Source organism: Stenotrophomonas sp. GW821-FHT01H02A (genome assembly GCF_059422145.1).
Map to the genome: position 1 here is coordinate 614661 of NZ_JBWKWI010000001.1, position 55301 is coordinate 669961.

58 protein-coding genes and 1 pseudogene (2 of these 59 cut by a window edge) are annotated in these 55301 nt (G+C 64.5%); 30 read left to right on the forward strand and 29 right to left on the reverse strand.

Annotated elements, in window-relative coordinates:
* The 4 genes in view from murU to AC07WC_RS02985 are tightly spaced (at most 60 nt apart) and all read right to left on the reverse strand, a layout consistent with a single transcriptional unit that may run on beyond the window.
* On the reverse strand, nt 1-518 hold the 5' portion of the coding sequence (gene murU, locus AC07WC_RS02970; protein ID WP_495208673.1) for an N-acetylmuramate alpha-1-phosphate uridylyltransferase MurU. 184 nt of this gene lie to the left of the window's left edge; the window shows 518 of its 702 coding nt (coding positions 1-518); it begins with the start codon at nt 516-518; its stop codon lies beyond the left edge, outside the window.
* The gene (locus tag AC07WC_RS02975; RefSeq protein WP_495208674.1) at nt 515-1540 is read right to left on the reverse strand and encodes an aminoglycoside phosphotransferase family protein; all 1026 of its coding nucleotides are present in this window, start codon (nt 1538-1540) and stop codon (nt 515-517) included. The genes murU and AC07WC_RS02975 overlap by 4 nt, the downstream gene beginning before the upstream one ends.
* Nucleotides 1541-1598: 58 nt before the next feature.
* Nucleotides 1599-1868, reverse strand: coding sequence for a GlsB/YeaQ/YmgE family stress response membrane protein (locus AC07WC_RS02980; RefSeq protein ID WP_088432806.1), 270 nt, complete (start codon nt 1866-1868; stop codon nt 1599-1601).
* A gap of 60 nt (nt 1869-1928) precedes the next feature.
* Nucleotides 1929-3422, reverse strand: coding sequence for a M20 family metallopeptidase (locus AC07WC_RS02985; protein ID WP_019185649.1), 1494 nt, complete (start codon nt 3420-3422; stop codon nt 1929-1931).
* 229 nt (nt 3423-3651) lie between these two features.
* Between AC07WC_RS02985 and AC07WC_RS02990 the strand changes: the two genes are divergently transcribed.
* The 4 genes from AC07WC_RS02990 to AC07WC_RS03005 all read left to right on the forward strand — a co-directional run bounded on the left by AC07WC_RS02990 (nt 3652) and on the right by AC07WC_RS03005 (nt 6805).
* On the forward strand, nt 3652-3951 hold the full coding sequence (locus AC07WC_RS02990) for a ComEA family DNA-binding protein (protein ID WP_495208675.1): 300 nt from the start codon (nt 3652-3654) through the stop codon (nt 3949-3951).
* A gap of 408 nt (nt 3952-4359) precedes the next feature.
* Nucleotides 4360-5421 carry a L,D-transpeptidase gene (locus tag AC07WC_RS02995; RefSeq protein ID WP_495208676.1) on the forward strand — a complete coding sequence of 354 codons (1062 nt, stop codon included), beginning with the start codon at nt 4360-4362 and terminating at the stop codon, nt 5419-5421.
* 27 nt (nt 5422-5448) lie between these two features.
* Complete coding sequence (locus AC07WC_RS03000) at nt 5449-6156, forward strand: murein L,D-transpeptidase catalytic domain family protein (protein ID WP_495208677.1); 708 nt, start codon at nt 5449-5451, stop codon at nt 6154-6156.
* A 37-nt stretch (nt 6157-6193) separates the two neighbouring features.
* Complete coding sequence (locus AC07WC_RS03005) at nt 6194-6805, forward strand: HutD/Ves family protein (protein ID WP_495208678.1); 612 nt, start codon at nt 6194-6196, stop codon at nt 6803-6805.
* Nucleotides 6806-6822: 17 nt separating this feature from the next.
* On the opposite strand, the gene AC07WC_RS03010 is transcribed toward AC07WC_RS03005, so the two are convergent.
* The 14 genes from AC07WC_RS03010 to AC07WC_RS03075 form a co-directional block, all read right to left on the reverse strand.
* Nucleotides 6823-8436, reverse strand: a complete 1614-nt coding sequence (locus AC07WC_RS03010; protein ID WP_495208679.1) for a sulfite reductase subunit alpha — start codon at nt 8434-8436, stop codon at nt 6823-6825.
* Nucleotides 8433-9413 (reverse strand): FAD:protein FMN transferase, encoded by a 981-nt coding sequence (locus tag AC07WC_RS03015; protein WP_495208680.1) that lies wholly within the window; start codon nt 9411-9413, stop codon nt 8433-8435. The genes AC07WC_RS03010 and AC07WC_RS03015 overlap by 4 nt, the downstream gene beginning before the upstream one ends.
* Before the next feature lie 119 nt (nt 9414-9532).
* Nucleotides 9533-10339: a DUF4198 domain-containing protein gene (locus tag AC07WC_RS03020; protein ID WP_495208681.1), complete on the reverse strand. Its 807-nt coding sequence runs from the start codon at nt 10337-10339 to the stop codon at nt 9533-9535.
* A 26-nt stretch (nt 10340-10365) separates the two neighbouring features.
* A complete protein-coding gene (locus tag AC07WC_RS03025; protein ID WP_495208682.1) occupies nt 10366-10884 on the reverse strand; it encodes a DUF2271 domain-containing protein in 519 nt (172 codons plus the stop codon).
* Between the two features lie 23 nt (nt 10885-10907).
* Complete coding sequence (locus AC07WC_RS03030; RefSeq protein WP_495208683.1) at nt 10908-11546, reverse strand: PepSY-associated TM helix domain-containing protein; 639 nt, start codon at nt 11544-11546, stop codon at nt 10908-10910.
* Between the two features lie 147 nt (nt 11547-11693).
* Nucleotides 11694-14117 (reverse strand): TonB-dependent receptor domain-containing protein, encoded by a 2424-nt coding sequence (locus AC07WC_RS03035; protein WP_495208684.1) that lies wholly within the window; start codon nt 14115-14117, stop codon nt 11694-11696.
* 140 nt (nt 14118-14257) lie between these two features.
* Nucleotides 14258-14689: a hypothetical protein gene (locus AC07WC_RS03040; protein ID WP_495208685.1), complete on the reverse strand. Its 432-nt coding sequence runs from the start codon at nt 14687-14689 to the stop codon at nt 14258-14260.
* 130 nt (nt 14690-14819) lie between these two features.
* A complete protein-coding gene (locus tag AC07WC_RS03045; RefSeq protein ID WP_495208686.1) occupies nt 14820-15533 on the reverse strand; it encodes a tetratricopeptide repeat protein in 714 nt (237 codons plus the stop codon).
* A complete protein-coding gene (locus AC07WC_RS03050; RefSeq protein WP_495208687.1) occupies nt 15526-16215 on the reverse strand; it encodes a Fe2+-dependent dioxygenase in 690 nt (229 codons plus the stop codon). Before AC07WC_RS03050 ends, AC07WC_RS03045 begins: the two co-directional genes overlap by 8 nt.
* Before the next feature lie 49 nt (nt 16216-16264).
* Nucleotides 16265-18550 (reverse strand): TonB-dependent receptor, encoded by a 2286-nt coding sequence (locus AC07WC_RS03055; RefSeq protein WP_495208688.1) that lies wholly within the window; start codon nt 18548-18550, stop codon nt 16265-16267.
* 143 nt (nt 18551-18693) lie between these two features.
* Nucleotides 18694-19080, reverse strand: a complete 387-nt coding sequence (locus AC07WC_RS03060) for a hypothetical protein (RefSeq protein ID WP_495208689.1) — start codon at nt 19078-19080, stop codon at nt 18694-18696.
* Nucleotides 19081-19169: 89 nt separating this feature from the next.
* On the reverse strand, nt 19170-19502 hold the full coding sequence (locus AC07WC_RS03065; RefSeq protein ID WP_495208690.1) for a non-heme iron oxygenase ferredoxin subunit: 333 nt from the start codon (nt 19500-19502) through the stop codon (nt 19170-19172).
* Entirely contained in the window at nt 19499-20035 is a 537-nt protein-coding gene (locus AC07WC_RS03070; RefSeq protein ID WP_495208691.1) for a GNAT family N-acetyltransferase, read from the reverse strand. Before AC07WC_RS03070 ends, AC07WC_RS03065 begins: the two co-directional genes overlap by 4 nt.
* A gap of 94 nt (nt 20036-20129) precedes the next feature.
* On the reverse strand, nt 20130-20825 hold the full coding sequence (locus AC07WC_RS03075) for a response regulator (protein WP_495208692.1): 696 nt from the start codon (nt 20823-20825) through the stop codon (nt 20130-20132).
* Between the two features lie 237 nt (nt 20826-21062).
* Between AC07WC_RS03075 and AC07WC_RS03080 the strand changes: the two genes are divergently transcribed.
* The 22 genes and pseudogenes from AC07WC_RS03080 to AC07WC_RS03185 all read left to right on the forward strand — a co-directional run bounded on the left by AC07WC_RS03080 (nt 21063) and on the right by AC07WC_RS03185 (nt 44254).
* Nucleotides 21063-21782, forward strand: coding sequence for a response regulator transcription factor (locus tag AC07WC_RS03080; RefSeq protein ID WP_495208693.1), 720 nt, complete (start codon nt 21063-21065; stop codon nt 21780-21782).
* A gap of 254 nt (nt 21783-22036) precedes the next feature.
* Nucleotides 22037-23020 (forward strand): P-type conjugative transfer ATPase TrbB, encoded by a 984-nt coding sequence (gene trbB / locus AC07WC_RS03085; protein ID WP_495208694.1) that lies wholly within the window; start codon nt 22037-22039, stop codon nt 23018-23020.
* An 8-nt stretch (nt 23021-23028) separates the two neighbouring features.
* Entirely contained in the window at nt 23029-23418 is a 390-nt protein-coding gene (locus AC07WC_RS03090; protein ID WP_495208695.1) for a TrbC/VirB2 family protein, read from the forward strand.
* 1 nt (nt 23419) lies between these two features.
* Nucleotides 23420-23731, forward strand: coding sequence for a conjugal transfer protein TrbD (locus tag AC07WC_RS03095; protein WP_495208696.1), 312 nt, complete (start codon nt 23420-23422; stop codon nt 23729-23731).
* Nucleotides 23728-26265 carry a VirB4 family type IV secretion/conjugal transfer ATPase gene (locus tag AC07WC_RS03100; RefSeq protein ID WP_495208697.1) on the forward strand — a complete coding sequence of 846 codons (2538 nt, stop codon included), beginning with the start codon at nt 23728-23730 and terminating at the stop codon, nt 26263-26265. Before AC07WC_RS03095 ends, AC07WC_RS03100 begins: the two co-directional genes overlap by 4 nt.
* Entirely contained in the window at nt 26262-26981 is a 720-nt protein-coding gene (locus AC07WC_RS03105; RefSeq protein WP_495208698.1) for a VirB8/TrbF family protein, read from the forward strand. The genes AC07WC_RS03100 and AC07WC_RS03105 overlap by 4 nt, the downstream gene beginning before the upstream one ends.
* A gap of 10 nt (nt 26982-26991) precedes the next feature.
* Nucleotides 26992-27879, forward strand: coding sequence for a P-type conjugative transfer protein TrbG (trbG, locus tag AC07WC_RS03110; protein WP_495208699.1), 888 nt, complete (start codon nt 26992-26994; stop codon nt 27877-27879).
* A gap of 2 nt (nt 27880-27881) precedes the next feature.
* A complete protein-coding gene (locus AC07WC_RS03115; RefSeq protein WP_495208772.1) occupies nt 27882-28328 on the forward strand; it encodes a conjugal transfer lipoprotein TrbH in 447 nt (148 codons plus the stop codon).
* Nucleotides 28329-28331: 3 nt separating this feature from the next.
* Nucleotides 28332-29633, forward strand: coding sequence for a TrbI/VirB10 family protein (locus tag AC07WC_RS03120; RefSeq protein WP_495208700.1), 1302 nt, complete (start codon nt 28332-28334; stop codon nt 29631-29633).
* Nucleotides 29634-29708: 75 nt separating this feature from the next.
* Entirely contained in the window at nt 29709-30548 is an 840-nt protein-coding gene (locus AC07WC_RS03125; RefSeq protein ID WP_495208701.1) for a TrbJ/VirB5 family protein, read from the forward strand.
* A 103-nt stretch (nt 30549-30651) separates the two neighbouring features.
* Nucleotides 30652-33768 carry a P-type conjugative transfer protein TrbL gene (gene trbL, locus AC07WC_RS03130; protein WP_495208702.1) on the forward strand — a complete coding sequence of 1039 codons (3117 nt, stop codon included), beginning with the start codon at nt 30652-30654 and terminating at the stop codon, nt 33766-33768.
* Nucleotides 33758-34186 (forward strand): annotated as a pseudogene (locus AC07WC_RS03135) (transglycosylase SLT domain-containing protein); the annotation flags it as partial. The gene trbL and the pseudogene AC07WC_RS03135, both read left to right, overlap by 11 nt.
* Nucleotides 34187-34233: 47 nt before the next feature.
* The gene (locus tag AC07WC_RS03140) at nt 34234-35226 is read left to right on the forward strand and encodes a fimbrial protein (RefSeq protein WP_495208703.1); all 993 of its coding nucleotides are present in this window, start codon (nt 34234-34236) and stop codon (nt 35224-35226) included.
* 39 nt (nt 35227-35265) lie between these two features.
* Nucleotides 35266-35838 (forward strand): conjugative transfer signal peptidase TraF, encoded by a 573-nt coding sequence (traF, locus tag AC07WC_RS03145; RefSeq protein ID WP_495208704.1) that lies wholly within the window; start codon nt 35266-35268, stop codon nt 35836-35838.
* A gap of 148 nt (nt 35839-35986) precedes the next feature.
* The gene (locus AC07WC_RS03150; protein ID WP_495208705.1) at nt 35987-36550 is read left to right on the forward strand and encodes a fimbrial protein; all 564 of its coding nucleotides are present in this window, start codon (nt 35987-35989) and stop codon (nt 36548-36550) included.
* 104 nt (nt 36551-36654) lie between these two features.
* Entirely contained in the window at nt 36655-37404 is a 750-nt protein-coding gene (locus tag AC07WC_RS03155) for a fimbrial biogenesis chaperone (protein ID WP_495208706.1), read from the forward strand.
* A 141-nt stretch (nt 37405-37545) separates the two neighbouring features.
* Complete coding sequence (locus tag AC07WC_RS03160; protein ID WP_495208707.1) at nt 37546-40239, forward strand: fimbria/pilus outer membrane usher protein; 2694 nt, start codon at nt 37546-37548, stop codon at nt 40237-40239.
* Between the two features lie 95 nt (nt 40240-40334).
* On the forward strand, nt 40335-42998 hold the full coding sequence (locus AC07WC_RS03165; RefSeq protein WP_495208708.1) for an autotransporter family protein: 2664 nt from the start codon (nt 40335-40337) through the stop codon (nt 42996-42998).
* Between the two features lie 118 nt (nt 42999-43116).
* Nucleotides 43117-43431 (forward strand): DUF1153 domain-containing protein, encoded by a 315-nt coding sequence (locus AC07WC_RS03170; protein WP_495208709.1) that lies wholly within the window; start codon nt 43117-43119, stop codon nt 43429-43431.
* On the forward strand, nt 43431-43595 hold the full coding sequence (locus tag AC07WC_RS03175) for a hypothetical protein (RefSeq protein ID WP_495208710.1): 165 nt from the start codon (nt 43431-43433) through the stop codon (nt 43593-43595). The genes AC07WC_RS03170 and AC07WC_RS03175 overlap by 1 nt, the downstream gene beginning before the upstream one ends.
* A gap of 45 nt (nt 43596-43640) precedes the next feature.
* Nucleotides 43641-43916 (forward strand): hypothetical protein, encoded by a 276-nt coding sequence (locus tag AC07WC_RS03180; protein WP_495208711.1) that lies wholly within the window; start codon nt 43641-43643, stop codon nt 43914-43916.
* 26 nt (nt 43917-43942) lie between these two features.
* Nucleotides 43943-44254 (forward strand): transposase, encoded by a 312-nt coding sequence (locus AC07WC_RS03185; RefSeq protein ID WP_495208712.1) that lies wholly within the window; start codon nt 43943-43945, stop codon nt 44252-44254.
* 47 nt (nt 44255-44301) lie between these two features.
* Here the strand turns inward: AC07WC_RS03185 and AC07WC_RS03190 are convergent, their stop codons facing one another.
* The 7 genes from AC07WC_RS03190 to AC07WC_RS03220 all read right to left on the reverse strand — a co-directional run bounded on the left by AC07WC_RS03190 (nt 44302) and on the right by AC07WC_RS03220 (nt 50741).
* Nucleotides 44302-45006: a response regulator gene (locus tag AC07WC_RS03190; RefSeq protein WP_495208713.1), complete on the reverse strand. Its 705-nt coding sequence runs from the start codon at nt 45004-45006 to the stop codon at nt 44302-44304.
* Between the two features lie 64 nt (nt 45007-45070).
* Nucleotides 45071-46327, reverse strand: coding sequence for a cysteine desulfurase (locus AC07WC_RS03195; protein WP_495208714.1), 1257 nt, complete (start codon nt 46325-46327; stop codon nt 45071-45073).
* Nucleotides 46324-47586 (reverse strand): Fe-S cluster assembly protein SufD, encoded by a 1263-nt coding sequence (gene sufD / locus AC07WC_RS03200; RefSeq protein ID WP_495208715.1) that lies wholly within the window; start codon nt 47584-47586, stop codon nt 46324-46326. Before sufD ends, AC07WC_RS03195 begins: the two co-directional genes overlap by 4 nt.
* Nucleotides 47586-48350 carry a Fe-S cluster assembly ATPase SufC gene (gene sufC / locus AC07WC_RS03205; protein WP_495208716.1) on the reverse strand — a complete coding sequence of 255 codons (765 nt, stop codon included), beginning with the start codon at nt 48348-48350 and terminating at the stop codon, nt 47586-47588. The genes sufD and sufC overlap by 1 nt, the downstream gene beginning before the upstream one ends.
* Nucleotides 48351-48395: 45 nt before the next feature.
* Complete coding sequence (locus AC07WC_RS03210) at nt 48396-48803, reverse strand: lysozyme inhibitor LprI family protein (protein ID WP_495208717.1); 408 nt, start codon at nt 48801-48803, stop codon at nt 48396-48398.
* A complete protein-coding gene (sufB, locus tag AC07WC_RS03215) occupies nt 48800-50275 on the reverse strand; it encodes a Fe-S cluster assembly protein SufB (RefSeq protein WP_495208718.1) in 1476 nt (491 codons plus the stop codon). The genes AC07WC_RS03210 and sufB overlap by 4 nt, the downstream gene beginning before the upstream one ends.
* Before the next feature lie 13 nt (nt 50276-50288).
* The gene (locus tag AC07WC_RS03220) at nt 50289-50741 is read right to left on the reverse strand and encodes an SUF system Fe-S cluster assembly regulator (protein WP_495208719.1); all 453 of its coding nucleotides are present in this window, start codon (nt 50739-50741) and stop codon (nt 50289-50291) included.
* A 174-nt stretch (nt 50742-50915) separates the two neighbouring features.
* Here AC07WC_RS03220 and AC07WC_RS03225 point away from each other — a divergent pair, with 174 nt between their 5' ends.
* A complete protein-coding gene (locus AC07WC_RS03225; RefSeq protein WP_495208720.1) occupies nt 50916-51383 on the forward strand; it encodes an SET domain-containing protein in 468 nt (155 codons plus the stop codon).
* A 119-nt stretch (nt 51384-51502) separates the two neighbouring features.
* Nucleotides 51503-52045 carry a type 1 glutamine amidotransferase domain-containing protein gene (locus AC07WC_RS03230; protein WP_495208721.1) on the forward strand — a complete coding sequence of 181 codons (543 nt, stop codon included), beginning with the start codon at nt 51503-51505 and terminating at the stop codon, nt 52043-52045.
* Nucleotides 52046-52091: 46 nt separating this feature from the next.
* Here the strand turns inward: AC07WC_RS03230 and AC07WC_RS03235 are convergent, their stop codons facing one another.
* The 4 genes from AC07WC_RS03235 to AC07WC_RS03250 all read right to left on the reverse strand — a co-directional run bounded on the left by AC07WC_RS03235 (nt 52092) and on the right by AC07WC_RS03250 (nt 54356).
* Nucleotides 52092-52688: a YceB family lipoprotein gene (locus tag AC07WC_RS03235; RefSeq protein WP_495208722.1), complete on the reverse strand. Its 597-nt coding sequence runs from the start codon at nt 52686-52688 to the stop codon at nt 52092-52094.
* Between the two features lie 103 nt (nt 52689-52791).
* Nucleotides 52792-53331: a hypothetical protein gene (locus AC07WC_RS03240; protein ID WP_495208723.1), complete on the reverse strand. Its 540-nt coding sequence runs from the start codon at nt 53329-53331 to the stop codon at nt 52792-52794.
* A 53-nt stretch (nt 53332-53384) separates the two neighbouring features.
* The gene (locus AC07WC_RS03245; protein WP_495208724.1) at nt 53385-53696 is read right to left on the reverse strand and encodes a DUF3861 family protein; all 312 of its coding nucleotides are present in this window, start codon (nt 53694-53696) and stop codon (nt 53385-53387) included.
* Nucleotides 53697-53957: 261 nt separating this feature from the next.
* Complete coding sequence (locus AC07WC_RS03250; protein ID WP_019185677.1) at nt 53958-54356, reverse strand: HU family DNA-binding protein; 399 nt, start codon at nt 54354-54356, stop codon at nt 53958-53960.
* A 364-nt stretch (nt 54357-54720) separates the two neighbouring features.
* On the opposite strand from AC07WC_RS03250, the gene AC07WC_RS03255 reads away from it, so the two are divergent.
* Entirely contained in the window at nt 54721-55155 is a 435-nt protein-coding gene (locus AC07WC_RS03255) for an OsmC family protein (protein ID WP_495208725.1), read from the forward strand.
* 84 nt (nt 55156-55239) lie between these two features.
* Nucleotides 55240-55301 carry the 5' portion of an amidohydrolase gene (locus AC07WC_RS03260; protein ID WP_495208726.1) on the forward strand. Its footprint extends 1612 nt past the window's final position, so 62 of the gene's 1674 nt are visible here — the first part of the coding sequence; it begins with the start codon at nt 55240-55242; its stop codon lies beyond the right edge, outside the window.

The following is a 55301-nucleotide window of genomic DNA, read 5'->3' on the forward strand; positions in this document are numbered from 1 at the left end:
TCAATGATCGCCGGGCGGTATACGCCGATACCGGCATAGGTGAGCCGCGCGCTGTCGCCGTCGTCGCTGACCCGGCCATCGTGGTGCAGGATGAAATCACCGCGTGGGTGCTGCGCCGGATTGTCGACCAGCACCAGATGTGCATCGCTGGCGGGCGTGCGCGGCAGCGTGGCGACATCCAGGTCCGTCCACACATCGCCATTGACCACCAGGAACGGCGCCTCGCCGAGGATCGGCAATGCATTGAGAATGCCACCGCCGGTTTCCAGCGGTACGCCGCCCTCATCGATGAAGTGCAGGCGCAGCCCCCAGCGGGCACCATCGCCGAGCGCGGGCGCGAACTGGTCGCCCAGCCATGAGGTGTTGATCACCACCTCGTCGATGCCGGCCGCGGCAAGCCGTTCCAGGTGCCACACGATCAGTGGTTTGCCACCGGCGACCAGCAGTGGCTTGGGCGTATGCAGGGTCAGCGGGCGCATGCGCTCGCCTTTGCCGGCCGAGAAGATCATCGCCTTCATGGGCGTGCCAGCACCGGCTCGGCGATGCGGGCCAGGGCCGGCTTGATGCGCAGTTCGACCAGATCATGCAGTGGCGCGAGCTGCGGATGGCGCGGCAGCACTTCATCCAGGTAGCGGATGAAGCGAGGTGCATCCTCGAAATAATGGCCCTTGCCATCGCGGTCGCGCAGGCGCACGAACAGGCCGAGGATCTTCAGGTGGCGCTGCACGCCCATCCAGTCCGCGTCGCGCAGGAACTGCGGCCACGGCCGCACCGGCAGACCGGCAGCCAGGGCGAGCGCGTGATAACGCGCCAGCCAGGCATCCACGCGCTCGATCGGCCAGCTCAGGAACGCATCCTTGAACAGGCTGACCGGGTCGTAGGCGATCGGCCCGCGCACCAGGTCCTGGAAATCCAGCACCGCCGGGCCGCCGTCGATCGGCATCAGGTTGCGTGGCATGAAGTCACGGTGGGTCAGCACCTGCGGCTGCTGCAGCGCGTTGTCCATCAGCAGGCGGTGCATGCGCTGCAGATTCTCGATCTCGCCGCAGTCCAGTTCCAGGCCGAGGTGGCGTTGCAGGAACCATTCGTCGAACAGCCCGGCATCACGCTGCAGCAGTGCCTCGCCGAAGCTGCCCATGCCCTCGGGCACCGGGATCGACTGCAACCGGATCAGCTGTGCGAAGGCGGCATCGAACCAGGCATCGGCGTTGTCGTTGTCGATGTGGCGCGCCAGCGTCGGGCCGCCGAGATCTTCCAGCAGCAGGAAGCCGTTGTCCTCATCGCGCGCCAGTACCTGCGGCACGCGCACGCCGTTGGGCTCGAGCAGGTCGTGCATGCGCAGCCACGGCCGCACATCCTCCAACCCGGGCGGGGAGTCCATCACGATGTGGCTGCCGCGCGCGCTGGTGGCGCGCCAGTAGCTGCGGAAACCGGCATCGACCGAAGCACGGTCGAGCGTGGTGGCCGGGTCGCCGAGGGCGGCGCAGGTCCACTGCCGGCGGTGTTCGGCGCGCAGCGGATCGGAAGCAGGATCGTTCATGGACGGGTACGTCGAAGCGGCGCCGGAGGGCGCGCGGGAAAGAAGAAGAGGGCGATGCTCAGCGCTTGCTGCTGAACAGCCGCAGCACGGCCAGGACTGCGACCGCACCGAGGATCGCGCCAATGAAACCGGCAGGCTCGCCGCGGGCATACCAGCCCATGTATTGGCCGAACCAGCCGGCCAGCAGCGCACCGGCGATGCCGAGCACGATGGTCAGCAGGCAGCCCATGCGGTTGTTGCCGGGCATGAAGAAACGCCCGAGCAGACCGACGACGAAGCCGACCAGGATGATGTAGAGCCAGCTGGTGCTGCCAAACAGTCCGTTCATGCCAGAGACGTCAGTAGTAGGTGGACGCAGCCTAGCAAGGCCAGGCTGCGTCCGCCAACGTCAGCAGCAGCCGTGGCCGCCGTGACGGGTGCCGCTGTCGGCCGCGACCGGCGAACCGCTGGTCTCGCCGCGCAGGCTGGCCGCGTAGTGCTCGCTGATCACCTTGGACACGCACGAGGTCACGCGCTTGCCCATCGGGATGTGCAGGAACTCGTTCGGGCCATGGGCGTTGGAATGCGGGCCGAGCACACCGGTGATCATGAACTGCGCGCCCGGGAACTTCTCGCCGAGCATGCCCATGAACGGGATCGAGCCGCCTTCGCCCATGTACATCGCCGGCTTGCCGAAGAAGGTCTGGCTGGCGTCGTCGATCGCCTGGGTCAGCCACGGCGCCATGGCCGGGGCATTCCAGCCGCTGGAGGCCTTTTCCAGGTCCAGCTTCACTTCCGCACCGTTCGGCGGATCGCGCAGCAGGGCTTCCTTGAGCAGCTCGCCACAGGCCTTGCCGTCAGCGGTCGGGGGCAGGCGCAGCGACAGCTTCACCGCGGTGTGCGGGCGCAGCACATTGCCGGCCGAGGCCAGCGGCGGCAGGCCGTCCACGCCGGTGACCGACAGCGCCGGGCGCCAGGTGCGGTTGAGCACCAGTTCGGCCAGGTCATCGTTCATCGGGCGCAGGCCGTCGACCATCGGGAATTTCTCGAAGATCGCGGTGTCCACCACTTCGGCGGCACGCTTGGCCTGTTCCTGGCGCTCGGCCGGGATCTCGACGTTCATGCCGTCGATCAGGATGCGGCCGGTGTTTTCGTCCTCGATGCGCGAGATCAACTGGCGCAGCAGGCGGAAGCTGGACGGGATCACGCCGGAGGCATCGCCGGAATGCACGCCTTCGTTGAGCACCTTGACCGAGAAGTTGCCGCCGGTCAGGCCGCGCAGCGAGGTGGTGCACCACAGCTGATCGTAGTTGGCGCAGCCCGAATCCAGGCACACCACCAGCGACGGCTTGCCGATGCGCTCGGCCAGATGATCAACGTAGGCGGGCAGGTCGTAGCTGCCGGATTCTTCGCAGGCTTCGATCAGGATCACGCAGCGCGCGTGCGGCAGGCCCTGTTCCTGCAGCGCCAGCACTGCGGCCAGCGAGCCGAACATCGCGTAGCCGTCATCGGCGCCGCCGCGGCCGTACAGCTTGTCGCCGCGCAGGACCGGGATCCACGGGCCCAGATCGTCGTCCCAGCCGGTCATTTCCGGCTGCTTGTCCAGGTGTCCGTAGAGCAGGATCGTGTCGTCGCCGGTCTCGGCTCCGGAGGCCGGGATTTCCAGCAGCAGCAGCGGGGTGCGGCCTTCCAGGCGCACGACCTCGACGGTCAGGCCCGGCAGGTTCTGGGCCTTGGCCCAGGTTTCCATCAGGGTGACGGCCTGTTCCATGTAGCCGTTGGCGACCCAATCGGCATCGAACATCGGCGATTTGTTGGGGATACGGATGTAATCGACCAATTGCGGGACGATCTCGTTGTCCCACTTTTCACTGACGAATTGGCCGAGCTTGGCGCTGTCCATCTGAACTCCGAAGTGCTTTTGACAAGTCCGACCATTCTACGCCTGCGGTGGGGTAGGTATTTCCCTACACCACGTCGGGTGTTAGGCCTGCTGTGTGAAGGCGTCGTGGACGATAGGCTGTGTGTATGTGGCGAGGGACGCTGGAGCCTTCGACAGGATTGCCGGCAGGGGCCGGTTCCGAGCCACAAGGAGTTGCACAGTGGGACCTTGGTTTTCGTGCAGGGCGCTGGTGCTGGGACTGTTGTTGAGCGGAACGGCCCTCGCGGCCGATCGGATCGACATCAATACGGCCGATGCGTCGACGCTGCAGCAGGGATTGGCGAACGTGGGGCCGATGAAGGCCGAGGCGATCGTCGCGTACCGGCGACAACACGGCCCTTTTGAACGCGTCGAGGATCTGGCGCGGGTGAAAGGGATAGGGACAGCTACCGTCGAACGGAATCGACAACGGATGACCACCGGGGCCAGGCAGGCGCCGGTCCAGGCACCGCCCAGGAGGGCAGCGCCGGTCGCCGTACCAAGGCGCTGAAGAACAGGATACGTCGGGACAGGCAGGATGCCGGTCACTGGTTGCCACGGCAGGATGTCGCGGCGGCACCGACCGCTGCAGGGACGCAGCACGCAGGGAAGCGGCGCGGAAGGAGCGGCGCGGACCCACCAGGACGGTGGCATCCAGACCCCGGGAAGGGCTGAGATGGCGGAAGCATATACGGCCGAGTGCAGGGAGCATGGCCGGCACCCAGACTGGGCAGGACGCACAGGGGGAAGGCGGGATGCCGACAAGGATGTATCGATTGCCCGGTCTGCACACGGAGGTGTGGCCGGGCAATTACTTTTTGGGACGGACGAAACCCAGCGCGTGGCCGCACGTGGTTTTCGCGAACGCATGCAGGCACTTCGTGTAGCGTGACGGCATCTCTTCGAATGGATGCACGACATGGCAGTACGCAGCACGCTGTTGAGTCTGGCGCTCGGGACGCTGCTGGCGACCGGGATGCTTCCCGCCACCGCCGCCAACAGTGCGCCGACGGCCAACAAGACGACCGAGGCCCCGCGTGGCCCGACCGATCTCAAGCCAGGTGAATTCCTCTGGCATCCGGAAATCTCGCCGTCCGGCCCGATCGTGCTGGTGGTCAGCCTCGATGAGCAGCGTGCCTACGTGTACCGCAACGGCATCGCGATCGGCATGAGCACGATCAGCTCGGGCAAGACCGGGCATGAAACCCCGACCGGTGTGTTCACGATCCTGCAGAAGGACAAGGACCACAGATCCAATCTCTACAACAGCGCCCCGATGCCCTACATGCAGCGCCTGACCTGGGACGGCATCGCGCTGCACGGCGGCAGCCTGCCCGGGCATCCGGCCTCGCACGGCTGCGTGCGGTTGCCGCAGGCGTTCGCGCAGAAGCTGTTCGGCGAGACCCATCGGGGCGATACCGTGGTGGTGGCCGATGCCAAGAGCGCACCGATGACGCTGGCCTATCCGGCCGTGCTGGCCCCGGTCAGCAGCACCGGCAAGCCGCTGGTCGAGACGACCGACGCGCCCGCGCATTACTGGAATGATGCGGCCGCACCGGCCGGCCAGGTCGGCATCCTGGTCAGCCTGCACGACCAGCGCCTGTACGTGCTGCGCGACGGCGTGCTGATCGGCGAGTCGCGGCTGGAAGCCAAGGCGTTGCCGGCCTTCGAGGGGACCACCCTGTTCGTGATGGGCCAGGGCTACCAGGACAACCCCAGCCCGCTGGACCCGCATCGTCCGCTGCACCGTTGGACCGCCTATCCGCTGCTTGGCCAGACCGCCGCCAATGCGACCCCGGACCTGTTGGCCACGCCGAGCCTGCCGATGGCGCTGCCGCCGGAATTCGCCGAACAGCTGTACAGCGTGCTGGTGCCCGGCACCACGCTGCTGGTGACCAGCCTGCCGGCGGTACGCCCGGTGGCCGATGAACAGAACCTGCAGCCTGTCTTGGAATCCGATGCCGGTGGGTCCACTTTGTAAGGGTTGCCTCCGCCTGGTGAGCTGCCCATGCCCGTAGTGAAATTGCTGCCTGCCGCGTTCTGCGGCCTGATCGCGTCCGCCACCGCGGGCGCGGCCAGCCCTGCGCCGGCGGCGACCGGCAGCCCGGTGCAGATGGCCGAGATGCTGGCCAAGGCGGCCCCGGCGGCGGACAAGCATGTCCTGCAGCTGGCGGCACATGCGATGCGCTGTGCGCTGCGCCGGCCGGAGCTCGGCGTCGACCCGGGCAAGTTGAGCGTGATCGATTACTCGCGGCCGTCGACCGAACCCCGCATGTGGATTTTCGATCTCACACGGCAGCGGCTGCTGTTCGAGGAGTGGGTGGCGCACGGGCGCAACAGCGGCGATAACCGCACCCAGCATTTTTCCAACAAGGACGGCAGCTTCATGTCCAGCCTCGGCGCGTTCACCGCCAAGGAAACCTACATGGGCGGCAACGGTTATTCATTGCGGCTGGAAGGGCTGGAGCCGGGCTTCAACGACCATGCCCGCGATCGCGCGATCGTCATCCACGGCGCGCCGTACGTGAATCCCGCGATCGCGCGCCTGCAGGGGCGTCTGGGCCGCAGCCTGGGCTGCCCCGCGGTGCGCTTGTCAGTGGCCCGACCGCTGATCGACAGCCTGCGGGGCGGCACGATGGTGTTCGCGTACTACCCGGACAAAGACTGGCTGGCACGTTCGCGGCTGCTGGAACCTGATTGCGGCGGCGTGTCCTGACAGGACTGCGCTACCTCGGCTCAGGCACACTAGGCGCATGTCGACCGATACCGTCCTGAGCGCGGCGAGCCGCGTCATTCCCTCCTTCGAGTACCGCCGCGAACGCTGGCGCAATGGCCTGGGCTGGACCCGCGAGATCCTGCGCGTGCCCGACAACGATGCGTGGCAGGTGCGCCTGTCGATCGCCGAGATCGAGCAGGACGCCGCCTTCTCGGCGTTTCCCGGCATCGACCGCGAACTGGTGCTGCTGCGTGGTGAAGGCCTGCGCCTGCGTTTCGCCGATGGCGCGCTGCATACGCTGATGCCGCCGCATGATCGCCTGCGGTTCGCCGGCGAGGCGCAGGTGACCGGCGAACTGATCGACGGCGTGACCCACGATTTCAATCTGATGTGGCGGCGTGATGCCGTGCGGGCCGAACTGCTGCACCGGCCATTGGTCGGCAGCATGTTCTTCTTTACCGAACCCGACGTGGCGTGGGCGATCCATCTGCTGGCCGGCCAGGCCGAGTTTGAAGGTGAGCCATCGCTGGCGCCGCTGGCCGCCGGTGATACCGCGTGGCTGGCGGCCGGTGAGCGCCGCCGCTTCGCGTTGCACGGCGGCGGCGAGTTGCTGGCGATCAGGGTGAGTGCGGGTGGCAGCAAGGCCTGATCGGCCGTAGGTGGCCCTCAGTACACGTCGCGCCGATAGCGTCCGGCCACGATCAGCGCTTCTTTTCCATCGCGGCCCAGGGCCTGCTCGATCACCGCATCCACCGCCGGCGCCATGCCCTGCAGGCTGCCACAGACCAGGATCGTGGCACCGTCGCGCACCCACTGCTGCAGCGTCTGCATCTGTGCCCGCAACCGGTCCTGCACGTAGTGGTGCTCGCCTCCCTCACGGCTGAACACCGTATCCAGGCGTGCGATCCAGCCGTCGCGCTGCCAGGCGCGCAGGTCGTCGCCGAAGAAAAAGTCGTGCGCGGCGGTGCGTTCGCCGAACAGCAGCCAATTGCGCCGCGCGCCGGCGCTGATGCGCTCGCGCAGGTGCGCGCGCAGGCCGGCGATGCCGGTACCGTTGCCGATCAGGATCAGCGGGGTTGCCGCTGGCGCACCATGGAAGTTCGGGTTGCTGCGGAAGCGCAGGTCGATGCGGCCGTCCAGCGCGGCGTGATCGCACAGCCAACCGCTGCCCAGGCCCGGCGTGCCATCGGGACGCAACTGGCGGCGCAGCAGCAGCTGTACCTGGCCTTCGCTGGGCAGGCTGGCGATCGAGTACTCGCGATGCGGCAGTGGGCGCAGTGCGGCGACCAGGGCGTCCGCATCGGCCGGCGCGGGTGTTTCTTCACTGCCGGGCAGGTGCGCGCGCGCGAGATGCGCACGCAGCGGCTGTCCGCCGATGAGCGTGTCGCCGTCCCACGGCGTAGCACGCAGCCAGGCCTCGACCTCCGCCGGTGCATGCTGCGGCCCGATCTCGACCACGTCGCCGGCCTGCCAGACCGGCAGCACGCCATCGGCGGGGACCAGAGTGATGCGGTAGGTGGGTGCGCCCGGGCTGCCGGGGTTTTCCAGATGCCGTGCCTGCAGTTGCCACGGCAGGTATTCGGCCGGGGCCCAGTCCGGCAGATCGGTGGCGTCGCCGCCGAGCTGGCCGAGCAGTTGCTGCCAGTGGCGCAGCGCGCCGGGATCGGCATTGTCCACTTCGACCGTATCGAACAGCGGGTGCGCACCGTGCTGGCGCAGCCATGCATCGAGCTGGTGGCCGAACGCGCAGAAATGACCGTAGCTGCGATCGCCGAGCGCCAGCACGCCGTAGTGCAGCCGTGGCAACGTGAGCGCCAGCGGCATCACCTTGTGCAGGAAAGGCAGGGCATGATCCGGCGCGTCGCCTTCGCCGGTGGTACTGACCACGAACAACGCCTGCCCGCTTTGCTGCAGAAGCTCGGCCGTCACCGCATGCAGCGCACGCAGGCGGACCGGCAGTCCGGCCGCGCGCAAGGCCTCCGCGCTGCGTTCGCACAGCTGCTGCGCGAAGCCGGTCTGGCTCGCCCAGACCAGCAGAATCGGGGCGCGCGCGGTGTCCGCCACACGCTCCTGCCGCGGTCGTCCACGCCACCAGATCAGCGAGCAGAACGCTGCATAGAGCACGAGGCTGCCGGCCGCCCAACGCCAGTGCGACGCCAGCGGCGCGCTTTGCCACCAGGCGTCGCCCAGATGCAGGCGCAGCAGCGCCCAGGCGATGACGCCCAGCAGCGCCATGACCACGACATTGCCCAGCCAGGATCGCGAGGGACGCGTACTCATGCCGCGCCTGCGCGGTCATCGGCAAGCAACTGCTCGAATGCGGGACTCATGTATTCCTCGATACCGTGCGCACCACGGCCGACGAAGCGTGCGGCCAGCGCATGGGTGCGCGCAAATGCCATGCCGTCGTTCCTGCCCATCACCGTCAATGCGGTGGCCCAGGCATCGGCCTGCATGGCGCTGTCGGCGACCACGGTCACCGCGGCCGCAGCGCGCGTGACCGGCGCCCCGATGCGTGGATCCAGCGTGTGGCTGAACTGCTCGCCGCCCTGCTCGAAGTGGTGCCAGCGATCACCGGAGGTGGCGACCGCGCGGTCCGTCAGTGCCAGCACGCGCGGCGGGTAGGCCGCCTGCGCGTCCTCATCCGGGGCGGATTCGACCAGCACACGCCACGGTTGGCCGTCTGGCTTGCGGCCGAAGCCATGCAGTTCGCCGCCGACCTCCACCAACGCGGCGTGCACCCCGTTCTGACGCAGCCACGCACTGACCTGATCGACGCCAAAGCCCTTGGCGATCGCCGACAGATCCAGTGCCAGTCCACCGGGTTGCCGCAGACGACCGGGCTGCCACTGCAATCGTCCCCAGCCACAGCGGGCACGGGTCGCGGCGAGGGTGGCCGCATCCGGGATGCGCCGGGCCTGCGCCTGTGCGCCGAATCCCCACAGCGCCACCAGCGGGCCGACGGTCGGATCGAAGGCGCCGCCGCTGCGCTGCGCGATCTCCAGCGCGCACTGCATCACCGTGTCGAGCAACGGCGGCAACGCCTGCCATTCCCCGGGGGAGGCACGGTTGAAGCGCGTGATGTCGCTGTCGTCTTCCCAGGTACTCATCTGCGCCACGATGGCATCGAGCTGCGCCTGGACGCCGGCATGCAACGGGTGCAGGTCGCGGGTGGGCGCCACGGCCAGCTTTACCTGCCAGGCGGTGCCCATGGTGTGGCCACCGAGGCTGGCGATGTCGAAATCCGGGTTGTTCATGGGGGTGGGCAGATCGGGCCTGGCAAGCCCGAGGGCCGGAATGCGTCGGGTGAGAAGCCCCCGTCAGGTCGGCGGGGGCGGGTGGGGAGGACGGCGCGCGCACGGCACGCCGAAGGCAGTTACTCCGGCAGTACTTCCAGCGTGGCCACGTAGCTCAGGCGACGCCTCTTGGCTTCCTTGATCGAGGTCTTGCCGTCTTCGGTGCCGGTTTCGAGCCAGTACATGCCCGCTTCCGGCCAAGTGACGGCAAACTCGCCCTTGGCATCGGTGCTGACCTTGATCTCCTCCTGCGCGTTGCGGTACCGGGTGCCGCCGCGGGTGATCTCGAATTCAAGGCCGGCGGTCGGCTTGCCGTCGACCAGCACGCGGAAGCGCGCGGCCTCACCGGCGACCAGATCGTTCGGGTGGGCCAGCGCGATCATCTCGATGCCCTGGTTGGTCGGCTTGAGCGCGGTGTCGTTCGGGGTGCCGTTGGTGACGAAGGTCTCCACGCGACCGACCGACTGCGAGACCTGCAGGTTCTTGGCGTTTTTCGGAACCTCGGTGGCGAAGGTGGCCGGGGTGCCGCGCCAGCGCTTGGGCTTGCCGTCTTCTTCCCAGCTGGCCGACAGGCCGTTGTTGATGGTGGCCAGGCGGTAGGTGCCCTGCTGGGTCAGCTCGACATCGAACACGCTGCGGAACTTGCCGGTCGCCGCGTTCTGCGGCTGCACGGTGCTGCCGTCGGGCGCGGTGATGACCAGGGTGTCCAGGCGCAGCGGTACATGGTTGAAGTAGAACAGGTCGTTGGAAACCGCCGCATCGACGGTGATCCACGGGTTGGTGCCCGCGATCACGGTCTGCGAGGGCTGCAGCCAGGCTTTGTGGGCCAGAGCGGAGAACGGAAGTGCGGCGGCCATGGCGGCGGCGAGGACGAGCGTGCGCTTCATCGAAAAACTCCAGGTGGATGGGTGGGTCAGGGTTTGGCGTTCAGGGTGACCAGACCGAGTTCGGTCGCGCCCTGGGCCTTGCCCGACTGCGCGGACGTGACCGGCCAGGTGAAGGGGATCTTGAGCAGTTCGCGCCCACCGACTTCGCGCACCGCTTCCACCACGAGGGTGTAGTTGCCCGGGGCCAGCGCCTTGAGCGCGGGCTGCCTGTCATTGAACGAGAGCGCGTGTTTGCCGACCGGGCGGGTCGGGCCGGTCACGCCGTCCACCGGCACCTCCAGCGTCCGGCCGCTCTTGCGCCACCACTGGCGCAGGTCGGGCAGCCACTTGGTGCCATGGCCTTCGGCGTTGCCGGTCTGCTGGTACCAGACCGAAAGGTTGGCGGCGACCTTCTGGTCGGCGCCTTCCAGCCACACGGCCACATACGGGCGGTGATATTCGGCCACGTTGAGCTTGGGCACCTCGACATTGATGTCCAGGGTGGTGGCATAGGCCGGCGAAGTGGCCAGCAGGCCGCTCAGGGCGATGGTCAGGGTGACGCGCATGGTGCGGCTCCGGAAGGGGACGGTCAGTGGATGAGGATCAGGGCGATCAGCAGCGGAATCAGCAGCCCCAGGCCGACCAGCGGCCAGGTCATGCGGCGCTGGCGGGCATGCAGGTGCAGCAGGAACAGGCCGGTAATGCAGAACACCAGGCAGGCCACGGCGAAGATGTCCAGGAACCAGCCCCAGGCCGGCCCCGCATTGCGCCCTTTATGCAGATCGTTGAAATAGGACACCCAGCCGCGCGCGGTGGATTCATATTCCACGGCGCCGGACTCACGGTCGATGCTCAGCCAGGCATCCGCCCCCGGGCTGGGCATGGACAGATAGATTTCGCCGTCGGACCATTCGGCGGGACGGCGCCCGATCGAGATGCCGAGCTGCGCGTCCAGCCAGCGGCTGGCCACGCGCGGGATCGGTGCCTTGCCGTCGGCACGGTCACCGAGCTTGCCGAGCAGCTCGGCAGGCAGCGCCAACTGGCGGCTCACCACCTCCGGCGTGGCTTCGATCCGGGAGGCGTGGTTCAGGGTGATGCCGGTCGCGGCGAACAGCAGCATGCCGATCAGGCACACCGCCGAGCTGATCCAGTGCCACTGGTGCAGCGTGCGCAGCCAGAAGCCGCGGCGTTGTTGTTGCACGCTGGAAGAGGATGCGCTGGTGGCCACGATCGCAGGAGGGAGTACTGAGGGGCGAATTACATCATTGTTGAGAATGATTCGCAATTTGTAGAGGACGGCGGCGTTCCGTTGCCGGTCTGCCGCCCTGGCTCGGGATCGGGCGCGACGCCACCCCGGGCGCCGCGCCGGTGCGCCTCAGAACTTGGCGTTCAACGAGATCCAGTAGCTGCGACGCTGGTCCTTGGTGGAATAGTCGTCCACGCAGCTGTACTCGCTGTCGCTGACCAGCACGCAGGACTGCGAGACGAAGTCCTTGTCGAACAGATTGTTGACCCGGGCATTGACGGTCAGCCAGCGGGTGATGTCCCAGCTGCCGCCGAGGTGGAAGATCGTGTAGTCCTCGTAGTAGCGGGTCTGCGAGCTGTTCACGCCCCCGACGTTGCTGACCAGGGTGTCGCGATAGCGGTCGTAGCGGCCTTCGCCGATCAGCGACAAGCTGACCGCCTCGCTGATCTGCCAGTTCAGGCTGGCATTGGCCATGTGCCTGGCCGGGTTGCCGGTGATCGGCTGGCCCTTGCCGGTGCCGCTGGTCTGCTCGCTTCTGGTCCAGGTGTAGTTGCCGCGCAACTGCAGGTTGTCCAGCAGATCGACCTGGGCGGCCGCTTCGACGCCGCGGGTTTCGGCCTTGTCGATGTTCACGCTCTGGCTGAAGGTGCTGTAGCCCAGCTCGGCCCAGCCCGGGCCGATGTCCACGCAGTAGCTGCCATCGTTCGGGGCCACTTCGCAGTTGGCGAACGTGCCGCCGCTGGCGATCTTGTCATCGAACCGGTTGAGGAAGCCGGTGACGTTGAAGCCCCAGCGCTCGCCTTCGTAGTACGCGGCGATTTCGTAGTTGGTGCTGGTTTCCGGCTTGAGGTTGGGCGAGCCGACCAGCGGGATCACGCCCTGGCCACCGAAGCCGACGATGCCCGGGAACAGCTGGTCCGGACGCGGGGTCTTGTAACCGGTGCTGACGCCGCCCTTGAGGGTCCAGGCATCGTTGGCGTTCCACACCAGGTAGGCGCGCGGGCTGACGTGGCTGCCGAAGATGTTGTGGTCGTCATAGCGCACGCCGACCGTGGCGGTCAGGGTGTCGGTCAGCGACCAATTGTCTTCGGCGAACAGCGCCCACATGCGGTGCTGCTGCTTGACGTTGTTCTTGTAGCCAGCCCCATCCATGCCGAACACGCCGTCGATCATGTCGGTGTCGTTGTACTGGCCGCCGACGGTGAGCTTGTGTGCGCCGAAGGTCAGGTCGAGCATCGTGTCGAGCACGTTGCCCTTCAGTTCCATGGTCCGCAGCGGGCGCGGCAGGAAGGCCTGCAGGCGGGCCATCTCGGCCGGGTCGAGCGCAGCCAGTCCGTTGCGTGCACTGGCTGCGCAGTTGGCGGCGGCGCCGGTACGGCGGCAGACGTCGTTCCACAGCGTCTGCAGATCGGCGCGTTCGTCCAGGGTCAGTGGCAGCGAGCGGCCGAGGTTGTTGCTGGTGATGTGGGTCAGCGTGGTCTGCCAGGTGCCGAATTCATAGCGGCCCTGATGGGTCAGCGCCAGCTGGTCGCGCTCGTAACGCTGGTAGGCGGTGTAGCCCACGCGCGGTTGCACCACGCGACGGGTCAGGGTGCCGGTGCCGTTCGGGTTGGGGATCGTGGCATTGCCCACGCGCCACAGGCTGGCCAGGCTGTCCAGGGTGCCGGTCTGGCCTTCGCTGTTGTCGTACTTCTGGCGCGACACATCGTAATCCAGCCACAACTCGTGGTCGTCATTGACGATGAAGTTCAGGCGCATGCCGGCGTTCCAGTTGGTGTTGGCCACCGCCTTGCCGCCGGCCCCGAAGCCGATGCTGCGCGACCACATCGTGCCGTCCGGCAGCGGCAGGTCATCCCATTCCGGGTTGGAGGCCTTGGCGTCGTAATAGCTGCCGCGGACCGACATGCCCAGGCGCTCCTTGACCAGTGGGCCGCTGAGGTAGACATCGGTGCTGCGCGCGTCACCGAACTGGTTGTCCTGCTGCACCGTGAAGCCCTGGGTCACCGCGCCGTGCCATTCGCTCTGGTTGCGGCGGGTGATGATGTTGATCACCCCACCCATGGCATCGGAGCCGTACAGGGTGGACATCGGGCCGCGCACCACTTCGATGCGTTCGATCGCATCCAGCGGTGGCATGTAGGAGAACTGGCCGCCGCCGAAGTTGTTCGGGTACAGGTTGCCGGCATTGCTCTGGCGGCGACCGTCGATCAGCACCAGGGTGTAGTCCGAGGGCATGCCACGCATGGAGATGGTGGCGCGGCCGTTCTTGTCGGTCGGCTCCATGCCCACGTCGATGCCTTCCACGTCGCGCAGCGCATCCACCAGGCTGGTGTACGGGCGCTTGCTGAGCTCTTCGCGGCTGATCACGCTGATGCTGGCCGGCGCATCGGCGATCTTCTGCTCGAAGCCCGCAGCGGTGACCACCACCTTGTCCAGCGTGGTCGGGCCGGCAGCGTCGCCGCTGGCGATGGCCGGGGCGCTCAGCACACCAAGCAGTGCGATGGAGAGGGTGCAACGGGACAGGGACGTGCGACGACGATGGCGCTGGGCCATGGGGGTAACCTCGAGAAGGGGAACGCGGACGCGACGTGGCAGGCCGCAGGACGGCAGCACGCGGAGGAATCAACAAGGCCCGGAGCGGGCCGGACGCGCGGGGCGGAACGGGAGCGCGATGGCGCCGCCCGCCGCTGGACTCAGCCCCGTGGAGGTGCCTGGCCGCGCTGGACGCGCAGGCCGGGGGCGGCGGGCAGCGGCGTGGCCGGTGCCGAGTCGATGGCGGGGACGATGCGTGGCGGCTGTGCCGCCAGGCTGGCCATCAGCGAATCAAGCGATTCCACGACCGGAGGCAACGACGGCGGCAGCGTCGGGGCAGGGCGCGCGCCCGCAACCCGGCGTGGCTTGGCCGGGCTTTCTTCCTGCGGCGCGGTCTCACCGCCGCCTGCCGGATGCTCGCCCATCGGCATCTGCAGGACCATCGCGGTGCTGCCTGGGACAGCTCGTTCCAGCACCGGCAGCCCGGCCAGCAGCAGCGAGAGCAGGCCCAGCCATGCCAGCACGGTCGACAACGCGTGCTGCCGCCCGCGCATGGCGGGTGCAAAGCTGCGGTGGCGGTGTGGATGGCGCAAGCGGAGCCCCTGTCGAACGGCCGGTCGATCAGCGGACCGGCAACGCGGCGGAATTGTAGGTGAGATGCGTTAACGGACGCAAATGAGAATGATTAATGATTTCTGGCGACACCGTCGCCGCGAAGCCGGATCACGCCACCAGTGCGCGGATCGCCGGGTGCGGTGATGCCGCCAAGGTGGGCCGCAGGTAGGCGAGAAACGAGGGGCTACCGTGCGCGAGGGCGCGCTGCAGCCATGCCGCGGCAGCGTCGATGTCGCCGGCGGCGAGCAACAGGGACGCATGGCTGGCCTGGCCGCGGAAATCACCGGCCTCGGCCGAGTGCCGGTACCACGCCGGTGCCGCCGCCGGATCAGCGGCCACGCCGATGCCGTCCTCGAGGCAGCGGCCGACCAGATTCATCGACTTGGCGTGGCCGCGCCGCGCCGCACGGAGGTACAGCGCGAACGCCGCCTGCTCGTCGCGCGGCACCCCACGGCCGGTGCCCAGCAGGTTGGCCAGGTTGTACAGGCCCCAATCCAGTTCGGCATCGGCGGCCTTGCGGTACCAGACCGCTGCCAGCGCCAGGTTGACCGGCGTTCCGGTGCCCAGTTCGTGGCAGCGGCCGAGCATGTTCATGGCGATGGCGAGGCCACCGTTGGCGGCGCGCTCGAACCAGAGCATGGCCGCGGCGGCATCGGGCGCGATTCCGCGACCCTCCATCCGGGCCTGGCCGAGCAGGAACTGCGCCTGCGGGTCGCCGCGCTGTGCGGTGGCTTCCAGCGTGGCGAGCGCGGCGGCCGGATCGTGCTGCATCTGATCGGCCAGTGCCGCTACGTCGAGCGCATGGGGCGTGGCCTCAGACATCGGCCCACTGCCGCAGCAGGTTGTGATACACGCCGGTCAGGTTCACCAGCGCAGGGTGTTCGGGATGGTCATGGGTGAGGCGGCGGATCGAGACATCCAGGTCCCACATCAGGCGCCGCTGGCCGTCATCGCGCAGCATGCTCTGGATCCAGAAGAACGAGGCCAGTCGCGTGCCGGCGGTGACCGGCGTGACCTGGTGCAGGCTGGTGCCCGGGTACAGCACCATGTGTCCGGCCGGCAGTTTGACCCGCTGGTTGCCGTACGTGTCTTCGATCACCAGCTCGCCGCCCTCGTACTCGTCCGGATCGCTCAGGAACAGGGTGGCCGAGAGGTCGGTACGCACCGGCTGCGGTTGGCCGGGGGCGGTGTAGTCGTAGCGCACCGCGTTGTCGACATGGAACCCGAAGGTCTGCCCGGGCTGATAGCAGTTGAACAGCGGCGGGAAGATGCGACGCGGCAGTGCCGCCGAGAAGAACGTGCTGTTGCGGCCGAGCGCATCGAGGATGGCCGAGCCGACCGCACGCGCGGCCGGATCGGCATCGGGCAACTGCAGGTTGTGCTTGGCCTGCGCGGACTGGTAGCCGGCGGTCAGGCGGCCGTCGGTCCAGCCGGCCGTGGCCAGCTGCTGGCGGGCCTGGGTGACCTGCTCGGCGGTGAGGACGTCGGGGATGTGCAGCAGCATGGTGGGCTCCAGCCCCTCCCGCGCCGGAACGCGGGAGGGAGCGTATCGCTTAGAACTTGAAGTTGAAGGCCAGCGTGGCCGAACGACCCGGCGCGATGGCGGCGTAGTGCGAAGCGTACGCCTTGGTGAAGTAGGTTTTGTTGGTCAGGTTCTGCACGTTCAACTGCAGGTTGTAGCGTTCGCTGAAGGCGTAGCCGACCATCGCATCCCAACGGGTGTAGGACGGCACCCACTTGGTGTTGTTGACGTTGCCGTAGACCTTGTCCACGTAGTTGGCCCCGGCGCCCAGGCTCAGGCCCGGCACGAACGTCGGCGCCCACGTGGTCCACAGGCTGGCGCTGTGCTTGGCGGTGTTGGGGAACTGGTTGCCGTTGAACGGCGACGGCACGTAGACGCCGTTGACCAGCGCGAAACCATTGTCCTCGACCACGGCATCCAGGTAGGTGTAACCACCGAAGACCTGCCAGCCATCGACGATGGTGCCGCTGAAGCCGAGCTCGGCGCCCTTGACCTTCCTGGTGCCGGCGTTCTGCGTGGTACCGGCATCGCTGGTCACCCGTGCGTTGCTCATCTCGGTCTGGAAGATCGCACCGGTCAGCGACAGGCGGGCATCGAGCAGATCCCACTTGGTGCCCAGCTCGATGTTGCGGCTGCGCTGCGGCTTGAGGTCCTGGATGGTCGCGCTGATGCCGTCGGCGCCATCACCGCCGTCCACGCCGACCGGGGTGGAGGAGGTGCCCCACGAGAGGTAGATGCTGCCGTTCTCGACCGGCTTGAACACCAGGCCGGCCTGGCCGTTCCAGAACGAAGTGTCGTTGCGCAGGTGCTGCAGGTTGGCCGCGGCCGTCGGGTTGAACTGGTGCGTGTTGTAGTCGTCGAAGCGCGCACCCAGGTTCAGCATCCACTGCTCGCTGAAGCTGATCGTATCGAACACATAGGCCGACTTGGTGCGGGTGGTCTGGCGCACGTCGCGGGCCGGATCGCTGCGGGTGACGGTATGCGTGGCCGACCACGGATCGTTCGGGTTGGGGTTGGTCAGGTCGGTGCAGTTGTAGCCGGTGGCCGCGCCGGTGGTCGGGCAGCTCTGGTTGCCGGTCAGCGGATTGTTGGTGCCCGCGGTGGTCTGGCCGTTGGGGCGGACCACGTCGCCGATCAGGTAGCTGCCGCGCACGGTCTTTTCGCTGCTGTATTCCACGCCGGCGTTGAAGCTGTGGCGCAGCGGGCCGGTTTCCAGCTCACCGGTCACGCTGGTCTGGTTGACGAAGCTGTCGGTCTGGGTGGCGCGCGAGTTGGTGCGGCGCCAGACCGTGCCGAACAGGTTAGGATTGCCCTTGCTGTCGTCTGGCTGGGTCCACAGGTAGTTGTTGCTGGTATCGCCGTAGCGGGTGATGTTGCGCAGGACGATGCCACCGAAATCGTGCGACAGGTTCAAGGTGGTGATGTCCGCCTTGGTCTTCTGGAAGTCGCGGTCGACCAGACCGTAGAACGCGTCGCGGTTGGTCACGATCGGGCTGCCGTCGCCATTGAGCGGCAGGTTGGGGCCGCTGCTGAACGGGTTGTTGTACGGGAAGCCGCCGGCATCGGGCAGGTCATCGGTTTCCATGTGGTAGTGGCTGATCACCGCCTGGGTCGGACCGTTCAGGCCGAAGGCCAGCGATGGCGCGATGCCCCAGCGGCTGCTGTTCACTGCATCGCGTCCGGCCACGTCGGCCTCGTGCTTCATGATGTTCACGCGCGCGGCGATGCCGTCGCCGATCACCTGGTTGGCATCCAGCGTGCCGCGGTAGTAGCTGTCCGTGCCAGCGGCCAGGCTGCCGGCCACGAAGTTCTCCAGCTTCGGCGTCTTGCTGACCAGGCTGATGGTGCCGCCGGCCGAACCGCGGCCGGAGTAGGCCGAGCTCGGGCCCTTGACCACGTCGATCTGCTCGATCGCGAATACTTCGCGGGTCTGGCTGCCGGCGTCGCGGATGCCATCCACGTAGATGTCCGACGCCGAATCGAAGCCGCGGATGAAGGGACGGTCGCCGGTCGGGTTGCCGCCTTCGCCGGCGCCGAAGGTGATGCCCGGCACGGTGCGCAGTGCATCCAGCAGGGTGGTGGCGGCAGTCTGCTCGATCACCTGCTGGGAGATCACGCTGACCGACTTGGGCGTATCCAGCAGCGGTGCGGTGAACTTGGAGGACTGCGCACGCACGCGCTCGCCGTGGACATCGACGCCGTCCAGTTCGGTGGCGCGCTGCGGGTCGGCGGCAGCATCGGTCTCGGCGTGGGCGATGGCGGGGGCGGCGATGGCCAGCAGCAGAGCGGACGACAACGGAGTCGGGCGGACGGTCATGAGGATTCCTGGAAAGGCGAACGAAAGCCGGACGGCGCGCGGCGGTCACGGCGGATGGGAGGCAGGGGGAAAACCGAGAGACGGCCGACGCTGCGCGATCGCGCAGGCGTGGCGGGCATCGACGCGCAGCGTCGACGTCGTGATCAGGCGCCGGGAGGGGCGTGGCCGGGATTGAGGCGCAGCGAGGGTTCCAGCCGCTGCCGGCGCAGCGCGTCGGACGGCCACAGCGGGACGGCGGCGACCCACGGCGTGCGGCGCATGCGAGGCGGCGTCGCCGGCTCGCTGGGCTCGGGGTCGGCGCCGGTCTCGACCATCAGGGATGGCTCGGCCGGGAGTTCCGGCGCGGGCGTAGAGGGAGCCGACGCCTGGCGCGCGCGGTCGGCGCCAGGCGAGTTGGAGGCTTGTGCCCCCGCGCGGGTCATCCCGGCGCTACCGGCGCCGTCTGCCGTCAGCCAGCCGCACGCCAGCAGCACCACGCAGAACGTGGCCCACAGGGCAGCGATACCAAGGGCGGAGCGGTTGGCGGACACGGATTACCGGGCAGAAGCGGCCAAGTGACCGCAATGCCTATGGTAATAGGAACAATTCGCGTTTTCAAAACGCCGGCGTTCAGCCGGAGTCAGTCGCGGTCGTCGCGGGCCCAGACCCCGTCGTGTTCCCGCTTGACCGGGAACTTCGCCACCGGCGAGTACGCCGGGGCGCACAGGGCGCGGCCGTCGCGGATATCGAAGCGGGCCCCGTGCAGGACGCACTCGATGCTGGCCTCGCCGGTATCGAAGGTGCCCGAGGACAGCTCGAACTCATCGTGGGTGCACTGGTCTTCGAGTGCGTACAGTTCGCCGTCCAGGTTGAACACCACGATCGGCGTGCCGGTCACTTCGTCGAAGGTGCTCTTCATCTCGCCGGGCAGCAGCTCGGCGCTGGCGCAGACGAAGGTCCAGGTCTCGCTCACGCCGGCACCGCCAGCGGCTTTTCCAGGATCTCGAAGCGCAGATCGTCGCGCTTGGGAATGCCGAAACGCTCATCACCGTACGGGAAGGGCTTCTTGATGCCGGTGCGCTGGTAGCCCCGGCGCTCGTAGAAGGCGATCAGCTCATCGCGGACGTCGATCACCGTCATCTGCATGACCGGCACGCCCCACTCGCGCGCTGCATGCGCTTCGGCTGCCAGCATCAGTTGCTTGCCGATGCCGCCACCCTGCTGGGCCGGGTCGACCGAGAACATGCCGAAGTAGCCCTTGCCGAGGTCATCGGCCACGTGCGCACAGGCCAGCAGCTGGCCATCGCGCTCGGCCAGCAGGATGGTCGAGCGCGGCTTGGCGAGGTCGGCCTGCAGGCCGTCGGCATCGATGCGGGCGCCGTCCAGCAGGTCGGCCTCGGTGGTCCAACCGGCCCGGCTGGCATCGCCACGGTAGGCGGAGGTGACCAGGGCGATCAGGGCGGGGATGTCGGCGGCAGTGGCCGCGCGGAAGGTCAGGGTGCTCATGCGCCGATTCTAGACCAGGGTGCGGCACGATCCATCCGATCATCGGGCTGAATGCATTTGGGGGAACGCTAAGCGAATCGCGCGCCAGCGGCCACTATGCTGTCTGCGGCTCTGGCGTTGACGACGTTTCACGGACCAGCGGCGCCACCAAGTTGGCCAACCGAAACAGGTCGGTGTCACCTAGAAGGCCGAGTTTGCGGTACGCCGAGCGCTTCTGGGTGCTGATCGTCTTCTCGCTGAGCCCTTGCTCCCTGGCCAGGCCGGAGACCCCGGCGCCTGCCAGACTATGGCGAAGCACGATGCGCTCCCGAGGGCTAAGCACCACGCTCGGTGCCCGACATGTATCGTGGATTCGCCCCGAAGGCGTGGTGGTCAGCCGCATGATGGTCTCGATCAGCGTGGACCAGTCCGCGCTCCTATGCAGGTAGCCGTGCGCACCCGCCTGCATGGCGGTCGCCGTAATGAGCTGACTCTCGTTGGTCGATATCACCAGAATCCGGACCTGCGGATGACACTGGCGAACCTGATTGATTATCTGGTCGCTGCCGAGATCGTGGCTGCTCAAGACATACTCAATCAGCACCATATCGACCGGCACGCGAGCCAGACCGGCGAACAGATCGTGGCTGTCCGTCCATGCCCCCTGTAGTTGAAGTCCGGATTCCTGCGCCAAGGCTTCTGCCAGCAACTGCGACATCGTGGGATGGCTGTCGAGTAGGGCAATCCGCACTGGACAAGCCGTATCGGGGTCATCGGGGGGGCATCGTCTTTCAAGAATTCTATTGCTCATCTTTCAAGAATTTTATTGCTCAGGTGATCGCCGCTCAGGAATCCATAGAAGCCCTTTTCCGATCGATAGAGATAGGCTGTGTCTAGTGCGATGACTCGCTATTGTGGATGCAAGAGCTTGTCGGATTCTTAGGTTCCATCTGAAATTTCTTGGCGACATTCCGATATCCATTGGTAGTCCCGGGGAAACCAGAGTGCGCGTGATATCGTCGTGCTCTGTCCTACTTGGAGCTGCTGAATGAGCCCTCTTCAGTACTGCGATGACATGCCCGCCCCAGTCGCGGAGCTTGGTCGCGTTCCCTGCATCGACGCGACAAGCGGGATACGTCTGACCTTCCTTGATCACCTGGTGATGAATAGAGATGTCCTGGCGTGGCGCATTGCTCAAGAACAGGGGTTGCACGTTGGCCATTGCTTTGCCGACGTTGAAGCCTTACTCGCGATTGAGCCTGATGCTCTTGGTGATGTCATCGTCAGCAACTACGCGCTGGCGGCCGGGAGTCTGGATGGCATCGTCCTTGTCCGCCTGCTGCGCCAGCAGCGGCCACGGCAGCGACTGTTGATCCTCAGCGACGAGGCCACGACGGGCCTGGTCAGTATGGTCATGCGTGCCGGTGCGAGCGGCGTGGTGAGCAAGTCCCGTCCGTGGGCTGAGATTGTGGCCGCGATTCGTACCGTTGCCGCTGGGCACGCCTCCATTGCCCGCGATCCAACCCACTCATGGCAGACGGCGGGCAGTCGGCGAGCAGGTAGCAACATGGAACTGACGGTGCTGGATCATCCTTGGTTGACAGAGCAGGAACGTGATGTGTTGCGCTGCTGTTTGACCGGATTGTCCGTCAACCAGATCGCGCAGAAGCTCCAGCGCAGTGCCCATACCATCAGTACACAGAAGCGCTGCGCATTCCGGAAGCTGGATATCGGCACTGATTTCGATCTGTTCGCCATGTTCGGCTGATCGCACTGGCGGCCCGCAACCTAGCGGCTGGCGAACCTGTTGATGGTCTCAACCGTGGCGGGTGCGGTACGCGGTACGCGCACTGGCCTGGCAGCCCGCTCAAAAGTACGGGGCCCGGAGGTCAATTAGGATTATCGCCAGTTGGATTCGACTGGCGGCCTAGAGACTGCGTGGGGCGACCTCCCTACGATTACTCGTCTGTTCGCGAGCGCTTCTGGCAAGCACTCCTCGCGGTCGCCACGAGGCTCGTATTCATGCACGGAATCGTCAACTCAATAGCACCCGCGCGGGGTGAGGCTGTGACGATGGAGTCGCGCGCCAGAGGCAAGCTTCGCCGCGATGCGGGCGAGTGCTTCATGAGCGCCCTCAGTGATCCGCGGACCATCGAGGTGATGTTGAATGCAGATGGCCGCTTGTGGCAGGAGCGACTGGGTGAACCGATGCGTTGCATCGGTTCGATGAGCCAGTCGCAGTCGGAAGCGGTGATCAAAACGGTGGCCGGCTTCCACGGGCTGGAAATCACGCGGGACCAGCCAATGATCGAGGCCGAGTTCCCGTTGGACGGGTCGCGTTTCGCTGCGCAGATGCCTCCAGTGGTGAGCGCCCCGACCTTTGCGCTGCGCAAGAAAGCCGTCGCCGTGATGGGGTTGGATGATTACGTCAACAGTGGCGTGATGACATCTATACAGCGGGAAGTGATCGCGGAGGCAGTGGCTGCGCACCGCAATATTCTAGTGGTTGGTGGTACCGGCTCGGGAAAAACAACGCTAGTCAATGCGATCATTCAACAGATGGTCGCGCATGGACCTGATGAGCGCATCTTCATTATTGAAGACACCGGGGAGATTCAGTGCTCGGCCACCAACTTCGTGCAATATCACACCACTCCTCGGGTCGGGATGACCGGTCTGCTGCGTGCTTCGCTGCGCATGCGGCCGGACCGGATTTTGGTGGGCGAGGTGCGCGGACCGGAGGCGCTGGATCTGCTGATGGCGTGGAATACAGGCCATGAGGGGGGCGCGGCAACCCTCCATGCCAACAACGCGATCGCCGCACTGAGTCGACTCTCAATGCTGGTGAGCATGCATGTTGATTCTCCCTCGCTCATCGAGCCGCTGATCGGTGAATGTGTGCATCTAATCGTTCATATCGAACGAAGCGGCGCCGGTCGCCGTGTCAGTCAGCTGGTCAGTGTGCATGGGTATGCGCACGGCCAGTATCAATTACAAACTTTGTAGGAGTTGAGATGTCGGTTTCTCGTTGTAATGATCGTAAGTCTCGTCATCGCCGGATGGCCTTGCTAATCCTGCTTCTGGCATTGCCGGGTCTGGCCTATGCTGGTGGAGCCGGTAATGCGGACCTTCCGTACGAAGGCGCCATGGAGAAGTTGGTCGCCTCGCTGACGGGGCCAGTGGCATTCGGCATCTCAGTCATCGGTGTTGTTGCAGCAGGTGCGATGCTGATTTTTGGCGGCGACATGAGTGGCTTCATGCGCTCGATTGTATTCTTAGTGCTAGTGATTGGGCTGATGGTCACAGCGGCCTCGGTGCTGAGTGGTCTGTTTGGCGTCAGCGGCGGTGTCATCGATGCGGGCGCCATGTTGCTGGACCCACTGACCTATAGCGGATTGGCCTGATATGTCCCTGCGGCGCGTGCCCATTCGCAGGGCCGGTAACCGCGAGAACCTGTTCATGGGCGGGGATCGCGAGCTCGTGATGCTGTCCGGGTTGCTTTCGGTGGTGTTGATATTCAGCGTGCAGTCGCTAGTGGCTGTGGTAATGGGTGCGGGGCTATGGTTCGTTGCGTTGTTCCTGCTTCGGCTGATGGCCAAGGCGGATCCGCGCATGCGCCGGGTGTATCTGCGCAATCGACGCTATCAGGCGTACTACTCCCCTCGCTCCACCCCGTTCCGTGTGAATTCCCCCGCGCAGGCCAGGCAATACGCATGATCGTAATCGTCACCTTAGCGCTGGCTGTGATCGGCAGCGCACTCATGATATGGCTCTTCATCCAGGTTGGTCAGGCGCAGGCGGCCGACCGGCTGGTCCGACATCGTAGCGGTGCGGCTGGGCTGGCCGACCTGCTCAACCACGCCGCCGTGGTGGATGATGGCATCATCGTTTGCAAGAACGGTGCCCTGTGTGCGGCGTGGCTGTATCGCGGGGACGACGCCGCAAGCAGTACTGACCAGCAGCGTGAGGCAGTGTCGATGCGCTTGAATCAGGCGTTGGCGCGCCTTGGCAGTGGGTGGATGATTCACGTCGATGCAGTGCGTCAGCAGGCACCCAGCTATGTGGCTCCCGGCGCGTCAAACTTTCCTGACCCGGTCACGGCCGCAATCGACGAAGAGCGGCGGCGGCTGTTCGAGGGCTTGGGCGTCATGTACGAAGGCTACTTCGTACTGACCGTCACTTATTTCGCTCCGATGCTGGCACAGCGTAAGTTCATCGAGCTGATGTTTGACGACGACGCCAAAGTGCAGGGCGACAAGGGCACTACCGCGCGGCTGCTGGAGCATTTCCGGCGAGAATGCATTTCGTTGGAATCGCGCTTGGCTTCAGCGGTGCAGTTGCGCAGGTTGAAAGCAGTACCGAGTACCGATGAAGTCGGTCGAGCGATCAGCCATGATGATTTCCTGCGCTGGCTGCAGCACTGCGTGACTGGAATCGATCAATCAGTGCGGTTGCCGGATCAACCCATCTATCTGGATGCGCTGATTGGTGGCCAAGAGTTGTGGACGGGTGTGATCCCGCGGATCGGCCGCAAGTTCGTGCAGGTGGTGGCGGTCGAGGGTTTTCCACTGGAATCCAGTCCGGGCATGTTGGGAGCGCTCGCCGAACTGCAATGCCAGTACCGCTGGTCCAATCGGTTCATCTTCATGGACCAGCATGAAGCGGTAAAACACCTGGAGGCCTATCGCAAGAAGTGGCGGCAGAAGGTTCGCGGCTTCTTCGACCAGGTATTCAATACCAACACAGGCACCGTCGATCAGGATGCTTTGATGATGGTGGCCGATGCCGAGGCGGCGATCGCCGAGGTCAATAGTGGCCTGGTTGCTCAGGGCTATTACACCAGTGTCGTGGTGCTGATGGATGAGGACCGGCAGCGCTTGGAACAATCGGCCCGCCAGGTCGAAAAGGTGATCAACGCGCTGGGGTTCGTAGCGAGGATCGAAACTGTCAATACGATGGACGCATTCCTGGGCAGTCTTCCCGGGCATGGGGTGGAGAACGTCCGGCGGCCGCTTCTCAATACCATGAACCTGGCTGACCTACTGCCGACGAGCACGATCTGGCCCGGAGAGAGTCGCGCGCCGTGCCCGATGTATCCGGATAACGCGCCGCCGCTGATGAGCTGCGTGACGCAGGGGGCCACGCCGTTCCGGCTCAACCTGCACGTGCGGGACGTGGGGCATACCTTCATTTTTGGGCCGATTGGCGCTGGCAAGTCGACCCACCTGGGGCTGGTTGCCGCGCAGCTTCGCCGGTACCAGGGCATGTCGTTGTACTGCTTCGACAAGGGTATGTCGATGTTCGCGCTCGCTGCGGCCTGTGGTGGGCATCACTACAACATTGGCGTGGAGGAAGATCGGTTGGCGTTCTGCCCGCTGCAGTTCCTTCAGACCAAGGCCGATCGTGCCTGGGCGCTGGAGTGGATCGACACCGTGCTGGCGCTCAATGGCCTGGAGACCACGGCGGCACAGCGCAATGAGATTGGCAATGCGTTGGGCAGCATGCACGAAAGTGGTGCGTGTACGTTGTCTGATTTCAGTCTGACCATTCAGGATCGCGCAGTCCGCGAGGCACTGGAGCAGTATACCGGTGACGGTGCGATGGGCCATCTTCTGGATGCCGAGCATGATGCGCTGGCGCTCTCGGATTTCACCGTGTTCGAGATTGAAGAGCTACTCAACATGGGGGAGCGATTTGCATTGCCTGTACTGCTGTACCTGTTCCGCCGCATAGAGCGTTCGCTGCGAGGTCAGCCTACAGCGATTATTCTCGATGAGGCGTGGTTGATGCTCGGTCACCCGGTATTCCAGACCAAGATTCGTGAGTGGCTCAAGGTGCTACGCAAAAGCAATTGCCTGGTATTGATGGCCACGCAGAGTCTGAGCGATGCAGCAAACTCGGGGATCCTTGATGTGATCCTCGAATCGACCGCCACCAAGATATTCCTGCCGAACGTGCACGCGCGTGATGAGGAGACGTCTGTCTTGTATCGACGCATGGGGCTGAACGACCGGCAGATCGACATTCTTGTCGGGGCCGTACCCAAGCGCCACTATTACTACGTTTCTGAACTTGGGCGGCGTTTGTACGACCTGGCGATTGGTCCGGTCGCACTGGCATTCATTGGAAGTAGTGACCGCGAATCGATCGCCTCCATTCAGACATTGCGTCAGCGCCATGGCGATGCCTGGGTGCACGAATGGGCGCGCATCAAGGGCTTCAACCTTCACGACTATGGAACCGTGTCATGACTAAACAGACCGATGCGCGCAGGGTCAGGGTCACCTTGTCCGACGATCAGCCGGCGACCCCCTATCTAGCTTCGCGCCGTGCCTGGAACGCGCACGTTGGTGCACTGGTTGCCTCACGCCGGCTATGGCAGTTGGTGGGCGTGGTCGCCATGTTGATTGTGCTGGCTTGCGTGGGTGGGTTGGTGCACATAGGCAGTCAATCCAAATGGGTGCCCTACGTGGTGGAGGTCGACAAGCTAGGCCAACCCTTGGCGGTGGGTATTGCCGATCGTGCCAGCCCGGCTGATCCACGAGTCATCCGTGCCACGGTGGCCACCTTCATAACTGACCTGCGCACTGTCACTCCCGATACCGCCTTGCAGCGCAAAGCAATCTTTCGAGTTTACGCGGTACTGGCGGCCGGTGCTGCGGCGACGCACAAGACCAACGAGTGGTTCAGTGGCGCCGGCAATATAAGCCCGTTCAAGCGTGCCGCGACCGAAACGGTAAACGTCCAGATCGAATCGGTATTGGCTCAGAGCGCCGAATCCTGGCAGGTGGAGTGGATCGAAACTGTGCGCGATCGCAAGGGCAAGCCGGTGGCAGAGCCGACCCGCATGCGCGCGCTGGTCAGCGTGCAGGTTGCCAACCAGCCATCTGGGGCGAGTGAGCAGCAACTGCGCGACAACCCGTTGGGTGTTTTTATTACTGATTTTTCGTGGTCCAGGCAGAGCTGAAATCGTCCCTATGAAACCCCTTGCACTATTTATCTCGCTCGTCATGTTGCCCTCTGGCGCTGCGGCCGCCGAGTCTGATGCACTGCAACGATTGTTGGATGCCCCCGAGCCGGCGTTGTCTGAACAGGCCCGGGCAGCGGTAGCGCTTGCAAGCAAGTGGCAGGCCAATCCTGCCAGTCGAGCGCAACCGGTGGCTGCGGCCGACGGTGCAATTCGATTCCTGTTCGGGGCGGGTCAGCCAACTGTTGTATGCGCGATAATGCAGGTCTGTGATGTGGAGCTGCAACCCGGCGAGGTGGTTAACTCGGTGCATCTGGGCGATGCAGTACGCTGGCTTGTGGAGCCGGCACTGACCGGCGCTGGCGCCGGTGCACTGCAGCACCTGATCATCAAGCCTCTGGACGTTGGCCTGGAAACCTCGCTGGTCGTGACCACCAACCGTCGCACCTACCATCTCAGTCTGCGCTCGCATCGCACCGAGTTTCTGCCGCGAGTTGGCTTCATCTATGGGGATGAAGTTGCAGCGCGTTGGGAGGCAATCAAGCGGATGCAGACACAAGCGCGCCAAACGCGAACCATTCCCGCTACCGGGGAGTATCTGGGGAATCTCGACTTCAACTACACCGTCAGCGGGAATGCCCCCTGGAAGCCGGTGCGGGTCTACAACGATGGTGTCAAGACCATTATCGAGATGCCTAGGGCAATGGCGCAGACTGAGGCGCCGACCCTGTTGTCCATTCGCGAAAATGGGTCCCCTCAAGGTGCCGATGAAACTGTTCTGGTCAACTACAGAATGCAGGAAAACCGCTACATCGTCGATGCCGTGCTGGATCACGCGATCCTGATCACTGGGGTCGGGCGAGGTCAGCGCAAGATAACTCTGCGTCGAGGGCGTTGATCGTGCGTGTCTTCAGCATTTTCATTATCGCGACGATGCAGCTTGCGGCGTGTGCGGTGACCCCGCGTCTGGACGCTGTGCCGGCTGCGGCAGTTGCGCTCGCGCCCGATGGAGTAGACGGCGTTGTGGACGAGGTAGTGCGACGCTTGGTCAGGAGCTATTCGCCCGCGTCTACGCGCTGGACGCTGCGCAGACCAGCGACGGACGCGTTCGGATTGGCGCTGGTCAACAAGTTGCGCCGCGCAGGTTACGCCGTGGAAGAGCCCGTGGCTGCGCGCAGCGCATCGATTTCGGCCCCACAAGGTCGTCTGCTGAGCTATGTGTTTGAACCTGTGGACGCCGGAATATATCGGCTGAGCCTGCGTGTCGATCAGCATGCGCTGTCGCGGGCCTACCAGGCCGGCAATGGATCCATGGTTCCGGCCGGCGCGTGGTCCCAGGGAGAATAAGTGATGCAGTCTCATTCCAACGAAATGGGCTCCGGGGCCGATACAGGGGCGCGTGGCGGTGTGCGCCGGGTCAATAATTTTCCGTTGTATCTGGTTGGTGGCGTTGGCGTAGTGTTCGCGCTGATATTGGTGGTTGTCATCGGTGGCCGTAACAGCGCGGGTGCGGATGGCGCCGGCGGCGGCGACGTCCCGGCGATGGTCAGTAGTACCGCGCCGATGGCGATCTCGATGGCGCAGCAGCTGGCTGGCAACCAGATGGACGGCATCGTGCCAGAAGCCGCGCCGGCGAGCGCATCGCCAGCACACCTGGTGGTGCCTGTCGCGCGGATTGACGACGAAGAGGGTCCCCCGTTGCCTTCGACGCGAGGTGAGGCCGGTGATCCAGAGCTGCAGCGGATTCGAATGCAGCGACTACAGCAGGTGCAACAGGCGCTAGCAGCGCGGACTGGGGTGCTCAGTTCGAAGCAGCTACAGGCTCCCCAAGGGCCAGCGCGCGGCAATGATGCGCCAGTTGTTCCAGCAGCCGGTATTGGAACAGCGCCTGCACAGCGTCCTTTGTCGGCCTCGTATGAAGAACTGCGTCGCCAGTTGAGCGGCTCCAATGCCGAACAACAGATTCAGCGTCAGCGGGGCAATGATTTCTCCCAGTTCGCGTCCGGCGGCGAGGATGGCGACCGTTGGCAGTTGAATAGTCGGGTTGAGGCTCCCAGAACTCCATTTACATTACGTGCCGGATTCGTCATTCCTGCGGTGCTGATCTCCGGTATCAGCTCGGACCTGCCAGGGCAGATCATCGGGCAGGTCAGTCAGGACGTCTACGATACAGCTACCGGCCGGCATCGGATCATTCCACAGGGTACGCGCCTGATCGGTGCATACAGTAGTGAGGTGGCGTATGGGCAACGGCGGGTGCTCGTGGCTTGGCAGCGCCTGGTGTTTCCGGATGGGCGTGCGATGGACATCGGCGCGATGCCCGGCGCGGATGGTGGCGGTTATTCGGGCATGCAGGATCGGGTCAACAACCACTACCTCCGGATCTTCGGCCAGGCGGTACTGCTATCCGGTGTCATCGCCGGGGTCGAGATGAGTCAGAAGGATCGTAATCAGGAGATAGGGGGCAGCCTTACCGCTGGCAGTGCGATGAGCCAGGCGCTGGGACAGAGCCTGGGGCAGGCGCTGACCCAGTTGTTCCAGAAAAACCTAAACATCGCGCCTACGCTCGAAGTCCGGCCAGGCTTCCGATTCAACGTGATGGTGGTTAAGGATCTGGACTTCGATCGTCCGTATGTCGCCTTGGCCTACTGAGTTGCAGAAGCAACGGCGGCAGAAATTGCTCTGCCGTACTACGCCCTTTGGGGAATTTTTCAGGAGAGTACTGTTATGAAAAAGCGTGGTTTGGCTTTGTCCGTAGGAAGTGTGCTGGCAATGGCCTCCATCAATCCTGCGATGGCGGTGATGCCGGTTCTGGACGCGGCCAATCTGGCCGTCAATACGACGAACTCTGTCGCGAATGTTGCTACTTCGCTGAAGATGCATTTGCTGCTCGATCGCCTCAATCACATGGGGGATGGGGATGTCATTTATCACATCAAAAATGAGGAGTACAACAATAAGTTCATAGAGCATAATGAGGATGTGACTAATCACAATGAGTATATCGCCAACATATATAACGAAAACAATTATTATTGTAATATCGGTGCGGGCACTGGTGCTGAGGCGATGGCTGGAGATCAGATCTGCTCTGGCAATGGCGATCCGGGTGAGATCGTCATTCCCATTCCGGTGGCCTATGGTGTTGGCAAATTCGGAGAGCACGATAGTGCTGACCAGTATATGGACGAAACCCGACAGGTGCTGGCCGATCTGGCGGATTATGATGAGAAGCGTTTTACCTCTGTGATGGACAGCAATGCTGTGCAGGCCAAAGCTGTGGACCAGCAGGCGCGTGCGTTCGCCGATGACAGCAATCGCCTGAAGGCTTTGACCGAAGCCTCCACCGCCAACATGGGGTCACGCATGCAGGCAGTATTCTCGAACCAGATTGCCGCCGCGCAGACTGCTGAAATGATGCAGATGCGTGCGCTGATGTTGGCGGACCAGAACGCGCAGGTGGTGCGTGCGCAGGAAGTGGCGTCGCGCAGTGCGCGTGAGGCCGTGGCCGAGCGTCGCCTGCGTATGGCACCGGACCTGAGCACCGAAGCAATCGGTCGTTGGTAAACCTCAGTAAATAGTGGTCCCCGCGCCGGACGATGGCGCGGGGTCATCTGTATGTGTTTTGCATGCCTTCACCGTATGGCATGGACAGGATGATGAGACGTTGATGAATCGGATTGATCCCACTACCAGGCGTTTACTCCGCGCTGCCTTATTTTCGTGTGTGGTATTGGTGCTGGTCCCTGGCATTGCGCATGCAGCGGTGGATCCATATCCGATCGACAATCTGTTACGTCGTTTTGAAGGCCTGCTGGAGCTTTGGCTGCTGGCGGTGCAGTCCGCCGCAGAATGGCTGTTCTGGGCGTTGGCAACCATCAGTCTGACCTGGACGATGGGGATGATGGTGTTCCGGCAAGCCGACTTCGGTGAGTTGTTTGCCGAGCTGGTGCGTTTTGTGATTCTTACCGGAATCTTCTGGTGGCTGCTGATCAGTGGTGGCGGTGCAGACGGGCTGGTTTACAGCATCCTTGAAAGCATGAAGATCCTGGGTGAGCGCGCGGCCAACGACGGCGGCGACGGCGGACTTCGTCCGGCGGCACTGTTGCGCAGCGGATATGAAGTGTTCTTCGAAGTGGCCAGCCAGTCCAGTGAAGATGCCTGGCCTGATTCGGACAAAATTGTCGGCATGATGCTTGCGACCATGGTGCTGGCACTGGTAGCCCTGGCTGCCGTGAGCATGATGGTGGTCCAGGTGATGTTCTGGTTATTGGCATTCGGTGGGTTGTTTCTGCTTGGCTTCGGTGGTGCGCGCTGGTCTTCCGGTCTGGCAATCAATTACTACAGGCATGTGCTTGCCGTGGGCATGGCCTACTTCACGATGCTACTGTTGGCCGGCACCGGCGAAATATTTCTACGTGACTACAGCGATAGTGTGGTCGATGCGATTACCTTGCCCAATCTGGCGATCATGCTGGTCGCCACCATCGTACTGTTGGCGTTGCTCGTGCGCATTCCCTCGATGGTATCCAGTATCGTTCTGGGGTCGCACTTCGGTGGCAACGACGGAGGCTCATTGAACGCGCGCGTGCTGGCGATGGGTGGTACGGCGATCGCCAATGGTGTTGACCGCGCCAGCAACGGTGCACAGGCACTTTACGCCGCGTATCGTAGTGCTGAGCCTGCCGCTGCTACACCGGCGGCACACCCAACGTACACAGGCAGTGCTGCCGGTGTGCATGCCAGCGACCTCGGCGCGACATTGCCTGCCTCTGTACTGACCACGCAGTCGCTATACAGCAATGATTACGGTAGTGACAGCGGAGCCAGTGTGTTCACCGCGACTGCGGCGCCATATGAGATCGCGAATGTGCAGGCGCCGGTCGACGAGAGCAAGCCCGCTGCGCGTGCCGTCTCTCTTGGAATGCCTTCCGAACAGGCCGAGCCACGGACGGCCCCAGTTGATGCGGATCGCCGCCCCCCGATAGCTGGCCATGATGATGTCGGTGACGATGCGACCTCAACGCTCAACGTGGACGCGGCAACGCGAGCGCAGTCGATGCTGCCGCCGACCGTCGTCAACACCGGTCATGACCTACCGCCGCAGGTGTCGAACGTACAGGCGCCGGTGGGCGACCGGGAAGAAGCCAGGCTGCCGCCGACGCTGACGGTACCGCAGCATGCGTCGCCGATGGCCGCGGGCGACCTGCCGGCATCGGTGATCGATGTGGATGGGGATGTGCGGGCGCAGTCGGTGCTGCCGCCGGCTGGTGTCAACACCGGTCATGACCTGCCGCCGCAGGTGTCGAACGTACAGGCGCCGGTGGGCGACCGGGAAGAAGCCAGGCTGCCGCCGACGCTGACGGTACCGAAGCGCGCGTCGCCGATGGCCGCGGGCGACCTGCCGGCATCGGTGATCGATGCGGATGGGGATGTGCGGGCGCAGTCGGTGCTGCCGCCGACCGTGGTCAACACCGGTCACGACCTGCCGCCGCAGGTGTCGAACGTACAGGCGCCGGTGGGCGACCGGGAAGAAGCCAGGCTGCCGCCGACGCTGACGGTACCGAAGCGCGCGTCGCCGATGGCCGCGGGCGTCCTGCCGGCATCGGTGATCGATGCGGATGGGGATGTGCGAGCGCAGTCGATGCTGCCGCCGACCGTCGTCAACACCGGTCATGACCTGCCGCCGCAGGTGTCGAACGTACAGGCGCCGGTGGGCGACCGGGAAGAAGCCAGGCTGCCGCCGACGCTGACGGTACCGAAGCGCGCGTCGCCGATGGCCGCGGGCGACCTGCCGGCATCGGTGATCGATGTGGATGGGGATGTGCGAGCGCAGTCGATGCTGCCGCCGACCGTCGTCAACACCGGTCATGACCTGCCGGCTCAGGTGTCGAACGTACAGGCGCCGGTGGGCGACCGGGAAGAAGCCAGGCTGCCGCCGACGCTGACGGTACCGCAGCACGCGTCGCCGATGGCCGCGGGCGACCTGCCGGCATCGGTGATCGATGCGGATGGGGATGTGCGGGCGCAGTCGGTGATGCCGCCGACCGTGGTCAACACCGGTCACGACCTGCCGCCGCAGGTGTCGAACGTACAGGTGCCAGGGCGTGACCCGGATGAGGTCAGGCCGACGCCGACGGTGCGGCAGCACGCGTCGCAGACGGCCCCGGGCGACTTGCCGGCATCGGTAATCGATGTGGATGGCGATGTGCGGGTGCAGTCGGTGCTGCCGCCGGCCGTGGTCAACACCGGTCATGCCCTGTCACCGCAGGTGTCGAACGTACCGGCGCCGGGGAGCGACCCGGATGAAACCAAGTTGCCGCCGAGGCCGAAGGTGCCACAGCATGTGTCGCCGGTGGCCGCGGGCGACCTGCCGGCATCGGTAATCGATGTGGATGGCGATGTGCGGGTGCAGTCGGTGTTTCCAGACGCGGGTCTCGAATCCACTCGCGACGCTTCGTCATCGCTGAATGCAAAGATGCTGGTGATGGAGGCAAGCGGTGCAGACGAGCCGATCATGCAGGCGATGATATCGGCACCGATGCATGGAGCGGGCGCCAATCTGCGCGAATCGTCTGTGCCGACGCCGACGCCGACGCCGACGTCACCAGCCGGCGACAGCACGCACGCAGTCGTCATTTCGACGCCCATAGATGCACCGCCTCCCTTGCAGCATTCGGTGGTATCACAGCCAGCCGGCGCCCCGCGGCAATGGTCGGCTGCGGACAGCAAGCTGCCGCCGCAGTCGCTCGATGTATCCAATACAGGAAATGAAGATGAGCATTGATCTTCCTCCCCCACACGAAGAACGGGTGGTGTGCTCGATCGCCGCGGCAATCAAGTACGCCATACCTGCAAACATCATGCTGGCGGTCGCCGAGCAGGAAGGAGGGCGCCCAGGGCAATGGGTGCGCAACCGGAACGGCAGCTACGATGTTGGAGCGATGCAATTCAATACCGCCTACCTAAAAGAGTTGGCACGGTATGGCATCAGCAGCGCCGATGTGGCCACCGCCGGGTGTTATCCCTATGAGCTGGCGGCTTGGCGGCTACGCGGCCATCTTCGTGACGATAGTGGGGACATCTGGACACGGGCATCCAACTATCACTCCCGCACGCCACGGCACAATCAACGCTATCGCGCGCAGCTGATTCGCCGCGCAGGACACTGGGGGAGGTGGCTGGACCAGAACTTCCCGACCTACAGCGTCACGCTATCGACAGCTGACAGAGGCGGATCAGCCGGAGACTGATGCCCTCGCGAAACATCGTTCATCGACCTAATGAGAAGCACATTTTGAAACCAAAGAACCAGCTGCTTGGCGGATTGTTCGTCGCCGCCGTCGCCCTCACGCCAGGAGGCGTCCGTGCGGCCAACTGCACGTTGAACAACCTGGTCAGCTTTCCGATCCAGGGTAGCGATGCCATTCCTATCAAGCAGAACGCTCCGGTAGGTACGCTAATCAAAGCTGCTTCGGCCAATGGCGACGGCCGAGCCATGGCGACCTGCAGCGGGCTCACCGTGGTAGACAGCCGCTTTATCGGTCTGGTGCCGTCTGAACTGCCGGACATCTATCGAACTTCCTTGCCTGGTGTCGGCGTGAAGTTCGAATGGGAACCCAACGGTGGCACTCGTCGTACATTTCCGTTCGTGGTCGAGGTAGACCAGCCCGCTCGCTACACACTGACCAACGACGGCACCCTGCATGTTGGCTTCTATCGCATTGCCGGTGACTTTTCCGGCGGGATCCTCGGTGCTGGCGGCGCAGTCGAGGTGGCCGAAACCCGGGTCGATGCCCTGCGCGGCCGCCGCATCATGTTCGACAATATCCCGTTCCGCCTCGCAACGTGCTCGATTACAACGGCCTCCTTGAACCAGACGGTCGATCTGGGACGCATTACGCCACGTGATTTTGGTGGTGACGGGGGCGGTCCCTGGAAGGATTTCACCTTGGTATCCGAGGAGTGCGATCTCACCCAGTTCAATGAGGCCCGCTTTGCCTTTTCTGGCGATGCGGCAGCGGGACGTCCGGAGCTGTTCGCGGTGACAGGGGGGGCCGGCGGTGTTGCGGTACGCCTGCAGAGTGCGGGTGGGGCGGACATCGCGCCGGGTGGGGCGCTGACGCTGGCGACGCTGGCGGGCGGCGGCGAGTATGGGTTTCGGGCGCGATTCCAGCGCCTGTCCGGCAACCTGGTGTCTGGCCCGGCGCGCAGTGCGATCTTGGTGAACGTTCAGTATGACTGAGCGTCGCCATGCGCCGACAGCGCATCACAGCGCGAAGGCGTGAGCTGGCTTGGCCATCGCCGGCATCGGCGGCAAGGGGTGGCGTGCCTGTTGTTGGCGGCCGCCCTCCCGCCTTTGCTGGGCTTGTCGGGTGCACGCCTGAATACAACACCAAGTCTGGCCTACGGCCTGTACTGGGTGCAGCGCCAGCCACCTACTCCAGGCCGCTATGCAACCTTTTGCCCGATGCTCGAGCAATCGATATTTACCTTGGCAGAAGAGCGTGGCTATCTGCACGCCGGTCGCTGCCCCGGTGGAGTGCGGCCATTGCTTAAACGGGTGATGGCCGGTGCTGGCGATCTGGTGGCCATCGATGCGCGTGGCGTACACGTCAACGGTCGTCTGTTACCGCACAGCAAGCCGATGATCAAAGACGGTGCAGGCCGGTCGATGCCATCGCTGGTGCTGAGCGAGCGCCGCTTGAGTCAAGACGAGGTCCTGATGATGTCTGACATCAATGCTGCATCGTTCGATGCGCGCTACTTCGGCCCGATCAAACGTAAGCATGTGGGCGATGTGGTACGCCCAGTCTGGACCTGGAAATCATCGGGTCACGCGCCATTAGGAAAATGATGAGTTCTTTTGGGGGTAGCCCCAGATACGCCGACGGGGCCAATTGAGATAATCCGTTGCCCGCTATCTTCGGCCCGGGCGCGCTTTGGTGCCGGTGGTTGCAGGGGAAAATTTTGGATTGCTATTTATCTATGGAGAATCAGCTCACATGAAGAATATTGGGATTTCGGCAGCGCTGGTCGCGGGCATCAGCATGGCTGTAATGGGGTCGGCTCAGGCGGCAAACGATGGGCAGATCACCATCACCGGTAGTGTCACCGCGACCACCTGTACCATTGAAGGTGAAGCGCCGGGTGCCGGCACTGTAAACAAGGATGTCGATCTGCTGGGTGTCAGTGTCGCTAACCTTGCGGCCCCGGGCCAGACGGCTGGTGATAAAATGGTCACCATCAATATTGGTGGCCCGGGCGAGCCCGGTTGCACCAATGGCGACACGGCGTACGTACGCTTCGACCCATCCAGTCCTGCGATCGATTTCACCACTGGTCGTCTCAACAACACCGCAGCCACCAACCCGGCGGGAAATGTCCAGATCCAGTTCACCAATCTGGACGGATCGGTGATCGACCTTGCCAACGACGATTCGGCCGGCTACGAGATCGTTAACAACCAGGCACGCATTCCGTTGATCGTCCGCATGTACGCCAATGGCGCTGCGGCCACTCGTGGTGCCGTGGCGTCGGCTGTGGGTTTCTCGGTCGTTTATGACTGATTGACGGCACTGGTTGCCGTAACCGGAACTTGATGCACGGGCCTGCATAAGCGGGCCCGTGCAGTTTTTTCCTGCGATGAGGGGTGATGACGATGATGATACGCATGGCCGGGTTGCTCGCGTTGCTGCTTATGGCGGGCGCGGCGCAATCCAAGGTGGTGATTTCGGGAACGCGGGTGGTCTATCCAGCGCAGGAACGTGAAGTAACGATACGGCTGAACAACCTGGCCGACCAGGATCCCAGTGTGCTGCAGGTGTGGCTGGACGCTGGTCAGGAGGATTCTTCGCCTGACACGGTGGAAGTGCCATTCGTCGTCACCCCGCCGGTCTTTCGGATGGATCCGCAGAGCGCGCAGGCCCTGCGCCTTTCCTATACAGGCGAGCCTCTGCCTGACGATCGTGAGAGTCTGTTCTGGCTGAACGTCCTGGAGATCCCTCCGTACGCGGACGACGAGGACGCACAGTTGCTGCAGTTCGCCTATCGCACCCGACTGAAGTTGTTCTTCCGCCCGCAGGGGCTGACGCCGGCCAGGGTTGCGGTGCCCGAGCGACTGCACTGGTCGATGCGCTCTGCGCAGGGTTCACGTGGTGTGATTCTTCAGGTGCACAATCCGACGCCCTACTTCATGTCCTTCAGTAAGTTGACGCTGATCGATGGGGCGCGTAGCACCCCTTACAAGCGCGGACAGGAGGCCGCCGACAACATGGTGGCCCCCTATGCGTCGCAGCAATTCGAGTTTCCCGATGTGACCGTTCTGCCCGGCGCAGGCGCGCAAGTTACATTCGTGACCATTGGAGACTACGGCAATCGGGTCGAATCGTTGGCGTGGCTGATGCATGGAGACGACGGTTGATCCAGCTTCGATCGGACGTCTGACGCGTCGCGCATTACCGGTTTGCAATCAGGGCCGACGTATTTTTCTATTTATGCGAGTGCCCGCCGGCGCTGCGCGAAGGTGCGTGCGCTCTGTACGTATAGGATCGACATAGTCGTTATGTATTTCTATTGGGATGTAGCGGAGGCGGATAACCGCCGTGCCATTCGTCACCATGCGCTTGCCGTGGCACTGGCATCGGCGTGTGTGGCCGGACCTGCCTGGGCGGACACTTCGCCGACACCTCGGAGTGTGGAATTCCGCTCGGGCCAGTTTCCTGGCAGCGCCAAGATTGACCTGTCGCGCTTCAATCATAGCAGTGTGATTCTTCCGGGTGTCTACCCCGCGACGGTTCATGTCAATGGTCAGCCGGTTGGCCCGGAGTCGCTACGCTTCGAGATGTTGGAAGGTCAGGATAGTGCGCAGCTGTGCGTCGACCGCCTGATGCTGGATCGCTTCGGAGTCGACCCCGAGCATCTTGATGGAGACGAAGGTGAGCTTGCGGCGACCGTATCACCGGATGCTTGTCTGAGCATTGGGCAGTGGGTGCCCGGTGCGACGGCACGTTTCGATCTAGCCGAACAGATGCTCACGGTACAGGTGCCGCAGCTTTACCTGTCGCGACGCCCCAGTGACTACGTATCTCCAGCGCAGCTAGATCGTGGCGTGCAGGCTGGGTTGCTGCAATACAACGCCAATCTGTACGACATGCGTTCGCAGGGGCGGACCAGCACGCGTGGCTACCTGGGTGTGCGGGCCGGCGTCAACGTCGGTGGCTGGCTGATGCGCCACCAAGGCTCTCTGGCGTGGAGTGAAGGCGACGGCACCCATTACCAGCCGACGAGTACCTTTGCCCAGCGCGATATCCTTTCCCTGCAGTCTCAGCTTGTGGTCGGTCAGCTTTACTCACGTGGCGATCTGTTCGGTAGCGTACGTGTACGTGGTTTTGAACTGGCGACCGATGATCGGATGCTGCCGCAGTCTATGACCGGCTATGCGCCGGTCGTGCGCGGGGTGGCGGAGACCAATGCGCTGGTCCGCGTTCAGCAGCGTGGTGTAGTACTGCGTGAATTGACGGTGGCTCCCGGGCCGTTCGAGATCGATGACCTTTACGCCATCGGTTACGGCGGCGACCTGGAAATGGTCGTGCGCGAGGCCGATGGTCGCGAGAAGTCATATGCGATACCGTTCACCGGCACCGCCCAGCTGCTGCGCCCTGGATACAGCCGCTATGCATTCAGCGCGGGGTACGTTGATTCCGTACAGCACGGCGACGATCCCTATCTGATGCAGGCCCAGGTGCAGCGTGGCCTGAGTAACGCGGTGACCGGCTACGCCGGTGCGCTCAAGAGCACGCATTACGCGGCTACCCAGGTCGGTGCTGCGCTCAATACACCACTCGGCGCATTCTCGCTCGATCTGACCCAATCCCGGCTGACGATGCCGGATGATTCGATGGATGGCCAGAGTCTGCAGTTCCGCTATAGCAAGCAGCTGCTCGCGACCGGGACCACCTTTTCGTTGGGTGCATACCGCTATTCCACCGAAGGTTACGTAGATGTCAATCAAGCGCTGCGTCTGCGGGCTGAACTGAGGAGCGGTGACCAAGGGCGTCACATTGATCGCTACCGTAGTCGGGTGGAAGGTACGGTAAATCAGACGCTGGGACGCAATGGGGGGGCACTGTACGCCACGGCGTCCAACATGGACTACTGGAACCGTGATGGGCGCAACTTGAGCTATTCGCTGGGCTACAGCAACAGTTGGCGCCAGGTTGGCTACAGCCTGGCTGCCCAGCGGGCCATCCGGCTTTCGGATCGTCGCAGCGACAACGAGGTCAGCCTGACCCTGACCCTGCCACTGGGTCGCAGCGCACGCGCTCCGATTCTGAACTCGACTCTGCGCCATGACCACAATCAGGAGCTCGGCACGACGCTGGGTGTCAATGGCACCGCGGGTGCGGACCGTCAAATGCAATATGGATTCAATGCTGCGCAGCGGCCGGGAGCCTCTTCGGCGGGGGCTTCGGCGCAGTACAGATCAGCGCAGGCGATCGTGGGCGGCAGCTACTCGAAGGGGAATGACTTCCGTGTCACGTCACTGGATTTCAGTGGCGGCATCGCCGTGCATGCTGGCGGGCTAACGGCGGCTCCCAGCCTGGGCGACACCATCGGTCTGATTCATGCCCCCGGCGCGGTCGGCGCCAGGGTAAGTGGTGGCGACGGTGCCCGCGTTGACTCGCGTGGCTATGCCTTGGTACCGACGTTGACCCCCTACCGATTCAACACAGTGGAGTTGGATCCGCGCGGTATGTCGACGGATGTGGAGCTGAAGTCCAGCGCGCGAGTGGTGGCACCACGGCACGGGGCGGTGGTGTGGTTGGCATATACCACCGATGTAGGCCGCGCGGTGCTGATCAAGGCGCGGCAGGCCGACGGCAGCACGTTGCCCTTCGCTGCGACGGTCCATGATCAGGCCGGCAACAGTGTCGGTAGTGTGGGCCAGGGCAGCCGCCTGCAGATCCGCAGTAAGGATGCGCAGGGCGTGCTGACCGTGCGCTGGGGACAGCGGGCCGGTCAACAGTGTCAGATCACCTACAAATTGCCCGCGGCTGCGTCGCAGCGCCAAGGGTTGGCGCCAGATGTCATTGAAGATGCGGTATGTGTCGAAGACAAATGGTTTGCAGAAGGCGAGACCGAGGGGGATGTGTCAATGGCGCCGCTGCGACATCCCGTCTCTGCGAGCGCATCGGCGTTCAGCGGCAGTTCTTCGTGGCCCCGGCTTCGCTTTGCATCAGAAAGAGAAAACCTATGATGAGTACTCCTTGCTCTCCACGTCGTTTGCTCGGCGTTGCGGTACACGCCGCCTTACTGACTACCTCGAGTCTGCCGGCGTTCGCCGGTCAGGTCGTGGCCGACGGCACCGATGTTCGCGCGCCTGGCGGCGATTACGACAGTGACGGTCAGGTTGGGCCGGACAAGTCGGTGTTCTACGCGCGGCGGGGCGGCACGATCGCTGCAGAAGGGCCGGTCTACCTGCGCGCGGGCGGAAACGGCGTCAATGGCGTGTTCGCCGAGGGTGTGGGCAGCATGATCACCCTTGACGGTGGGCACATTAATGTCACGGGCAACTTTTCAAGCGGGTTGCATGCCAGCCAGGGGGGGCGGATTGATGCCCGGAATCTGATCATCAGTAAGACCGGGATCGGGCACGGCGCTTTCCTCGAAGATGCCGGCAGCTCGCTTCGCCTGGGCGGCAGCGCGATCAGCACCAGTGCCAATGACAGCCATGGCGTGGCGGCGATGCTCGGAGGCACGGTGGAGCTCTCCGACAGTCGCATACTGACCCGCGGCTTTGCAGCAGTGGGCATCAACGCCAATCGCGGTGACCCTGCGGTACAGCTGCAGCGGGTGGAGGTTGCCACCGAAGGCGACTACTCGACGGCGCTGTGGCTTCTCTCCAATGGCGTAGTGCGTGGTCAGGATGTGAACCTCTCCACGTTAGGTGATCACGCGGCAGGGGTGGATGTGCGCGACGGTCAGATTGATCTTCACCGTGGCGCGATCAGTACCGTCGGCGTTGGATCGCACGCGCTCTACGCTTCGAGCGAGCGGGAGGGTGGAGCAGTGGTACGCGCCGATGCGGTGAGTATCCATACCACCGGAGACAGTGCGATCGGCATGGTGGTACGCAAAGGGGCTCAGGTTGGGATAACTGGAAGCAGCTTGCGCACTACAGGAGCCTTGGCGCCGGCGCTGTCCGTGTCGGACGAGGGAAGTGTGCTGAACGTGAGCGGTACGTCGGCATGGTCGCAGGGTGAGAAGGCCTGGGGCCTGAGCATCAATGGCGGCACGTTCAGCATGGACGGCGGCGTCCTTGGCAGCGAACATCATGGCGCGATCAGTGCGTCGGGCACGTCGATCCTGAGCTTCGGTGGTGCGGCACAGTTGTTCGGCGGCAATGGGCAATTGCTGGTGCTGGAGGAGGGGGCGGCCGGTGAGAGCGTACGACTGGACCTGCGTGACGGTGTACAGGCCCGGGGTGACATCGTCCATGCTGAAGGTGTCACTACTCCGCCAGGGAGTAGTCTCCAGGTAGCGATGGATCGGCGCGTCTACTGGCAGGGCGCTACGGACGTCGTCGACGACCTCCGGATGAGTGGTGGCAGCCAATGGACCATCACCAGCGACTCAACCGTCGGCAATCTTGTGCTGGACAACAGCGCTCTGACATTTAGCCCGCCGGGGGATGGCGGGCGTTTCAAGGTGCTGACCATCAATGGCGACTATCATGCCGACGACGGCGCCCTGGTGTTGAACAGCCGCCTGGAGGGGGATCAAGCACCCACGGACCGGCTGATTGTGGAAGGAAACACCTCGGGCCGAACCTTGTTGACGGTGAACAGTGTCGGGGGTGTGGCTCCAACCAGTGGCGATGGCATCGAGGTGGTCACGGTCCATGGCCGTTCCGATGGTGTGTTCGTGCAGCGGACACGCGCTGTGCGGGCGCAGTACGAGTACTTTCTGCACAAGGGCGGCAGCAGAGAGGCGGACAGTGGGCACTGGTACCTACGTTCAGCGCTGCTGTCGACGGATCCCGATCCCACGCCGGAGCCAGGCCCGATTCTGCGCCCCGAGCCGGGTGCGTACTGGGCCAACCAGACGGCGGCGCTGGAGATGTTTCAACATCATGGCCTGCACGACCGTCTCGGCGCACGTCTGCCACATCCAGGCATCGAACAACGTGGAGCCTGGGGGCGCGTGAACCAGCAGCAGGAGAACTACGGGCTGCAGGGCGGCCAGTTGGAAGTGCGTTCGCATCGCACCCTGCGCCAGACGGGCACTGACTTCTACGGTAGCCACAGCACCCGGGTCGGGGGGATGTTGGGTTACGGCCAGGCCCGCAATCATTCGCGGTCGGTCACGACCGGATACGAGGCGAGTGGCCAGGTAGACGGAACGGCGCTGGGCATCTATGCCAGCTGGCTGGAACCAAGCGATGACCAGAGTGGCGTGCAGCTGGACAGCTGGTTGCAGTGGGCGCGCTATCGTCACAAGGTAGACGGCACGGGATTGGCGGCGGAACGCTATACCGCGCGAGGGGCGTCCGCTTCGATCGAAGTGGGTTATGCCTACCCCTGGCAGTTGGGGGAGTTCACCACGCTCTATGTTGAGCCGCAGCTGCAGGTCACTTACACCGGTTACACGGCAGGTCGCCATGTGGAGCATAACGGCACGGTCGTCTCGGTGAAGGGTGCCGGAGGGTTGGCGACGCGTACCGGGATGCGCTTGTATGGACAGCGCGGCACGCCAGGACCGCATCTCCAGCAACATGCTTGGGTGCAGCCCTATCTGACGCTGAACTGGCTACGCAACAGTCACGCCGGCGATGCATTGCACTTCGATGGGCAGGCCTGGGCAGGTGATGCACGGGGCGACCAGGTCGAGGTCAAGGTTGGGGCACAGTTTCAATTGAGTCCGCGCCTGACCGGCTGGAGCGAATTCGGACTGCAGTCTGGTCGGCACCAGCTGCGAGCTGCAGGTGGACAGTTGGGCCTGCGCTACAATTGGTGACACATTGCGCCCGTGCAGCGTCCATTTGCAATGCACGGGTGCGCGCAGCTCGTACGGAAGATGTGTAATGACCCACTGAAGACCTGCTCAGGTGTTACTTTTCCCGAAGGAGACACCGATGAGCGAGATGATGGAAGTAGAGATCAAGCGCTGGACGGCCCGACGCAAGTCAGCGCTGGTCCTTGAGATCATCCAGGGCAAGACGACGGTGGCCGCAGCCAGTGGCCAGTTCGACCTGACGCCGGCCGAGATCGAGAGCTGGGTCGAGGACGGCAAACGCGGCATGGAAAACGCCCTGCGTGCCAAGCCGGAGGACGTGCGCGAGCAGTACGAGCGCCAGCTCAAGAATCTGCAGGAAGCCTATGGTGAGGCGATGCTGGAGATCCGCGCCCGAAAAAAGCTGGCGTCCCTGCTGGGAAAGGGCGAGAGCTGATGCGCTCGGTCCCGCAGGGCCTGAAGGACGGCGGTTTCGCGGTGCCGATGACCAAGCTGTGCCAGTGGTTCGATGTGGCACGTCGCACGACGTACTACAAACCGACCCGGTTACCGCCCAAGGTGAAGCTGGAGCTGGCCGAGCCGATCAAGGAGATGATCTAGGCCGAGCCCTCGTTCGGCTATCGCACGGTGGCAGCGCTGCTGAGTATGAACAAGAACACGGTCCAGCGGATCTTCCAACTCAAAGGCAGGCAGGTGCGCAAGCGCCCGCCTGGCCAGCGGCCGCGGATTGAAGCCAAGGTGTCGCGCGCGCAGGGGCCAGACCAGCGCTGGGCCACCGACCTGTGCCGGGTCTGGGGCGGCAAGGACGGCTGGCTGAGCCTGGCACTGGTGATCGACTGTGGCACCGGACAACTGCTTGGCTGCAGCTGTCACGGACCGGCAAGGCCAGCACCGCCTCGGCCGCGCTGGAGCAGGCGCTGATTACCCGCTACGGCACGTTGGGGAGGGTGCCAGCCCCTTTCCTGCTGCGCTCGGACAACGGGCTGGTATTCACCAGCCGCGACTACACCCGCCTGGTGCGCAGCTATGGCTTGCAGCAGGAGTTCATCATCCCGCACTGCCCACAGCAGAACGCGATGGTGGAACGGGTGATCCGAACGTTGAAGGAGCAATGTGTGCATCGGCATCGCGTTGAGAGCCAAGTACACGCCACACGGGTGATTGCTGATTGGATCACCTTCTACAACCAACAGCGCCCTCATCAGGCGCTGAAGATGATGACCCCGGACGCGGCCTATGCCGCTACATTAACCGCATGACCTGAGCAGAAAACGGTGGGTCATTACAGATGGGCCCTGCGTGGAGTTCATTGACGGTCCAGTTGGTCGCGAATCTTGAACAACTCGTTATCGTTGCGGATGCCGATCTTTCGATATGCCGATTGCTTCTGTGTGCTGATCGTGTTGCTGCTACGCGAGAATTTGCTGGCGATCTGGGACACGGACATGCCGTCCAGGCAGCACCGCAGCACTTCGCGTTCACGTGTGGAAAGCAATGTGCTGGCGAGCAGAGGCGAGGTGCCCGTCTGCAGCTGCGTACAGGTGGTGCGGAGTCCGGACTCCGAGAAATCTGCCAGATCCGTCGCCATGTCCTGCGTCAGATGGATCTGACCGCGTGCCATTGCACGTACTGCGGCAACCACCCCGTTCAGTGCCTGGGATTTTCCGATGAAACCATGCGCACCAGCCTGCAGCACCAAAGCAGCTGTCGCCGGGGTGTACTGGGCAGTAAGTACCAGCAGTTTGCATCGTGGATATCGCGTTTTTACAGCCCTGATCAGCTTGATCCCGTCGACATCATGAGCGCTGAGGACGAAATCGATGATCGCGATGTCGATTGTACGCTGGGCGAGTGCATCCAACAGTTCGCGACTGGTCGCACCATGACCGACCACCTCCATGTCGTTCTCAACGGAAAGTCGCTGTGTGAGGCCATGTAGAACGATCTCGTGGTCGTCCAGGATGAATATGGAGTGTCGAACATCCTGGTTGAGGGGTGGCGTAGAGTGCATGAAGTTGAGTCGGTCTTTATGGCGATTGAGGTTGCTTGGGAATGCCCGGATCGGGGCGTAGGTTTCAGCCCAGCAGTTTGAGCACCTTGTTCAGCGCCACGATGAAGCGCTCGATTTCTTCATGCGTGTTGTAGAACGCCAGCGAGGCGCGGCAGGTCGCGGCGACGCCGTAGTACTGCAGCAGCGGGTGTGCGCAGTGCTGGCCCGAGCGCACCGCGACGCCTTCCAGATCCAGCAGGGTGGCCAGATCGTGCGAATGCGCGCCGTCCACCAGGAAAGAGACCACCGCGGCCTTGTCCGGCGTGGTGCCGAAGATGCGCAGACCCTCGATCTTGTTCAGCTCCTCGGTGAAGTGCGCCAGCAGCTCGCCTTCGCGGGCTTCCACGTGCTCCAGTCCCAGCGACTCCAGGTAGTCCACCGCCACGCCCAGGCCGATGAAGCCGGCGATGTTCGGGGTACCGGCTTCGAACTTGTGCGGGGCGTCGTTGAACACGGTGCCGTCGAAGCTGACTTCCTTGATCATCTCGCCACCGCCGAGGAACGGCGGCATGGCATCGAGGTGCTCGCGCCTGGCCCAGAGTGCACCGGTGCCGGTCGGGCCGCACATCTTGTGGCCGGTGATGGCATAGAAGTCGCAGCCGATCGCGGGGATGTCGACCTTGCGGTGCGGCACGGCCTGGGAGCCGTCGACCACGGTGATGATGCCGCGCTTGCGGGCTTCGCGGCAGATCTCGCGGACCGGATTGACCGTGCCCAGCACGTTGGAGACGTGGGCAACCGCCAGCAGCTTGACCTCGGGGGTCATCGCCGCGCGCAGCGCGTCCAGGTCCAATGCACCCGCCGGGGTGATCTCGGCCACGCGGATGGTCGCCCCGGTGCGCTGGGCGACCAGCTGCCACGGCACGATGTTGGCATGGTGTTCCATGCGCGAGACCAGGATCACGTCGCCCGCTTTCAGTCGCGGCAGCGCCCAGGAGTACGCGACCAGATTGATCGCGAAGGTCGTGCCGCTGCACAGCACCAGCTCGCCGGCGCGCACGTTGAGGAAGCGCGCCAGCTTGTTGCGTGCGCCTTCGTAAGCATCGGTCGCTTCGGTACCGAGCGCATGCACCGCGCGGCTGACGTTGGCGTTGTAGCGGCGGTAGAACTCGTCCACCGCGCCGATCACCTGCACCGGCTTCTGGCCGGTGTTGGCATTGTCGAAATACACCAGCGGTTTGCCGTGCACTTCGCGCATCAGCAGTGGGAAGTCCAGGCGCACACGGTCCCAGTCGGGCGCGGCACCGGTATCGGCGACCGGGCGCGGCGTGGACAGGTTCATGCCACGCCCGCCAAGGCGAGGGCACGGTCGAGCTGGGTGGTCAGCTGCTCGGTCAGGCGTGCGTCGAGGGCATTGAGCGGTTCATGGCAGAACGCCGCGCTCAGCAGCTGCTGCGCGCGATCGGCCGGCAGACCGCGCGAACGCAGGTAGAACAGCGCGTTGGCATCGAGCTGGCCAACCGTGGCGCCATGTGCCGCCTTTACTTCGTCGGCGTCGATCACCAGCGTGGGCTGGGTGTCGATCTCGGCATCGGCGGAGAGCAGCAGGTTCTTGTTGGACAGGTTGGCGTCGGTGCCATCGGCGCCTTCACGGATGTGGATGCCACCGTGGAAGACCACGCGGCTGCGGTTGGCCGCCACGCCCCGCCAGACCATTTCCGAGGCGGTATCGCGCGCGATGTGCTCGATGCCCAGGCGGGTATCGACATGGCGGCGGCCATTGCCGAGCAGCACCCCGTTGGCGGTCAACTGGGCGTTGTCGCCCTCCAGGCGGACGTTGAGCTCATGGCGGCTCAGCGCGGCGCCCAGCTCCAGATCGACGCGGCGGTACTGGGCATTGCGGGCCAGCACGGCATCGGTGCGCAGCAGCGAGGTGGCGCGGGTGGCATCGGCCTGCACGCGGGCGTGCGAAAGCACGGCGTCCTGCGCAAGGTGGACGTGCACCAGGGTGTTGCCCAGGTGCGCGGCATCACCGACATGCAGGTGATGCTCGACCACGCCCAGCGCGGCTCCGCTGCGCAGTTCGATCAGGTGGCGGTGGTGCCAGGACAGATCGGTCTCGCCGGCCACGCTGATGAAAACCAGCTGCAGTGGCGCCTCGACCTGCACGCCTTCGTCCACACGCAGCAGCACGCCTTCGTCGGCAAGTGCGGCATTGAGGCGCGCGAACACTTCCTCGCTGCGCTCGAAGCGGCGGCCGAGGAAACGGGCGGCTTCATCGCCGGCGGCCAGCGCCGAGGACAGGGTGGCCAACTGCACGCCGGCCGGCACCGCCGCGACATCGCTCAGCGCGCCGGACGGGCGGCCATTGACGAACACCAGCCGCGGCGACGGAATATCGGCCAGCAGGGCGGCATCGACCTGGGCCGGGGCGAGCGGGGCGGGCCGGAAGCTGCGACGCTCCAGCTGGCGCAGGGAGGTGTACTTCCAGGCTTCGGTACGCGGGCCGGGCAGGCCGGCCTGCAGCGCGGCATCCAGCTCGGCGCGACGTGCATCGCTGCCGCAGAAGCCGCTGGCGAGGGAATCGAGCAGGGCGCTCATCAGGCCGCTGCCTCCGGCACCACGCGGTCCTTCAGGAAGTGGTAGCCGTGGGCTTCCAGTTCCAGGGCCAGTTCCGGGCCGCCGCTCTGCACGATCCTGCCATCGGCCAACACGTGCACCACGTCCGGCTTGATGTAGTCGAGCAGGCGCTGGTAATGGGTGATCACGATGAAGGAGCGGTCCGGCGAACGCAGCGCGTTGACGCCGTCGGCCACGCTCTTGAGCGCATCGATGTCCAGGCCGGAGTCGGTTTCATCCAGGATCGCCAGCTTCGGCTCGAGCACGGCCAGCTGGAAGATTTCGTTGCGCTTCTTCTCGCCGCCGGAGAAACCTTCGTTGACGCCGCGGTGCAGCAGTTCGTCCTTCAGGTGCAGCACGGCCAGCTTCTGGCGGACCAGCTTGAGGAACTGCATTGAATCCAGCTCTTCCTCGCCGCGCGCCTTGCGCTGGGCGTTGAGCGCGGCGCGCAGGAAGTAGGTGTTGTTCACGCCCGGGATCTCCACCGGGTACTGGAAGGCCAGGAACAGGCCGGCGGCGGCGCGCTCTTCCGGCGCCAGCTCGAGCAGATCACGGCCTTCGAACTGCACGCTGCCTTCGCTCACGTCATAGCCGTCGCGGCCGGCCAGGACATTGCCCAGCGTGGACTTGCCGGCGCCGTTGGGGCCCATGATGGCGTGCACCTGGCCGGGCTTCACATCGAGCGAGAGGCCCTTCAGGATGTCTTTTTCGCCGATGCGTGCGTGGAGGTTGTCGATCTTCAACATGTCGATAATCGTCTTGTCAGATAGGGGAACTGGAGGCAGCGCGACTCAGAGGTCGTATTCGCTGCGCTCGAGGAATTCGTTGCGCAGGTAGGTGGTGCGCGCGGTGGTCAATGCCGCCTTGGCGCCGGAATACAGCATCGGGTACATCGAGCCGTACAGGAAACGCGGATCCTCATCCTCGCCCACCGGGTAGCGTGCTTCCAGGTCGGCGTCACGCAGCTGGATCCAGAGCCGCTGCGCGGCTTTCATCTTCGCCAGCGCGACGGGCTCGCCGGCCAGTTTGGTCACGATCTGGCCGTAGACGGCATTCAATTCGGCATCGGCCTTCTTGAAGTCCTGGTCGGCGCACGCATTGAGTTCGAGCTGATTGCCGCCGGGGTTGCACACCACGTCCTGCGCGAACGCCGGTGCCACCGCGCACAGCAGCACGGCCAGGGGGAGCAGGCGCTTCATCCGACCGAGCCTTCCAGGCTGACTTCCAGCAGTTTTTTGGCTTCCACCGCGAACTCCATCGGCAGCTCGCGGAAGACCTGTTTGCAGAAGCCGTCGACGATCATCGACACCGCGTTTTCCTGGTCGATGCCACGGGCGCGGCAATAGAACAGCTGGTCGTCGGAGATCTTGGAGGTGGTCGCTTCGTGCTCGACCGTCGCGGTGGGGTTCTTCACCTCGATGTAGGGGAAGGTGTGCGCGCCGGACTTCTTGCCGATCAGCAGCGAGTCGCACTGGGTGTAGTTGCGCGCACCCTCGGCGCCGCGGTCCATCTTGACCAGCCCACGGTAGGTGTTCTGGCCATGGCCGGCACTGATGCCCTTGCTGACGATCTTGCTCTTGGTGCGCTTGCCGATGTGGATCATCTTGGTGCCGGTGTCGGCCTGCTGACGATGGTGGGTCAGCGCGACCGAGTGGAACTCGCCGACCGAATCGTCGCCGAGCAGCACGCAGGACGGGTACTTCCAGGTGATCGCCGAGCCGGTCTCGACCTGGGTCCAGGTGACCTTGCTGCGCGCGCCACGGCATTCGGCACGCTTGGTGACGAAGTTGTAGATGCCACCCACGCCGTTCTCATCGCCCGGGTACCAGTTCTGCACCGTGGAGTACTTGATCTCGGCATCTTCCAGCGCAACCAACTCAACCACTGCGGCATGCAGCTGGTTCTCATCGCGCATCGGCGCGGTGCAGCCTTCCAGGTAGGAGACGTACGCCTTGTCTTCGCAGATGATCAGCGTGCGCTCGAACTGGCCGGTGTGGCCGGCGTTGATGCGGAAATAGGTGCTCAGCTCCATCGGGCAACGCACGCCCTTGGGGATGAACACGAAGCTGCCGTCGGAGAACACCGCCGAGTTGAGCGCGGCGAAGTAGTTGTCGCCGACCGGGACCACGGTGCCCAGGTACTGCTTGACCAGCGCCGGGTGCTCCTTGATCGCTTCGGACATCGAGCAGAAGATCACGCCCTTCTCAGCCAGTTCCTTGCGGAACGTGGTGCCGACCGAGACCGAATCGAATACCGCATCCACGGCCACGCCGGCCAGCTTGGCGCGCTCATGCAGCGGCACGCCGAGCTTGTCGTAGGTATCCAGCAGTTCCTTGGGAACGTCGTCCAGCGAGGCGTACTTCGGGCCCTTCGGTGCGGAGTAATAGCTCAGCGCCTGCAGGTCGATCTGTGCGATCTGCAGCTTGGCCCAGTCCGGCATCGGCATGGTCAGGAAGTGGCGGTAGGCCTCCAGGCGCCACTGCGTCATCCACTCCGGCTCGTCCTTCTTGGCCGACAGGGCACGGATGGTGTCCTCGTCCAGGCCGGGCGGCAACGAGTCCGATTCGATGTCCGTGATGAAGCCGGCCGAGTACTTGCGGCCGAGCTGCTCGTGGATCTCGCGGTTGGGGGTATCGCCGGTGGCGACGGTGTCGAGGGTTTCGGTGGCCATGGGGGCTGCCTGATCAGGAGACGACGTCCGCCGCGATCGCGCGGCGGTGGGCGTCAACAAGGGGAAGAGGGGGCAGGATCTGCGCCAGGGTGACCGCGCGCAGCGCTTCGGACACCACGTCGTTGATCATCCGCCAGCTGCTGCGGGCGCCGCACTGCAGCTCGCGGCCGCACTGGCTGTGGTCGTGCGCGCACTCGGTCAGGCCGAGTGGCCCTTCCATGGCTTCCACGATCTCGAACAGGGTGATCCGGTCCGCCGCGCGGGTCAGCCGGTAGCCGCCGCGGACGCCGCGCAGGCCTTCGACCAGCCCGGCCTGGGCCAGTGGCTTGAGCAGTTTGCTGACGGTTGGCGGTTCCAGACGGGCGAACTCGGCCAGTTCGGTCGCACTGAGCACCTCGCCCGGACGGGCGGCGAGCACGGTCAACACGACGGTGGCGTAATCGGTAAGCTTGGTGACGCGGAGCATGGCGGGGGTGCAGAACCATAAAGCGGACTGAAATTGTACGCTTTTCTCCGGCGGCATCCAACCCGCCCGTTCAGGCGCCCGCAGGGCGACCTGGGGCGCGTATTGAACCGCATCGCTTTGGCAATCACAAAGATTAGGCGAGAATCGGGGCTTCCTACCGCAACGGTCAGCCAGATGCCCAAGAAGATCCAGGCCCGCAAGTCCACCATCCATGGCAATGGCGTGTTCGCGCTGGCGCCGATCAAGAACGGTGAGCGGGTCATCCAGTACAAGGGTCTGCTGCGCAGCCACGCCGACGTGGATGCCGACGACACCGGGGATGTGGAAAGCGGCCATACCTTCCTGTTCACCCTCAATGACGACTACGTCATCGATGCGAACTACAAGGGCAACGACGCGCGCTGGCTCAACCACAGCTGCGAGCCCAACTGCGAGGCGGTGATCGAAGAAGCCGAGGGTGACAACCGCCGCGAGGACAAGGTCTTCATCGAGGCGATCAAGGACATCCAGCCGGGCGACGAGTTGACCTACAACTACGGCATCACCCTGGCCGAGCGCCATACCGCACGCCTGAAGAAGATCTGGGAATGCCGTTGCGGCTCGAAGAAGTGCACCGGCACCATGCTCCAGCCCAAGCGCTGAGGTGATCAAGGCAGCGGCCTGGGCGCGCTGCCTGCACCGACGCCCCGTGCACATCCTGGTCACCGCGGCCCAATGCGTCCCTGGCCACACTGAGCGCTCCTACTTACTGGAGCCGCTCAATGGCACATGCACTCAACGGCAAGCACATCGCGATCCTCGCCACCGATGGTTTCGAGCAGTCCGAGCTGCAGGACCCCAAGCGACTGCTGGAGTCGTGGGGGGCCTCGGTGAAGGTGATCGCGCCCGGTGACGCCAGCCAGATCCGCGGCTGGAAAGACAAGGACTGGGGCGAGAACGTGACGGTCGATGCGCCGCTGAAGGGCGCCCGGGCCGAGGACTACGACGCGCTGGTGCTGCCCGGCGGGGTGATCAATCCTGACAAGCTGCGCATCGATACCGATGCAGTGGCCCTGATCAAGGCGTTCGGCGCGGCGGGCAAACCGGTCGCCGCGATCTGCCACGGTCCGTGGTTGCTGGTCGAGTCCGGCCTGGCCAAGGGCCGCAAGGTCACCTCGTGGCCGTCGCTGAAAACCGATCTGGGCAATGCCGGTGCGGAGTGGACCGATGCGGAAGTCGTGGTCGACGGCGGCCTGATCACCAGCCGCAAGCCGGGCGATATCCCGGCGTTCGCCGATGCGGTGGCCAAGGCGCTGGTGGGGTGATCCTGGCGGTAACGATCAGATCAGTGCATCCCCCAACGGTGGGTGCCTACCGGCCCAGCAGGCCGGAAGGCACCAGGGCGCCGAGATCCTGATTGAACGTGACCACCAGCTTGCCGTTCTGCACCTGTGCCGACTGCACCTGCAGGGCGCCGAGCAGGGCGCCTACGCTCGGGTCGATCTTGTAGATCGGCTCGCGCTGGGCGTAATCGGCCAGCCAGGTATTGAGCAGGCTGCGCGTGCGTGAATCGAGCTTGCCGCCGTTGTTGGCCGGCGTGAAGTCATCGACGGTCGGCTCCTGCAGATGGAAGCCCTGGGTCTGCGCGTCATAGCGCAGGCCGCTGCTCAGCTTGACCTTGCCCAGCGGCGCCGGGTTGCCGCCAGCGGTGGCCATCGCCACATCGAAGCCGAGGTCCAGGCGGCTGCCCTGCGGCAGGGTCAACTGCGGATGGCTCATGGTCATCGCGATCAGGCCCCCCAGCGCGTTCTGCGTGCGCGGGAAACTGCCATCGAGGTACTGCTGCACATCGGCGGCACCCACGGACAACGCACGGCCGGACACGCTGGGCGCGGCCTGCGCGCCGATGGCGGCAGCAAGCAGGACGGTGCAGGCGGCAAGGCGGGACAACAGCGGGCGAACGTTCATGGCGGAAGGCCGTGGGGAATGAGACGCCAACAATAGCGCGCGCGGCTGAATCCAGCTTTGACGTGCGACGACTGGCGCCCAGTGCCTGACGCCGCCGGCAGGATCAGTTCAGTACCGGCTGGATCGAGGCGCCGTGGATCTCCCATCCGCTGCCATCCACGCGTGGCTGCAGCCGATACCAGCCTTCGAAACGCAACGTGCCGGTGGCGGTGCTGACCCGGATCTGGACTGGCACCTCGCGCAGCCTGGAAGGCTCGGCCGTGTCCCGCGCGAGCGGCGCGCCCGTCTTGATGCGCAGGCCGCGGAAATCGGGGAGGGCACGCAGGGCAGCATCGTCTGGATGGCCGCCGGGACTGCCGCCCGTCCATAGCGCGTCGGCGCCGGCGAGGTCGCCCTGGGCCAGGGCGCTTACATAACGGTGTACCACCGAAGGCTCGTCCAGCGCATCTGCGGCGACCGCGCTCGGCGCGGCCGCTGCCGGAGCGGTGGGCGGCGATGCCGACGCGTCGTCGTGGTCCGATGCCGGGGCCGCCTCCGCAGCAGCGGCCTCGGCGGACGCGGATGGATCGGCCACGGGCGGATGCTGCTGGCAGGAGCAGCCGTGCAGGATCAGCAACGGCAGTAACAGGACGGCGCGGCGCATGCAGGACTCTCCCCCGGAGAGCGCCGAGTGTAGCGCCGCGCGCGGCCCTTGGCTCAGGGCGCGCCCTGGATCGATTCCAGCGCGGCCAGCACCTCGTCCAGCTGCGGTTGCAGCACGGTCAGCGGGTGATGGGGCTCATCGGCGTGGCGCTGGGCGAGATCGCGCAGCAGCTGGGTCGCGACGATCGCCGCAGCCCGTTCGTCTCCGCTGAGCCCGGTGTTGCGGCGCGCGATTTCCAGCAGCCGCATCCAGTCCTGCTGGGCACGATGTTCCAGCTCGATGGTGCAGCGCCCGCTGCACTGCAGGCCGTCCTTTTCGATCGGGGTGACGGTGATGAGGTAACGCTGGGAAGAAGAGCTGGCCATGGCTGCCTGCGCGGTGGGGGACAAGGCCACCATAGGCTGCGCCCCGCGCGGCGACGACAGGCGCGGTCGCACGCAGTGTTCCACCCTGTGCGTTCCGCTCCGGCACGGTATCCCGCCAAGCGCGGCAGGGCCGGCGTTTTCAGGCTTTCCGCATGCTCCACGCACCATGGGCAACGCTGTGTTTCGTTGCGAGGTGGGGGCCTGAAATGAAGACGGGACGGCGTAAGCCGTCCCGTCCGGGTGCTGCAGGAGGCGCGCAGATCAGAGCGCGGCGTCCTTGAGCTTCTTGAGCGGACGCACCTTCAGCTTGGTGGAGGCCGGCTTGGCGGCGAACCACTGCTCTTCCTTGGTGAACGGGTTGATGCCCTTGCGCTTCGGCTTGGCCGGCACGCTGACGGTGGAGATCTTCAGCAGACCCGGCAGGGTGAAGCTGCCAGCGCCCTTCTTGTGCACCGAAGCGGCGACGGCGCCTTCCAGCGAGGCGAGCACGGCGCGCACGTCCTTGGCGACAACGCCGGACGCTTCAACGATGTGTGCAACCAGACCAGACTTGCTCAGCACTTCCTTGATCGGCTTGGGAGCGGCCGGCTTCGCGGCTGCCTTCGTAGCGACTTTCTTTACTGCCTTCTTCGGGGCAGCCTTCTTAGCGGTCTTTGCCATGGTTTCCTGTTCCGTGAACGGTTGGTTGTTTGGTCGCGCCGAACCCCGTCGGCAAGCGAAATGTAGGGCAACTATGGGGCGCCGCCAATAGGCAAACGCATAAAAATTCGTGATTTCCACGCCCTTCGTTACCGCAGTGCATCAGGTCATAGCCAAAAAACAGGGTCCGCCCTCGCGGCGGCTGCCATCGGTCATGGACCGTCGCACCCCGACTGTCGCACGAAAACCACTTGAAAACAGCATCCATCGTGATCGCCGATTCAGTTCGGGGCGATGCCGGACCATGGGCCGGCGGCGGCCAGACACGGTGCTAACGCGCGGCGGTCTAGGCTGGCCTGGCCATTCATCCCGCAGGAGATCAATCATGGGTATTTCGCGTCATGCCACCGCGCATTGGGAAGGTGACCTCAAGACAGGCAAGGGACAATTGAGCACGCCCCAGAGCGGCCTGATGGACAAAACCCGCTATGCCTTCAGCAGCCGCTTCGGCGACGAGAAGGGCACCAACCCGGAAGAACTGATCGCCGCCGCACACGCTGGCTGCTTCACCATGGCACTGTCGGCCAAGCTCACCGAGGCCGGTTTCGTGCCCACCTCGCTGGATACCGAAGCCAAGGTCGACCTCTCCATGGAAGGTGGTCCGCAGCTGTCGCAGATCACGTTGAAGGTGAAGGCCGTGGTGCCGAACATCGAGGCCACCCAGTTCCGCGCCATCGCCGATGACGCCAAGCAGAACTGCCCGGTCTCCAAGGCGCTCAGTGCAGTGCGGATCACGCTCGAGGCCGAACTGGCCAGCTGATCGGCATCGCGATTGGTGCACAGCAGATTGTGATGGGAAAGCGGCGGCCGCATAGTCGCCGCTTTCCTGTTGTGGGGTATCTGCATGCGTCCGACCGCTCTCGCCGCTCTGATGGCCTGCCTGCTGGCCGGCACCGCGCAGGCCGA

What these genes read in the sequence shown, in the direction of transcription:
- AC07WC_RS02975 (WP_495208674.1), bottom strand. Translation starts at nt 1,540, where the DNA reads ATGAACGATCCTGCTTCCGATCCGCTGCGCGCCGAACACCGCCGGCAG.
- AC07WC_RS03125 (WP_495208701.1), top strand. Translation starts at nt 29,709, where the DNA reads ATGAAAAAGCGTGGTTTGGCTTTGTCCGTAGGAAGTGTGCTGGCAATG.
- AC07WC_RS03195 (WP_495208714.1), bottom strand. Translation starts at nt 46,327, where the DNA reads ATGAACCTGTCCACGCCGCGCCCGGTCGCCGATACCGGTGCCGCGCCC.
- AC07WC_RS03075 (WP_495208692.1), bottom strand. Translation starts at nt 20,825, where the DNA reads ATGAGCAATAGAATTCTTGAAAGACGATGCCCCCCCGATGACCCCGAT.
- AC07WC_RS03210 (WP_495208717.1), bottom strand. Translation starts at nt 48,803, where the DNA reads ATGAAGCGCCTGCTCCCCCTGGCCGTGCTGCTGTGCGCGGTGGCACCG.
- AC07WC_RS03105 (WP_495208698.1), top strand. Translation starts at nt 26,262, where the DNA reads ATGACTAAACAGACCGATGCGCGCAGGGTCAGGGTCACCTTGTCCGAC.
- AC07WC_RS03120 (WP_495208700.1), top strand. Translation starts at nt 28,332, where the DNA reads ATGCAGTCTCATTCCAACGAAATGGGCTCCGGGGCCGATACAGGGGCG.
- AC07WC_RS03255 (WP_495208725.1), top strand. Translation starts at nt 54,721, where the DNA reads ATGGGTATTTCGCGTCATGCCACCGCGCATTGGGAAGGTGACCTCAAG.
- AC07WC_RS03140 (WP_495208703.1), top strand. Translation starts at nt 34,234, where the DNA reads ATGCCCTCGCGAAACATCGTTCATCGACCTAATGAGAAGCACATTTTG.
- AC07WC_RS03160 (WP_495208707.1), top strand. Translation starts at nt 37,546, where the DNA reads ATGTATTTCTATTGGGATGTAGCGGAGGCGGATAACCGCCGTGCCATT.
- AC07WC_RS03035 (WP_495208684.1), bottom strand. Translation starts at nt 14,117, where the DNA reads ATGGCCCAGCGCCATCGTCGTCGCACGTCCCTGTCCCGTTGCACCCTC.
- AC07WC_RS03070 (WP_495208691.1), bottom strand. Translation starts at nt 20,035, where the DNA reads ATGAGCACCCTGACCTTCCGCGCGGCCACTGCCGCCGACATCCCCGCC.
- AC07WC_RS03050 (WP_495208687.1), bottom strand. Translation starts at nt 16,215, where the DNA reads ATGCTGCTGCACATCCCCGACGTCCTCACCGCCGAGCAGGTCACCCAG.
- AC07WC_RS03055 (WP_495208688.1), bottom strand. Translation starts at nt 18,550, where the DNA reads ATGACCGTCCGCCCGACTCCGTTGTCGTCCGCTCTGCTGCTGGCCATC.
- AC07WC_RS03095 (WP_495208696.1), top strand. Translation starts at nt 23,420, where the DNA reads ATGTCCCTGCGGCGCGTGCCCATTCGCAGGGCCGGTAACCGCGAGAAC.
- AC07WC_RS03175 (WP_495208710.1), top strand. Translation starts at nt 43,431, where the DNA reads ATGCGCTCGGTCCCGCAGGGCCTGAAGGACGGCGGTTTCGCGGTGCCG.
- AC07WC_RS02995 (WP_495208676.1), top strand. Translation starts at nt 4,360, where the DNA reads ATGGCAGTACGCAGCACGCTGTTGAGTCTGGCGCTCGGGACGCTGCTG.
- AC07WC_RS03025 (WP_495208682.1), bottom strand. Translation starts at nt 10,884, where the DNA reads ATGCGCGTCACCCTGACCATCGCCCTGAGCGGCCTGCTGGCCACTTCG.
- AC07WC_RS02985 (WP_019185649.1), bottom strand. Translation starts at nt 3,422, where the DNA reads ATGGACAGCGCCAAGCTCGGCCAATTCGTCAGTGAAAAGTGGGACAAC.
- sufD (WP_495208715.1), bottom strand. Translation starts at nt 47,586, where the DNA reads ATGAGCGCCCTGCTCGATTCCCTCGCCAGCGGCTTCTGCGGCAGCGAT.
- AC07WC_RS03235 (WP_495208722.1), bottom strand. Translation starts at nt 52,688, where the DNA reads ATGAACGTTCGCCCGCTGTTGTCCCGCCTTGCCGCCTGCACCGTCCTG.
- AC07WC_RS03150 (WP_495208705.1), top strand. Translation starts at nt 35,987, where the DNA reads ATGAAGAATATTGGGATTTCGGCAGCGCTGGTCGCGGGCATCAGCATG.
- trbG (WP_495208699.1), top strand. Translation starts at nt 26,992, where the DNA reads ATGAAACCCCTTGCACTATTTATCTCGCTCGTCATGTTGCCCTCTGGC.
- AC07WC_RS03015 (WP_495208680.1), bottom strand. Translation starts at nt 9,413, where the DNA reads ATGAACAACCCGGATTTCGACATCGCCAGCCTCGGTGGCCACACCATG.
- AC07WC_RS03100 (WP_495208697.1), top strand. Translation starts at nt 23,728, where the DNA reads ATGATCGTAATCGTCACCTTAGCGCTGGCTGTGATCGGCAGCGCACTC.
- AC07WC_RS03240 (WP_495208723.1), bottom strand. Translation starts at nt 53,331, where the DNA reads ATGCGCCGCGCCGTCCTGTTACTGCCGTTGCTGATCCTGCACGGCTGC.
- AC07WC_RS03010 (WP_495208679.1), bottom strand. Translation starts at nt 8,436, where the DNA reads ATGAGTACGCGTCCCTCGCGATCCTGGCTGGGCAATGTCGTGGTCATG.
- AC07WC_RS03170 (WP_495208709.1), top strand. Translation starts at nt 43,117, where the DNA reads ATGAGCGAGATGATGGAAGTAGAGATCAAGCGCTGGACGGCCCGACGC.
- sufC (WP_495208716.1), bottom strand. Translation starts at nt 48,350, where the DNA reads ATGTTGAAGATCGACAACCTCCACGCACGCATCGGCGAAAAAGACATC.
- AC07WC_RS03180 (WP_495208711.1), top strand. Translation starts at nt 43,641, where the DNA reads ATGAACAAGAACACGGTCCAGCGGATCTTCCAACTCAAAGGCAGGCAG.
- AC07WC_RS02980 (WP_088432806.1), bottom strand. Translation starts at nt 1,868, where the DNA reads ATGAACGGACTGTTTGGCAGCACCAGCTGGCTCTACATCATCCTGGTC.
- AC07WC_RS03020 (WP_495208681.1), bottom strand. Translation starts at nt 10,339, where the DNA reads ATGAAGCGCACGCTCGTCCTCGCCGCCGCCATGGCCGCCGCACTTCCG.
- AC07WC_RS03225 (WP_495208720.1), top strand. Translation starts at nt 50,916, where the DNA reads ATGCCCAAGAAGATCCAGGCCCGCAAGTCCACCATCCATGGCAATGGC.
- trbL (WP_495208702.1), top strand. Translation starts at nt 30,652, where the DNA reads ATGAATCGGATTGATCCCACTACCAGGCGTTTACTCCGCGCTGCCTTA.
- AC07WC_RS03000 (WP_495208677.1), top strand. Translation starts at nt 5,449, where the DNA reads ATGCCCGTAGTGAAATTGCTGCCTGCCGCGTTCTGCGGCCTGATCGCG.
- AC07WC_RS03155 (WP_495208706.1), top strand. Translation starts at nt 36,655, where the DNA reads ATGGCCGGGTTGCTCGCGTTGCTGCTTATGGCGGGCGCGGCGCAATCC.
- AC07WC_RS03245 (WP_495208724.1), bottom strand. Translation starts at nt 53,696, where the DNA reads ATGGCCAGCTCTTCTTCCCAGCGTTACCTCATCACCGTCACCCCGATC.
- AC07WC_RS03220 (WP_495208719.1), bottom strand. Translation starts at nt 50,741, where the DNA reads ATGCTCCGCGTCACCAAGCTTACCGATTACGCCACCGTCGTGTTGACC.
- AC07WC_RS03230 (WP_495208721.1), top strand. Translation starts at nt 51,503, where the DNA reads ATGGCACATGCACTCAACGGCAAGCACATCGCGATCCTCGCCACCGAT.
- AC07WC_RS03080 (WP_495208693.1), top strand. Translation starts at nt 21,063, where the DNA reads ATGAGCCCTCTTCAGTACTGCGATGACATGCCCGCCCCAGTCGCGGAG.
- AC07WC_RS03190 (WP_495208713.1), bottom strand. Translation starts at nt 45,006, where the DNA reads ATGCACTCTACGCCACCCCTCAACCAGGATGTTCGACACTCCATATTC.
- AC07WC_RS03090 (WP_495208695.1), top strand. Translation starts at nt 23,029, where the DNA reads ATGTCGGTTTCTCGTTGTAATGATCGTAAGTCTCGTCATCGCCGGATG.
- AC07WC_RS03250 (WP_019185677.1), bottom strand. Translation starts at nt 54,356, where the DNA reads ATGGCAAAGACCGCTAAGAAGGCTGCCCCGAAGAAGGCAGTAAAGAAA.
- AC07WC_RS03005 (WP_495208678.1), top strand. Translation starts at nt 6,194, where the DNA reads ATGTCGACCGATACCGTCCTGAGCGCGGCGAGCCGCGTCATTCCCTCC.
- trbB (WP_495208694.1), top strand. Translation starts at nt 22,037, where the DNA reads ATGCACGGAATCGTCAACTCAATAGCACCCGCGCGGGGTGAGGCTGTG.
- sufB (WP_495208718.1), bottom strand. Translation starts at nt 50,275, where the DNA reads ATGGCCACCGAAACCCTCGACACCGTCGCCACCGGCGATACCCCCAAC.
- AC07WC_RS03045 (WP_495208686.1), bottom strand. Translation starts at nt 15,533, where the DNA reads ATGTCTGAGGCCACGCCCCATGCGCTCGACGTAGCGGCACTGGCCGAT.